This window comes from Streptomyces sp. NPDC102406 (genome assembly GCF_044765725.1).
Classification (GTDB): domain Bacteria; phylum Actinomycetota; class Actinomycetes; order Streptomycetales; family Streptomycetaceae; genus Streptomyces.
Genome location: NZ_JBIWKP010000003.1, coordinates 333866 through 382486, shown reverse-complemented (window position 1 = coordinate 382486; position 48621 = coordinate 333866). Strand labels below are relative to the sequence as shown.

Annotated in this window: 78 protein-coding genes and 1 pseudogene (2 of these 79 only partly in view); 19 read left to right on the top strand and 60 right to left on the bottom strand. The window is 68.1% G+C overall.

From position 1 onward, the window contains the following. A protein-coding gene (locus ACIRF8_RS15625) for a hypothetical protein (RefSeq protein ID WP_404214994.1) crosses the window boundary here: on the bottom strand, positions 1-1014 show its 5' portion. It extends 12 nt beyond the left edge of the window; the window shows 1014 of its 1026 coding nt (coding positions 1-1014); it begins with the start codon at positions 1012-1014; the stop codon falls past the left edge of the window. 208 nt (positions 1015-1222) lie between these two features. On the opposite strand from ACIRF8_RS15625, the gene ACIRF8_RS15620 reads away from it, so the two are divergent. Genes ACIRF8_RS15620 through ACIRF8_RS15590 form a run of 7 tightly spaced genes read left to right on the top strand, consistent with a single transcriptional unit; the run spans position 1223 to position 2853 of the window. Continuing rightward, positions 1223-1513 (top strand): hypothetical protein, encoded by a 291-nt coding sequence (locus ACIRF8_RS15620; RefSeq protein ID WP_404214992.1) that lies wholly within the window; start codon positions 1223-1225, stop codon positions 1511-1513. Then, on the top strand, positions 1510-1644 hold the full coding sequence (locus tag ACIRF8_RS15615) for a hypothetical protein (RefSeq protein WP_404214990.1): 135 nt from the start codon (positions 1510-1512) through the stop codon (positions 1642-1644). Before ACIRF8_RS15620 ends, ACIRF8_RS15615 begins: the two co-directional genes overlap by 4 nt. Further along, the gene (locus ACIRF8_RS15610; RefSeq protein ID WP_404214988.1) at positions 1637-1873 is read left to right on the top strand and encodes a hypothetical protein; all 237 of its coding nucleotides are present in this window, start codon (positions 1637-1639) and stop codon (positions 1871-1873) included. Before ACIRF8_RS15615 ends, ACIRF8_RS15610 begins: the two co-directional genes overlap by 8 nt. Continuing rightward, the gene (locus ACIRF8_RS15605) at positions 1866-2072 is read left to right on the top strand and encodes a hypothetical protein (RefSeq protein ID WP_404214986.1); all 207 of its coding nucleotides are present in this window, start codon (positions 1866-1868) and stop codon (positions 2070-2072) included. The genes ACIRF8_RS15610 and ACIRF8_RS15605 overlap by 8 nt, the downstream gene beginning before the upstream one ends. Before the next feature lie 3 nt (positions 2073-2075). Next, positions 2076-2351 (top strand): hypothetical protein, encoded by a 276-nt coding sequence (locus tag ACIRF8_RS15600; protein WP_404214984.1) that lies wholly within the window; start codon positions 2076-2078, stop codon positions 2349-2351. Next, positions 2348-2668: a hypothetical protein gene (locus ACIRF8_RS15595; RefSeq protein ID WP_404214983.1), complete on the top strand. Its 321-nt coding sequence runs from the start codon at positions 2348-2350 to the stop codon at positions 2666-2668. The genes ACIRF8_RS15600 and ACIRF8_RS15595 overlap by 4 nt, the downstream gene beginning before the upstream one ends. Next, on the top strand, positions 2665-2853 hold the full coding sequence (locus ACIRF8_RS15590) for a hypothetical protein (protein WP_404214981.1): 189 nt from the start codon (positions 2665-2667) through the stop codon (positions 2851-2853). The genes ACIRF8_RS15595 and ACIRF8_RS15590 overlap by 4 nt, the downstream gene beginning before the upstream one ends. 10 nt (positions 2854-2863) lie before the next feature. On the opposite strand, the gene ACIRF8_RS15585 is transcribed toward ACIRF8_RS15590, so the two are convergent. The 20 genes from ACIRF8_RS15585 to ACIRF8_RS15490 form a co-directional block, all read right to left on the bottom strand. Further along, entirely contained in the window at positions 2864-3139 is a 276-nt protein-coding gene (locus ACIRF8_RS15585; RefSeq protein WP_404214979.1) for a hypothetical protein, read from the bottom strand. Then, positions 3139-4677: an NlpC/P60 family protein gene (locus ACIRF8_RS15580; RefSeq protein ID WP_404215902.1), complete on the bottom strand. Its 1539-nt coding sequence runs from the start codon at positions 4675-4677 to the stop codon at positions 3139-3141. The genes ACIRF8_RS15585 and ACIRF8_RS15580 overlap by 1 nt, the downstream gene beginning before the upstream one ends. A 19-nt stretch (positions 4678-4696) precedes the next feature. Continuing rightward, a complete protein-coding gene (locus ACIRF8_RS15575; RefSeq protein ID WP_404214977.1) occupies positions 4697-6475 on the bottom strand; it encodes a right-handed parallel beta-helix repeat-containing protein in 1779 nt (592 codons plus the stop codon). Between the two features lie 61 nt (positions 6476-6536). Then, on the bottom strand, positions 6537-7553 hold the full coding sequence (locus ACIRF8_RS15570) for a hypothetical protein (protein WP_404214975.1): 1017 nt from the start codon (positions 7551-7553) through the stop codon (positions 6537-6539). Between the two features lies 1 nt (position 7554). Beyond that, positions 7555-8730 carry a siphovirus ReqiPepy6 Gp37-like family protein gene (locus ACIRF8_RS15565; protein ID WP_404214973.1) on the bottom strand — a complete coding sequence of 392 codons (1176 nt, stop codon included), beginning with the start codon at positions 8728-8730 and terminating at the stop codon, positions 7555-7557. Between the two features lie 13 nt (positions 8731-8743). Next, a complete protein-coding gene (locus ACIRF8_RS15560; protein ID WP_404214971.1) occupies positions 8744-9715 on the bottom strand; it encodes a phage distal tail protein in 972 nt (323 codons plus the stop codon). Between the two features lies 1 nt (position 9716). Beyond that, entirely contained in the window at positions 9717-15275 is a 5559-nt protein-coding gene (locus tag ACIRF8_RS15555; RefSeq protein WP_404214969.1) for a peptidoglycan DD-metalloendopeptidase family protein, read from the bottom strand. 330 nt (positions 15276-15605) lie between these two features. Beyond that, the gene (locus ACIRF8_RS15550) at positions 15606-15974 is read right to left on the bottom strand and encodes a hypothetical protein (protein ID WP_404214968.1); all 369 of its coding nucleotides are present in this window, start codon (positions 15972-15974) and stop codon (positions 15606-15608) included. A gap of 35 nt (positions 15975-16009) precedes the next feature. Further along, the gene (locus tag ACIRF8_RS15545; protein WP_404214966.1) at positions 16010-16423 is read right to left on the bottom strand and encodes a hypothetical protein; all 414 of its coding nucleotides are present in this window, start codon (positions 16421-16423) and stop codon (positions 16010-16012) included. 100 nt (positions 16424-16523) lie between these two features. Further along, positions 16524-17111, bottom strand: coding sequence for a phage tail protein (locus ACIRF8_RS15540; RefSeq protein WP_404214964.1), 588 nt, complete (start codon positions 17109-17111; stop codon positions 16524-16526). A gap of 10 nt (positions 17112-17121) precedes the next feature. Continuing rightward, positions 17122-17553, bottom strand: a complete 432-nt coding sequence (locus tag ACIRF8_RS15535) for a hypothetical protein (RefSeq protein ID WP_404214962.1) — start codon at positions 17551-17553, stop codon at positions 17122-17124. A 2-nt stretch (positions 17554-17555) separates the two neighbouring features. After that, positions 17556-17885: a hypothetical protein gene (locus ACIRF8_RS15530; RefSeq protein ID WP_404214960.1), complete on the bottom strand. Its 330-nt coding sequence runs from the start codon at positions 17883-17885 to the stop codon at positions 17556-17558. Then, positions 17878-18096 (bottom strand): hypothetical protein, encoded by a 219-nt coding sequence (locus tag ACIRF8_RS15525; protein WP_404214958.1) that lies wholly within the window; start codon positions 18094-18096, stop codon positions 17878-17880. The genes ACIRF8_RS15530 and ACIRF8_RS15525 overlap by 8 nt, the downstream gene beginning before the upstream one ends. Continuing rightward, positions 18096-18434 carry an HK97 gp10 family phage protein gene (locus tag ACIRF8_RS15520; RefSeq protein ID WP_404214957.1) on the bottom strand — a complete coding sequence of 113 codons (339 nt, stop codon included), beginning with the start codon at positions 18432-18434 and terminating at the stop codon, positions 18096-18098. Before ACIRF8_RS15520 ends, ACIRF8_RS15525 begins: the two co-directional genes overlap by 1 nt. Continuing rightward, positions 18434-18775, bottom strand: coding sequence for a hypothetical protein (locus ACIRF8_RS15515; protein WP_404214955.1), 342 nt, complete (start codon positions 18773-18775; stop codon positions 18434-18436). The genes ACIRF8_RS15520 and ACIRF8_RS15515 overlap by 1 nt, the downstream gene beginning before the upstream one ends. After that, on the bottom strand, positions 18775-19152 hold the full coding sequence (locus ACIRF8_RS15510; protein ID WP_404214953.1) for a hypothetical protein: 378 nt from the start codon (positions 19150-19152) through the stop codon (positions 18775-18777). Before ACIRF8_RS15510 ends, ACIRF8_RS15515 begins: the two co-directional genes overlap by 1 nt. 3 nt (positions 19153-19155) lie before the next feature. Further along, a complete protein-coding gene (locus tag ACIRF8_RS15505; RefSeq protein ID WP_404214951.1) occupies positions 19156-19734 on the bottom strand; it encodes a hypothetical protein in 579 nt (192 codons plus the stop codon). Then, positions 19734-20111 carry a hypothetical protein gene (locus ACIRF8_RS15500; protein ID WP_404214949.1) on the bottom strand — a complete coding sequence of 126 codons (378 nt, stop codon included), beginning with the start codon at positions 20109-20111 and terminating at the stop codon, positions 19734-19736. Before ACIRF8_RS15500 ends, ACIRF8_RS15505 begins: the two co-directional genes overlap by 1 nt. Before the next feature lie 55 nt (positions 20112-20166). Continuing rightward, a complete protein-coding gene (locus ACIRF8_RS15495; protein ID WP_404214947.1) occupies positions 20167-21042 on the bottom strand; it encodes a P22 coat protein - protein 5 domain protein in 876 nt (291 codons plus the stop codon). A gap of 18 nt (positions 21043-21060) precedes the next feature. Then, the gene (locus ACIRF8_RS15490; RefSeq protein ID WP_404214945.1) at positions 21061-21864 is read right to left on the bottom strand and encodes a hypothetical protein; all 804 of its coding nucleotides are present in this window, start codon (positions 21862-21864) and stop codon (positions 21061-21063) included. Positions 21865-22017: 153 nt separating this feature from the next. On the opposite strand from ACIRF8_RS15490, the gene ACIRF8_RS15485 reads away from it, so the two are divergent. The 4 genes from ACIRF8_RS15485 (at position 22018) to ACIRF8_RS15470 (ending at position 26353) form a co-directional block, all read left to right on the top strand. Continuing rightward, positions 22018-22872, top strand: coding sequence for a hypothetical protein (locus ACIRF8_RS15485; RefSeq protein ID WP_404214943.1), 855 nt, complete (start codon positions 22018-22020; stop codon positions 22870-22872). An 89-nt stretch (positions 22873-22961) separates the two neighbouring features. Then, on the top strand, positions 22962-23396 hold the full coding sequence (locus ACIRF8_RS15480) for a hypothetical protein (RefSeq protein WP_404214941.1): 435 nt from the start codon (positions 22962-22964) through the stop codon (positions 23394-23396). A gap of 6 nt (positions 23397-23402) precedes the next feature. After that, positions 23403-24653: a PBSX family phage terminase large subunit gene (locus tag ACIRF8_RS15475; RefSeq protein WP_404214939.1), complete on the top strand. Its 1251-nt coding sequence runs from the start codon at positions 23403-23405 to the stop codon at positions 24651-24653. A gap of 17 nt (positions 24654-24670) precedes the next feature. Further along, complete coding sequence (locus tag ACIRF8_RS15470; protein WP_404214937.1) at positions 24671-26353, top strand: phage portal protein; 1683 nt, start codon at positions 24671-24673, stop codon at positions 26351-26353. Positions 26354-26599: 246 nt separating this feature from the next. On the opposite strand, the gene ACIRF8_RS15465 is transcribed toward ACIRF8_RS15470, so the two are convergent. The 7 genes from ACIRF8_RS15465 to ACIRF8_RS15435 all read right to left on the bottom strand — a co-directional run bounded on the left by ACIRF8_RS15465 (position 26600) and on the right by ACIRF8_RS15435 (position 29532). Next, a complete protein-coding gene (locus tag ACIRF8_RS15465) occupies positions 26600-27124 on the bottom strand; it encodes a hypothetical protein (RefSeq protein WP_404214936.1) in 525 nt (174 codons plus the stop codon). A 131-nt stretch (positions 27125-27255) separates the two neighbouring features. Then, positions 27256-27657: a hypothetical protein gene (locus ACIRF8_RS15460; protein WP_404214935.1), complete on the bottom strand. Its 402-nt coding sequence runs from the start codon at positions 27655-27657 to the stop codon at positions 27256-27258. Continuing rightward, a complete protein-coding gene (locus ACIRF8_RS15455; protein ID WP_404214933.1) occupies positions 27654-28202 on the bottom strand; it encodes a DUF3560 domain-containing protein in 549 nt (182 codons plus the stop codon). Before ACIRF8_RS15455 ends, ACIRF8_RS15460 begins: the two co-directional genes overlap by 4 nt. Beyond that, positions 28199-28396, bottom strand: coding sequence for a hypothetical protein (locus ACIRF8_RS15450; RefSeq protein ID WP_404214931.1), 198 nt, complete (start codon positions 28394-28396; stop codon positions 28199-28201). The genes ACIRF8_RS15455 and ACIRF8_RS15450 overlap by 4 nt, the downstream gene beginning before the upstream one ends. A 74-nt stretch (positions 28397-28470) precedes the next feature. Then, positions 28471-28773 (bottom strand): hypothetical protein, encoded by a 303-nt coding sequence (locus ACIRF8_RS15445; RefSeq protein ID WP_404214929.1) that lies wholly within the window; start codon positions 28771-28773, stop codon positions 28471-28473. 11 nt (positions 28774-28784) lie between these two features. Next, the gene (locus tag ACIRF8_RS15440; protein WP_404214927.1) at positions 28785-29120 is read right to left on the bottom strand and encodes a hypothetical protein; all 336 of its coding nucleotides are present in this window, start codon (positions 29118-29120) and stop codon (positions 28785-28787) included. Positions 29121-29193: 73 nt separating this feature from the next. Then, the gene (locus ACIRF8_RS15435) at positions 29194-29532 is read right to left on the bottom strand and encodes a hypothetical protein (RefSeq protein ID WP_404214925.1); all 339 of its coding nucleotides are present in this window, start codon (positions 29530-29532) and stop codon (positions 29194-29196) included. Positions 29533-29680: 148 nt separating this feature from the next. On the opposite strand from ACIRF8_RS15435, the gene ACIRF8_RS15430 reads away from it, so the two are divergent. Together ACIRF8_RS15430 and ACIRF8_RS15425 are read left to right on the top strand one after the other, a co-directional pair. After that, the gene (locus ACIRF8_RS15430) at positions 29681-29968 is read left to right on the top strand and encodes a hypothetical protein (RefSeq protein ID WP_404214923.1); all 288 of its coding nucleotides are present in this window, start codon (positions 29681-29683) and stop codon (positions 29966-29968) included. Beyond that, a complete protein-coding gene (locus tag ACIRF8_RS15425) occupies positions 29961-30338 on the top strand; it encodes a DUF6221 family protein (protein ID WP_404214921.1) in 378 nt (125 codons plus the stop codon). Before ACIRF8_RS15430 ends, ACIRF8_RS15425 begins: the two co-directional genes overlap by 8 nt. A 498-nt stretch (positions 30339-30836) precedes the next feature. Here ACIRF8_RS15425 and ACIRF8_RS15420 read toward each other — a convergent pair whose 3' ends face one another. The 21 genes from ACIRF8_RS15420 to ACIRF8_RS15320 all read right to left on the bottom strand — a co-directional run bounded on the left by ACIRF8_RS15420 (position 30837) and on the right by ACIRF8_RS15320 (position 40654). Further along, the gene (locus tag ACIRF8_RS15420; protein WP_404214919.1) at positions 30837-31226 is read right to left on the bottom strand and encodes a hypothetical protein; all 390 of its coding nucleotides are present in this window, start codon (positions 31224-31226) and stop codon (positions 30837-30839) included. Between the two features lie 8 nt (positions 31227-31234). Continuing rightward, complete coding sequence (locus ACIRF8_RS15415) at positions 31235-31423, bottom strand: hypothetical protein (RefSeq protein WP_404214917.1); 189 nt, start codon at positions 31421-31423, stop codon at positions 31235-31237. A 5-nt stretch (positions 31424-31428) separates the two neighbouring features. Next, positions 31429-31836 (bottom strand): hypothetical protein, encoded by a 408-nt coding sequence (locus ACIRF8_RS15410; protein ID WP_404214915.1) that lies wholly within the window; start codon positions 31834-31836, stop codon positions 31429-31431. A gap of 22 nt (positions 31837-31858) precedes the next feature. Further along, on the bottom strand, positions 31859-32065 hold the full coding sequence (locus tag ACIRF8_RS15405) for a hypothetical protein (protein ID WP_404214913.1): 207 nt from the start codon (positions 32063-32065) through the stop codon (positions 31859-31861). A gap of 10 nt (positions 32066-32075) precedes the next feature. Continuing rightward, positions 32076-32726 (bottom strand): hypothetical protein, encoded by a 651-nt coding sequence (locus ACIRF8_RS15400; RefSeq protein WP_404214911.1) that lies wholly within the window; start codon positions 32724-32726, stop codon positions 32076-32078. A gap of 184 nt (positions 32727-32910) precedes the next feature. After that, positions 32911-34899, bottom strand: coding sequence for a hypothetical protein (locus ACIRF8_RS15395; protein ID WP_404214909.1), 1989 nt, complete (start codon positions 34897-34899; stop codon positions 32911-32913). A 57-nt stretch (positions 34900-34956) separates the two neighbouring features. Then, positions 34957-36255 carry a hypothetical protein gene (locus ACIRF8_RS15390; RefSeq protein WP_404214908.1) on the bottom strand — a complete coding sequence of 433 codons (1299 nt, stop codon included), beginning with the start codon at positions 36253-36255 and terminating at the stop codon, positions 34957-34959. A 92-nt stretch (positions 36256-36347) separates the two neighbouring features. Continuing rightward, positions 36348-36593, bottom strand: a complete 246-nt coding sequence (locus tag ACIRF8_RS15385; protein WP_404214906.1) for a hypothetical protein — start codon at positions 36591-36593, stop codon at positions 36348-36350. 6 nt (positions 36594-36599) lie between these two features. Then, positions 36600-36803: a DUF4236 domain-containing protein gene (locus ACIRF8_RS15380; protein WP_404214904.1), complete on the bottom strand. Its 204-nt coding sequence runs from the start codon at positions 36801-36803 to the stop codon at positions 36600-36602. After that, the gene (locus tag ACIRF8_RS15375) at positions 36803-37024 is read right to left on the bottom strand and encodes a hypothetical protein (RefSeq protein ID WP_404214903.1); all 222 of its coding nucleotides are present in this window, start codon (positions 37022-37024) and stop codon (positions 36803-36805) included. Before ACIRF8_RS15375 ends, ACIRF8_RS15380 begins: the two co-directional genes overlap by 1 nt. A gap of 30 nt (positions 37025-37054) precedes the next feature. Beyond that, on the bottom strand, positions 37055-37219 hold the full coding sequence (locus ACIRF8_RS15370) for a pRL2-8 (protein WP_404214901.1): 165 nt from the start codon (positions 37217-37219) through the stop codon (positions 37055-37057). Positions 37220-37456: 237 nt separating this feature from the next. After that, entirely contained in the window at positions 37457-37579 is a 123-nt protein-coding gene (locus ACIRF8_RS15365) for a hypothetical protein (protein ID WP_404214899.1), read from the bottom strand. Then, positions 37579-37740, bottom strand: a complete 162-nt coding sequence (locus ACIRF8_RS15360) for a hypothetical protein (protein WP_404214897.1) — start codon at positions 37738-37740, stop codon at positions 37579-37581. Before ACIRF8_RS15360 ends, ACIRF8_RS15365 begins: the two co-directional genes overlap by 1 nt. Positions 37741-38092: 352 nt before the next feature. Continuing rightward, complete coding sequence (locus ACIRF8_RS15355) at positions 38093-38485, bottom strand: Pycsar system effector family protein (RefSeq protein WP_404214895.1); 393 nt, start codon at positions 38483-38485, stop codon at positions 38093-38095. Between the two features lie 50 nt (positions 38486-38535). Then, positions 38536-38775: a hypothetical protein gene (locus tag ACIRF8_RS15350; RefSeq protein WP_404214893.1), complete on the bottom strand. Its 240-nt coding sequence runs from the start codon at positions 38773-38775 to the stop codon at positions 38536-38538. A 168-nt stretch (positions 38776-38943) separates the two neighbouring features. Further along, positions 38944-39393, bottom strand: a complete 450-nt coding sequence (locus ACIRF8_RS15345) for a hypothetical protein (protein WP_404214891.1) — start codon at positions 39391-39393, stop codon at positions 38944-38946. A 2-nt stretch (positions 39394-39395) separates the two neighbouring features. Next, a complete protein-coding gene (locus ACIRF8_RS15340) occupies positions 39396-39578 on the bottom strand; it encodes a hypothetical protein (RefSeq protein ID WP_404214890.1) in 183 nt (60 codons plus the stop codon). A gap of 145 nt (positions 39579-39723) precedes the next feature. Next, on the bottom strand, positions 39724-39894 hold the full coding sequence (locus tag ACIRF8_RS15335) for a hypothetical protein (protein ID WP_404214888.1): 171 nt from the start codon (positions 39892-39894) through the stop codon (positions 39724-39726). An 87-nt stretch (positions 39895-39981) separates the two neighbouring features. Further along, a complete protein-coding gene (locus tag ACIRF8_RS15330; protein ID WP_404214886.1) occupies positions 39982-40161 on the bottom strand; it encodes a hypothetical protein in 180 nt (59 codons plus the stop codon). Further along, positions 40158-40463, bottom strand: a complete 306-nt coding sequence (locus tag ACIRF8_RS15325) for a hypothetical protein (RefSeq protein ID WP_404214884.1) — start codon at positions 40461-40463, stop codon at positions 40158-40160. The genes ACIRF8_RS15330 and ACIRF8_RS15325 overlap by 4 nt, the downstream gene beginning before the upstream one ends. Beyond that, complete coding sequence (locus ACIRF8_RS15320; protein ID WP_404214882.1) at positions 40463-40654, bottom strand: helix-turn-helix domain-containing protein; 192 nt, start codon at positions 40652-40654, stop codon at positions 40463-40465. Before ACIRF8_RS15320 ends, ACIRF8_RS15325 begins: the two co-directional genes overlap by 1 nt. A gap of 180 nt (positions 40655-40834) precedes the next feature. Between ACIRF8_RS15320 and ACIRF8_RS15315 the strand changes: the two genes are divergently transcribed. The 5 genes from ACIRF8_RS15315 to ACIRF8_RS15295 all read left to right on the top strand — a co-directional run bounded on the left by ACIRF8_RS15315 (position 40835) and on the right by ACIRF8_RS15295 (position 43839). Next, positions 40835-41371 carry a UTRA domain-containing protein gene (locus ACIRF8_RS15315; RefSeq protein ID WP_404214880.1) on the top strand — a complete coding sequence of 179 codons (537 nt, stop codon included), beginning with the start codon at positions 40835-40837 and terminating at the stop codon, positions 41369-41371. Continuing rightward, entirely contained in the window at positions 41364-42128 is a 765-nt protein-coding gene (locus ACIRF8_RS15310) for a GntR family transcriptional regulator (RefSeq protein WP_404214878.1), read from the top strand. The genes ACIRF8_RS15315 and ACIRF8_RS15310 overlap by 8 nt, the downstream gene beginning before the upstream one ends. 140 nt (positions 42129-42268) lie before the next feature. Continuing rightward, on the top strand, positions 42269-42799 hold the full coding sequence (locus ACIRF8_RS15305; protein ID WP_404214876.1) for a GIY-YIG nuclease family protein: 531 nt from the start codon (positions 42269-42271) through the stop codon (positions 42797-42799). Between the two features lie 166 nt (positions 42800-42965). Further along, the gene (locus ACIRF8_RS15300; RefSeq protein ID WP_404214874.1) at positions 42966-43277 is read left to right on the top strand and encodes a hypothetical protein; all 312 of its coding nucleotides are present in this window, start codon (positions 42966-42968) and stop codon (positions 43275-43277) included. Between the two features lie 175 nt (positions 43278-43452). Then, on the top strand, positions 43453-43839 hold the full coding sequence (locus ACIRF8_RS15295; protein WP_404214872.1) for a DUF6083 domain-containing protein: 387 nt from the start codon (positions 43453-43455) through the stop codon (positions 43837-43839). A 9-nt stretch (positions 43840-43848) separates the two neighbouring features. Here ACIRF8_RS15295 and ACIRF8_RS15290 read toward each other — a convergent pair whose 3' ends face one another. Both ACIRF8_RS15290 and ACIRF8_RS15285 read right to left on the bottom strand, forming a co-directional pair. Next, positions 43849-44109: a hypothetical protein gene (locus tag ACIRF8_RS15290; protein ID WP_404214871.1), complete on the bottom strand. Its 261-nt coding sequence runs from the start codon at positions 44107-44109 to the stop codon at positions 43849-43851. Then, entirely contained in the window at positions 44106-44411 is a 306-nt protein-coding gene (locus ACIRF8_RS15285; protein ID WP_404214869.1) for a hypothetical protein, read from the bottom strand. The genes ACIRF8_RS15290 and ACIRF8_RS15285 overlap by 4 nt, the downstream gene beginning before the upstream one ends. A 132-nt stretch (positions 44412-44543) precedes the next feature. Here ACIRF8_RS15285 and ACIRF8_RS15280 point away from each other — a divergent pair, with 132 nt between their 5' ends. Beyond that, positions 44544-44726 carry a hypothetical protein gene (locus ACIRF8_RS15280; protein ID WP_404214867.1) on the top strand — a complete coding sequence of 61 codons (183 nt, stop codon included), beginning with the start codon at positions 44544-44546 and terminating at the stop codon, positions 44724-44726. Here ACIRF8_RS15280 and ACIRF8_RS15275 read toward each other — a convergent pair. The 9 genes and pseudogenes from ACIRF8_RS15275 to ACIRF8_RS15235 all read right to left on the bottom strand — a co-directional run. Then, positions 44723-45115: a hypothetical protein gene (locus tag ACIRF8_RS15275; protein ID WP_404214865.1), complete on the bottom strand. Its 393-nt coding sequence runs from the start codon at positions 45113-45115 to the stop codon at positions 44723-44725. The two genes, ACIRF8_RS15280 and ACIRF8_RS15275, sit on opposite strands and share 4 nt — an antisense overlap. Next, positions 45112-45462, bottom strand: a complete 351-nt coding sequence (locus ACIRF8_RS15270) for a hypothetical protein (RefSeq protein ID WP_404214863.1) — start codon at positions 45460-45462, stop codon at positions 45112-45114. Before ACIRF8_RS15270 ends, ACIRF8_RS15275 begins: the two co-directional genes overlap by 4 nt. Further along, positions 45459-45656, bottom strand: coding sequence for a hypothetical protein (locus ACIRF8_RS15265; protein WP_404214862.1), 198 nt, complete (start codon positions 45654-45656; stop codon positions 45459-45461). Before ACIRF8_RS15265 ends, ACIRF8_RS15270 begins: the two co-directional genes overlap by 4 nt. Next, on the bottom strand, positions 45653-46033 hold the full coding sequence (locus ACIRF8_RS15260) for a hypothetical protein (RefSeq protein ID WP_404214860.1): 381 nt from the start codon (positions 46031-46033) through the stop codon (positions 45653-45655). Before ACIRF8_RS15260 ends, ACIRF8_RS15265 begins: the two co-directional genes overlap by 4 nt. Before the next feature lie 327 nt (positions 46034-46360). Beyond that, positions 46361-46747: pseudogene (locus tag ACIRF8_RS15255) on the bottom strand (hypothetical protein); the annotation flags it as partial. Positions 46748-46766: 19 nt separating this feature from the next. After that, on the bottom strand, positions 46767-47165 hold the full coding sequence (locus ACIRF8_RS15250; protein ID WP_404214858.1) for a hypothetical protein: 399 nt from the start codon (positions 47163-47165) through the stop codon (positions 46767-46769). Next, on the bottom strand, positions 47165-47506 hold the full coding sequence (locus ACIRF8_RS15245; protein ID WP_404214856.1) for a hypothetical protein: 342 nt from the start codon (positions 47504-47506) through the stop codon (positions 47165-47167). The genes ACIRF8_RS15250 and ACIRF8_RS15245 overlap by 1 nt, the downstream gene beginning before the upstream one ends. After that, positions 47503-48252 carry a hypothetical protein gene (locus tag ACIRF8_RS15240; RefSeq protein WP_404214854.1) on the bottom strand — a complete coding sequence of 250 codons (750 nt, stop codon included), beginning with the start codon at positions 48250-48252 and terminating at the stop codon, positions 47503-47505. The genes ACIRF8_RS15245 and ACIRF8_RS15240 overlap by 4 nt, the downstream gene beginning before the upstream one ends. 56 nt (positions 48253-48308) lie before the next feature. Continuing rightward, positions 48309-48621: the end of a DNA-methyltransferase gene (locus tag ACIRF8_RS15235; protein ID WP_404214852.1), read on the bottom strand. It continues 740 nt past the right edge of the window; only the last 313 of its 1053 coding nucleotides appear in the window; its start codon lies beyond the right edge, outside the window — the gene reads right to left on this strand; it ends in the stop codon at positions 48309-48311.

The following is a 48621-nucleotide window of genomic DNA, read 5'->3' as shown; positions in this document are numbered from 1 at the left end:
GATGCCGCGCACGCGCGACGTGGTGACGGTGATGGACTTCTTGTCGGCTGCGTCGGCCGGGTAGTAGCAGACCTCGAACCGCAGCTTCTCGGTGGCGCTGATGGATCCGGCGTGGGTGAAGTCGAGGAAGCTCATGCCGTCGGTGGCGAGGCGTTCGACGACGGGTCCGGTCCAGCGGCTGCCGTCGGTGCGGTAGTGGTAGAAGCGGCCCTGGAAGGTGCTACTGGCGGGTGCGGTTACGGTGAGGTAGCTGCTGGCCGTGTACGCCTTGGCGTCCTTCAGGAGGTCTACGGATTCGACGGTCAGGGTTGTCCACTTGCCGGGGACGAGGGTGCGGTCGGTCTCGTCGTAGCGGCCGAGCGTGCTGGGCATGTCGTCGTCCTCCTGCGGGGGCACGGTGCCGCCTTTGGCGGCGGTGAGGATGGCGGCCATCGGGATCGCGCCGGGGTCGCCGTGGTCGTTTTCGGGGACGTGCTGGTGTCCGCAGTGGCCCTTGAAGTTGTTCCAGCGGGCGGCGCTCATGCGGACGGAGCTGGCGCCGTAGCTGGACGGGTACGCCTTGAACGTCAGTCCGGAGGAGAGTGGGACGCCGTGGTGGGTGTTGGCCCACTTCGCGAAGGCTCCGAGGTCGCGGATCACCCAGTCCGGCAGCTCGGGCGTGTACAGGTGCGGGGTGCTGCCCCACTTCGCGTGAGCGGCCGGGTCGCAGGTGCCGACGATCTCGACCTGACAGGCGTTGAGGGTGTTGGTCTCGACGCCGCCTGCCTTGTTGACGAGGGCGCGGGAGGAGACGTCAAAGTCGAAGTGCTGGTACCAGACCAGCCGCTTGGCGCTGAAGTCCGGCTTGGCGGTGAAGTTCGGGGCTGACGTTCCACCGCCGTAGGAGGGCATGGATGTTCCCTCGGTGGTGTGCCAGACGATGACGTTGGTCTCCATGGCGGAGCCGGGGTAGCGAGTGCCGTACCAGTAGGTGGTGCTGGCGCCGGGGTAGCGCTGTGGGCCCGTTCTTGTCATGTGGTGCCTCCGGTGCGGTGTGCCGACTCCCTCGCAGCACTCACCTTCGAATCATAGGGCCAAATGCGTTTCTAGCCTACGATTCATAGGGATTGCCGTATGCTGCGGCGTGGGGAGTCGAACCGGTCCGTGCTCCCCCCTGCGGCGGGCCCGGTCGTGCGGGCCCGGCCCGCCGCCCTTCCCGCACAGCCCGCACCCGGAGGCCCGCATGAACGACGAAGCGACCGGCCTTGAGGTACCCGCAGACCGCGAGGACATCGCCCGCGCCATCAGCACTGCCGAACGTCGCCCGAAGCGAGGGATCATGCAGCCGAAGCCGTCTCGTCGATTCACCGTCTACCTCTCCCCCGAGGATCCGGGCCGCGCGGTGGACGCGGACAGCGTCAGCACGCTCGGCGACTGGTTCACGCTGTCCCTCAACGGCCGTGAAGTGTTCGGCGCCCGAGGCGACCGCGTGCTCTGCTACACCGCCGACGATGCCGCTGGGGAGGCGGCGTGAGCAGCCGTACACCAGCCCAGAAGCTGGCCCGGAAGATCCAAGCCAAGACCGGCAAGCCTTACACGGCCTTCCTCGCCGAAGCGAAGAAACGGCTCGCAGCCCAGGAAGTTGCGGAGGCTGCTCGTGATTAGCCTCATCGCAGTCCTCGCCTGCGACTACCGCGAGTTCGAGGAGTGGTGCCGCAACAGCGGGCTGTCCTCTCGCGACCGCGACGTCGTCTTCATTAGTCGCTGGGACAGGCTTCGCGGGCTCGACAACGTCAAGTTCATCCGCTGCCCGCGCTGGGACCAGCATCCCGACGCAGGCCACATCGACGAACTCGTGCGGCGGATCGAAGACCGGAGAGCGCACCGTGGCTGACGTGATCGTCAAGCTATCCGACGGCACCCGCGAGGTCACCGTTGAGATCACTGGCGGTGAAGGCGATCCGCTCGCACGTGCCGAAGAGGCGGCCGTCCGGATGTACAGCATCGCCGTCGCCAGCGGCCCGACCGACCGGCGTGCGGGATTCGCTGGGTGGTCGCCGAGCAGCAGTACCGAACGCAGCCCTGAGGAGTAGCTCGTGAGCAAGGAAGCCGCCCGCTACGCCCGCTACGCGGAGGCCGTGAGCACGATCGTCGGCTACCCCTCCGAGACCATGGTGAAAGCCGTCATGGCCGTCGCCGACGCAGAGCTCCAGGAGCGGGAGCAGCCCGACCCGCTCGCCGGCCGCCTCGTCGTGTGCACCGACCCCGGCAGTAGCCGGATCGTCGCCGCAGGCAAGGTCACCGAAGTGAATCGAGCTGAGGGCGGCATGGAGTTGACCATCATGCAGTACAGCGCCCCGGAGGACTCATGAGTGGCGGCTCTTACAACTACCTGTGCCGCGCCTTCGATCTCGACGACCTGCTCGGTGCGCGTGGCAGCCTGCGCGAGATGGCCGATCGGCTCGCCGGGCTCGGCTACGCGGAAGACGCCGCAAAGGAGACTGAGGAACTGCTCGTCCTCCTCAACCAGTGGGCGGTGCGCGCCGAGGTCCGCCGTAACCGTCTGGCCCCCGTATGGAAGGCCGTCGAGTGGTGGGACTCCAGCGACTGGGGCGAGGACGACGTCCGCGAGGCCCTCGCCGAATACCGCAGGGAGCCGGGCGAGCCCGAAGTGGATCCGGCGCCGTGACGGCCGCCCGTAGGCCGGACTACGCCCGCATCGCCGAGCTGGAACGCGAGCTCGGCATGGCCGAGGCGGCCGAGGTGCGCCCCATGCGAGCCGAGAAGATTTGCCTGATCAAGGACTGCGACGGTGAGACCGTCGAACTCCGCACGTGGTCAGGGATCCTCGTCGCGCGGCTTCACCATCACTAGCCGTCGCCCGCTACCCCCGCACCTGCACGTCCAACTCCTGCCCGTAGGTTGCCCGGTACTGGTCCGGTGTCCACGCCCGGCCACCCGCAAGGAATACCGGATCCACGCGCGCCCCGCCCGGCGCCACCTGGTCGGCCACGAGCACCCACGCCACCACATCCGACGGTGCAGGCACCCCCTCCGTACCCGCGTCAGTCGGGGCGGAAGCCTGCACTCGCCAACCCGGTGAAGCCGCGGTCATTCCAGTGATCGCGCCCACGCTGGCCACTTCGATGATGATCGGCATCAGAACCTTCGGATGGTGCGCAGGCCGGTGGAGTAGGTGCCGGTGCCGTTGAGGATGGACGCGCCCCCGAGGTCGGACATGGTGGGCCCATTGGCCACTTTCCGGGCGGAGATGAACCGCTGGTTGCCGGCCGTGTCGAGGCCGAGGTAGATCCCGGAGTGTGTGAGTTCGCCGTCGGTGGAGTCGGACAGGGCAAAGCCGAGGTAGTCGCCGACCTGCAAATTTGTCGTAGCCGGTGGGCTGCCAGCACTGTTGGCGATCAGAACGCCCGGCCCGGAGGGGCCCATATCGGCGGAGCGGCGGGGCAGGTTGAGGCCGTCATAGTTGGAATCGAATGACATGGGGATGCCCATGTTGCGGCCGAACACCATGCGGACGAAGCCTGAGCAGTCCAGGCAGCCCGAGATGGTAATGAGGCCGTGGGGGAAACTGCGGGTCTCTCCGTTGGGATAGGTCCAGGGGATGCCGATGTAGTCGTTCCAGTCGGAGAATTCGATGCGCGTGCCGTCCGCGTTCAGCGGCCCGTACTGGGCCTGCCCGTACACCTGTTTCCCTGAGAGGGCGGGGCTGGTGACGGTAGGGGCGCCGGTGATGAACATCGTGGCGTAGCCGAGGGCATCGGGGGTGGTGTCGACGGCCCAGGCGCGGATCTGGTCGGCGAGCGCCCCGGTCCACGTGCCGTTGAAGGGGGCGGGCAGGACGCGCACCCACGTGTTGTGGATGACGGTCGGCGGGCTCGCCCACACTGCGGAATCGACGGTGAAGTCATCGACGAGGGTGTTGAACGGCACCACGGTGCTGCCGGTGGAGGCGAAAGAGCGCAGTCCGACCCGCCCGGCGGGAAAGGTGGTGTCGGTGACGGAGAACGTCCACGCGCCCGGTTCGGTATTGCCGTCCAGCCATGCGCGGCAGCGGATCGTACTGCCGGCCCGCTGGACGCGGATGCGCCACCACTGGTTCGCGGCGAAGCCCGTGCCCAGGGTGGTGGCCGTCCCGAGGGTGGTGGTCGTGCCGGTGGCGACCTTTTCCAGAGCGAGTTGCACCGTGCCAGTGGTGTTGAGCAGCAGCCTGGCGCGGTAGTGGTTGCTGCTGTCGGTGTAGCCGAACGTCATACCGACCGAGCTGGCCGCGCCGGCGGGGGTCGCACTGACAGTGACCTTGCAGGTGGCAGACACATCAGCCAGATCACCGTCGTTGACGGAGACGTAGCGGCCGGTGTTGGCGGCGTCGTTGAGGATGACACCCTGACTGCCGTTGACGGCGAAGTTCGTGTCGCTGCCGGACAGGTTGAGCCAGGTCCCGCCACCCGGGGATTGCCCCCACCCGCCCGACACGGTCCGGGCGAACGGATCGGTCCAGGGGCGTTTCTGCTCGGTCATGGTGCGGGTCTGCCCTCGCACGGTGACGGTCTTCGCGCCCACGGTCAGCGTGGCGAGGGTGCCCACCGCATCGGACACGCGGAGCTGCTGCGGCGGCCCCGCCAGCACCGTCGTAGTGAGTGCGGCGGGCGGCTGCTGGTAGGGCATATGGTCGTCCACGACGGTCAAAGCTCCCATGTCACAGCCCCTGTACGTCGACTTGGACGGTCACCGCGGTCGGGGTGCCGGTGACGCTGCGCACGGCGACTGCGATCGTGTCCCCCGCCGCGACCGCCGTGTTCTGCAACGTGGCGCCGGCCATCCATGTGACGTCGGTGGACAGTGACAGGTCTGCGGTGAGGAGGTCGGCGCCGTTGTGGGTGGCGTTGACGGTGACGCCGGTGCCTCCTTGCCGGTAGCCGCGCACAGCAGTGACCGCGCACGCGCGGGGGGCACGCCAGATGACGTAGGTGACCGCGGCGGTCGGCGCGCTGACGACGAGGCCCTTGGTGGTGGTCGCCGTGGACGGCACGGTTCGCACAGGCGCGGTGGTGGGCCCGGTGGCGTAGGAGACGTTCGGGCCGATCATCAACGTGCCGGTGCTGGTCGAGTACAGGCCTTGGGTGTTGGCGTGGAGGATGGCGTCGTCGACCTGTACGAGGGTGGAGGCCCCGGTGACGGCCATGCCGTACTGCGGGCTGTTGGTGGAGGCACCACCGTCGTCGACGCCCGGATAGCAGGTGATCCCGGAGATGACGACCGGCACGGTGGCGGCGGCGATGGCGAGGCCGGCGTATCCGCCGCCGCCTGCCCCGCCGTTGCGTCCGTCGCGGCGGGTCTGCAGCCCCGTGATGAGGATGGGCGTGTTGCCGGTGGCGTCGATGAGGACGCCGTGCTGGCCGTTGCGGTCGGTGGCGCAGCCGGTCATTTGCATGCCGCCGGATCCTGCCCAGTTTCCCCAGGCTCCGGTGATGTGGTAGCCGTGGCTGCCGTTCCATTCGGTGCGGCAGCCTGTGAGCTGTGTGTTGGTGCAGTTGGTGAGGATGATGCCTTGTGCCCAGCAGCCGATGACCTGGACGTCGTCGAGGGTGAGGTCGGTGTTGCCGGTGAGCATGATTCCGTTGCTGTGACACTGGTCGACCATGACGTGGTGCAGCCGCCAGGAGAACGGGATCTTCCCGTCCGTCCTGCTCGCCGTGATGATGCCGTTGTTGGGCATCTGGCGGATGCACACGTTGTCGAGGACGACGTTCTGCACGTTGCCCTTGGCGTAGAGGCCGTCGATCGAGGAGCCGGTGAGCTGGGAGCCGTCGACGGTGAGGTTGATGAGGCGCTGCTCGGCGGAGATGTCGGGGTGGGTGCCGTCGCTGTCGCCGATGATCTGAATGACGGATGTTCCCGTGAAGGGGATCTGCGGCTGGATGACGCACGGGTAGTCGGTGCCGGTCATGCCTGGGCCGATCATCAGGCTGCCGTGGGGGCCTTTTAGGCTCACACCGTTCGGGAGGTCGATCGTCGACTTCGTCTTGAAAATTCCGCTGGTCAAGTAGACCGTGCCCCCGGCCCCGGCCGCGTTCACGGCGGCCTGGATGGCGGGCGCGTCATCGCTGCCGCCGGAGGGGCGCAGCACCTTCCAGTCCAACTGTGCCGGGATCTGTGACGCGTCTATGCTGCCGGAGCCGTCGAGGACGGCCCATCCGCCGGGCTCGCCACCCTGGCCCATGAACGCGGCGAGGGTGGCTCCGGTGTCGATGGCGGCCATGGCGTATCGCTTGGCGTACCCGAAGTCGACGTAGAGGGACGTCACGCTGTCGGGGCCCATGAAGGCAACAGCGCCGTCCGCGTCGGCGGTGACCTCGTCGATGGGGTTGCCGACGAGGTCGGTCAGGTCGGTGTACTGGGTGCCGCCGGCGAGGGCGTCCCAGACGGTGCCGATGGCGGCGGGCCGGACGAGGAGCTGGTTGCCGACGCGTTCCATGGCGTAATCGGAGGGGCTTCCCCCGAAGTTGTGTCGCACTGGGTCACCGTCTTTCTGGGGCTCAGGCGAGCCAGTAGGAGCCGTCGATGGTGAGGACGTCGCCGTTACGGATGTTGAAGGGCTGGTTGGTGAGCAGGTTGAGGGCGTTGGGCGTGTCGTTGACCGAGTTGCCTTCGCTGGTCGGGTAGCGCAGGCGGGCGATCTTGTTGGTGCCGTCCGTGGTGGGGAAGGTGAAGCCGATGCCGACTGCGCCGCCTTCGCCGTTGGCGCTGGTGAACGCCCATTTGAAGAGGGAGCGTTGGTCGGTGGTGCAGGGCAGGCCGGGCGGCAGAGTCACTTGGAGCGGGTCGGTCCATGCGGGCGGGTTGCCGGTGGGGCTCAGTTGGATGGTGAGGTCGGCGCGTTGGCCGACGGCCTGGTAGCGGCCTATGTTCACCGATCCGCTGCCCCAGTTGAGGGGGACGGGGCCGGAGCTCCATACGGGTGTGTAGGTGGAGTCGTCGATGCCTTGGGTTGCCATCCATCGCCAGGCCGCGCCGTCGCCTAGGTACAGCTTGCCGTTTTCGACCATGAGCTGGTTTTTCAAGGCGGGTGGCCGTGCGCCGGGGATGGACGGCAGGACGCCGCGGCTGGTCATGTAGCGGCGGTCGACGGTGTTGGCCGCGGTGACGACGGATGCCCCGGCCGCGACCGTGCACTGGGCGAGGGGGATTTCCCAGACGCCGGATTCGTCCTGGGTGAGGGTGGGCGCCGAGGTGCCGCCGGTCTTGTATTCGGCGCTGACCTTGTTCGCGGCAACGTCTGCGCGCAGGACGACAAGGTCGACGCGGGCTCCGCCGCCGGGGTTGGCGGGCACCGTCAGCGGCTTGCTGGTGTCGCTGTAGTAGTAGAAGCCGTTGACGAAGGCGCCGCCCACGGATATGAGGACGGTGTTGCTGCCGGAGGCGGTGACCTTGAGGGTGGTGGCGGCGGGGTCGAGGGCGTGGACGCCGTCGAGGCCCCAGCGGCGGGCCTGCCGAGACCACTGGAGTTCGGTGCTGATGGGACTGCCGTCGAAGGGTGCGGAGAATTCAGCCATGTCAGGCGGCCTTCCGTGTTTTGAGGCGCCCGACGTCCCGTTTGACCTGGGCGATGTAGGAGTAGATGCGGGTGACGATGTTGTCGCCGGTGCCGCCGCCGACGGTCGCTTTCACGCTCATTTCGCTGGTCGAGCTGGTGAGGGTGACCTCGCGGACGACGTCCGTGTACCAGGTGTCGCCGCGGAGTTGGGCGGCCACCGTGTCTCCGACGCCGTAGTCGCGGCCGTAGCGCAGCCGCGGGATGTCGACGGGGGTGATGGCGAGGGATCCCTGCCCGGCCCCGCTGGTGAGGGCTTCGTTGCCTGCCTGGTCCATTTGTGCGGTGAGGTCGACGGATGCCGTGTCGACGGATGTCTGGTCGACGAACTGCTCGAGGATGAGACCGGGGAACAGTGGGTCGGTGCGGTCGTAGACCTTGCAGACGCGCGGACTGGGTGAGCCGCCGGCGACGACGATGGCTCGGGTGCAGGTGGGCGGTGTCGTCGTGTAGGAGGCGTCGGTCAGGTTGCCGAGCCGGAAGGAGAAGCGGGCGGTGCCGGATCGGTCGGTGGGGTCGTACACCTGAAACTGGAGGTTGGAGCCGACTTGGACGACGCGGAAGCCGAGTCCGGCGGCGCCTGCGATGTCCACCAGGACGGTGAGGAGGTTGTCGAACTGGTTGACCTCGCGGACCAGGGCGGGTCCACGGAGTCCGTTCGCGGCAAGGGTGAGCAGCGGGTGCTTGCGGCTGGCGAGCGCGCCTGGTCCGGCGTTCAAGTTGACGAGGTCGCGCATGCCGGTTTCGGTCGACGCCGTATTGATCTTGTACACGGATGCGGTCTGGGAGCCGATCGCCGCGGTTGGGGTGGGCCAGACCAGGTAGCGGGCGAGGACCTCTTCGTCGGAGACGGCGCCGACCGCGAGCTTTCCGGAACCGGCGTCACTGGCGGAGCGGGACCAGTCGACGGTGCGGATAGTTCCGGACAGGACGGTGTCGCCGGTTGGCGTCTTGATGATCAGCCCGTTGCCTTCGACAAGGAGGGGGGCCTTGTCGGAGTCGGCGGAGATCTCCATGGTGATGGCGCCGATGGCGTTGAAGCGGGGCACGACGACGAGGGAGGTGTAGTCGTCGACTTGGCCGAGCCGCTCGAGGGTGGAGGAGCGCACGTACACGCGGAGGGCGGTGGGTGATGGCATGTGTCTCCTCCTTTCAGGAGGCCAGGTAGCGGGGCTGGTAGGTCATTTGGACGGTGGTGAGGCCGGTGGATCCGCCGACGGTCAGGTTGAGGTGGTTGGCGCCTTCTTGGAGGGGCCAGAGTTCGGAGGCATTGGACAGGTTGGGCCACAGGTTGGTGATGCCGTTGAGGAGGGCGGTTTGGCGGCGTTCGCGGGTGTCGATGGTGATGGTGTCGGCGGCGGTGATGGTGCGGGTGAGGACGAGTTGTTGGGTGATGGTGCCGCCGCTGTTCGGGTCGGTGATGGTGTTGGTGAGGTTGATGGAGGTGGCGGGGCCGGTGATGGTCCACACCGGGTAGGCGACGTCGTCGCCGGGGTTGTTGACGGTGATTTCGCCGAGGACTTGGGATGCGCCGACGGTGAGGGGCAGGATCGGGAAGAATGTTCCGCCGCTTCCGTTTGACCACATTTGGGTGACTTCTGCGCCGATCCAGTATGGGGAGGGCACACCGAAGGTGATCGGGTTGATGCACCAGCGTTCTCCAGCGGCGTCGAGGCTCTCGTCGCCTTCGAGTCCGCCCGTGTAGTAGGCGCCGATGGAACGAGTCGCACCGTCGGGTTCGGTGAGGGTGAGTGTGCCGATGCCACGTTTGGGGTTGAGGGACTTGATGAACGCCCGGCGGCGTGCCTTGTAGGCGGCACGGCTGTCGTTGGCCCAGAACGCCAACGGCAGGATGATTTCCTTGCCTTGAGCGCGGACGTCGCGGACCGCGTAGCCGTCGATGCCCGGGCTCTCGTCTTGCAGGATCTGGTAGCCGGGCATGTCGAGGCCCTTGGCGCCGGGCTGGAGCAGCCAGCCGTTCTCCCAGTCGTCGAGCTTGGTGACCACACCCCGCGGGTCGGTGAACGAGACCTGCGGCATCTGGTTGATGAGGGTGGGCCACGGCACGCCCTCCCAGGGCGGCTGTTCCGGGTCGACTCCGGCGGGGGGTACGAGAAGGGGCATGTCAGCCTCCCACCATCACGGTTCGGTTGAGCATGTCGTCCATGGCGAGCGCGTCGAGGAACGCCTGCCGTGTGGGGGTCTCCCGCGTCGTCGCGTTGAAGTGCAGGTGCCGTTCGGCGCCCTGCCGGATGTTGGTCTGCTGCCGCACGGAGGCCGCGGTGCTGGCTGCGGTGGTGCGGACGGCGTTGGCCATCCGCTGCGCCGCAGCGACTGCCTGCGGGATCGTCTCCTCGACGCCTCCGGAGAAGCCGAGCCCGGTGAAGCGTCCGAGGGCATGCAGGATGCGCGACGGTGACTTGATCTTCAATTCGACCTTGATGGTCTTCTGGATCGACTTGGCCAGCTTGACCATCTGGGCTTCGATCAGCTTCTGCGTCGACGCGAGACCCGTCAGGTAGCCCTTCCCGGAGTCGGTGCCAGCGTCGAACATGGCGTCGGCCGCGTCCTTGCCGAACGAGGTGGTGAGCGAGGCGATCTGAGTCTGTGCCGCGTTGATGTCCTTGAATTCCTTGGGGGTGGCGTCGACGAGGGCCTTCGCGTAGGCGGCGCCGGACTCCGGGCCCATGGTGATGATTTGTTGCAGAAGCTGCTTGTTCAGACCGCGGGCTGCCAGCTTCTTCAGGTTGACCCCGAACGCCTTGAGCTGTGTGAGCCGTGAGGTGAGGCCGGCGAGGATGCCGGAGGCCCCGAACGCGTTGCCGCCGTTGGGCAGGCTCTGTAGGCCGGTGAACTGGACGGCTTGGTTTGTCGTCTCAGTTGCCAGCGTTTTCGCCGCTGTGATCTTTGCGGCGATGGCGTCACGCTGTTTGGCGAGGGCTTGGAGCACTTTGGTCTGGGAGGCGACTCGGGCGAGGAGTTTGTTGTCGAGGGTGGTCTTGACGCCCTTGAACGAGTTTTTGAGGGCGGTTGCGACCTTGTTCATGGCGGAGCTGATCTGTGCGGCGGTGCCGGTCAACTGCTTGAGGAAGTCGGAGCCGACGCTGGCGGCGATGGGTCCGGTGTCGACCCTCTTTCCACCGATTTTGATGATGCCGCCCGATGCGTAGCCGCTACGCGGCAGGCCGCGGTTGATGCGCAAGCCGCTGACGATCCCGCCCATCGCGTAACCGCCGGGTCGGTTGTACGCCCTGGAGAGGCTGCCATAACGGCTGAGCCCGTACCGCATGGAGGCGTACACGTTGGCCATAGGGTCGACGGACACGCCGTACTTGAACGGCCCGGTGCGCCTGTACTTCCCCGCATACGCCTGGAACGTTCCGCGGATCACCTGCATCAGCCCGACGGACGGGTTGCCGAGCGCCCAGTTGATGTCGTTGGTGTTGACGGCGTTCGGGTTGCCGCCCGACTCCTGGTTCATGCGGCGCAGCGTCGTGTTGGCGAGCGACAGCGATTGGTGGACCTGGCCGAGGGCCTGGACGACGACGCCACGCCAGCGCTCCACGCCCTTGCCGCCGACGTCGGGGCTGTGCAGGTACGGCATGGGGTCGACGGAGACGCCGTTCTTGCGGGCCTCCAGGTGGAGGTGCGGGCCGGTGACGTTGCCGGTGGCACCGACGGATCCGACACGGTCGCCGCGGCCGATGACGTCGCCTGCCTTGGCGGCCATGGCGGACATGTGGGCGTACAGGGAGGCGAGGCCGTCGCCGTGGCTGATGGCGACGTGTTTGCCGTAGGGGCCGCCGACGGTCGCGGAGGACACGGTGCCGTTGTCGACGGCGACGACCTTCGTGCCGGTCCTGGCGGGGAAGTCGAGGCCGGTGTGTCGACCGGATGCCCACATGGGGCCGCGGGTGCCGAAGCGGGTGCCGAAGGGCACGTTGACGGGCTTCAGCCAGCGGCCGGTGCCGCCGAGTTCGGCTTCCTTGCCGCGGATGAAGGCGACTGTCTTGTCCATGAGGCTGTTGGGCAGGCCTGCGACCATGCCAGGCCACGTCCGGTTGTTGCCGCCGAGGGCTTTCTTGATCCCGGTTTTGACGGGCTTGAAGGCTCTTTCGGCGAGGTCGGCGAGGCCGCCGCGTGCTGCGTCGACGCCGCCGCCGAAGGCTTTGGCGATGCCGCTGCCGATGTCTCCGACGATGCCGCCGTCCGCGAATCCGCGGAACGAGGAGAGGGAGCGGCCTTGTATTGCGGCCTGGTTGACGGCGTGGAGGCGGGCTCGCTCGTAGGGGTCGCGCATCGCTTCGGAGACGTAGACGCCTTCGCCGCGGCGCATGGGGACGAGTTGATCGTCGCCTTGCCGGAACGTGGACCATCCGGGCAGAATGCCGCCCCGCGCGAAGCCCTTCGGCATGGTCATCGGTTTGAGATCCGGAACTCCCGGTATATTACCGGCTGTTCGGTTCCAAACCGAGACAATTCCTCTGTTGTATACCGTTTCTATCCAGAATTTGATGGGGCTTTTGACGAGGCTTTTGATGCCGCTCCAGATGTCGCCGATGCCATCCCGCATGTTGCGGAAAGCGGTCTTCAATCCGTCCTTGAACCGGTCGAATCCGTCGCGGACCTTGCCCCAGGCGTCGGAGGCCGTGGAGCGGACGTTGCCCCAGAACTGGCGCCAGATGCGGCTGGCCCCGTCCTTCAGGTCCGTGAAGATCTGGGTGGCGCGGCGGCGCATATCGCCGAACCAGCGGGTCGCCCCGTTGACGATGTCCGGGATGATCGAGTGGCCGAGCAGGATGTCGTACAGCCACTTGAAGAATCCGGCGATCTTCTCGGTCAGCCACTTCACGGCGTCGACGGCGGGCTGCATCTTCTTGCGCATCGAGGTCAGGAAGGCGATCAGCCCAGCCAGGGCGGGGACTACGATCTGGACGATCACCCAGGTGGCAAGCTTCGTGAGGAGGAGCGACAACTGAGTCAGCGGGCCGACGAGGGGCAGCAGCGCGGGCAGCATCTGGGCGATCATCATGACGCTGAGCGTCAAAATCTGCGGGAGCAGCGGCGTGATCGCGAGGAGGATCTGCAGGATGCTGTCGGCGAGTTGGACGACGACCGGGATCAGTTGAGGGATCAGCGGGATCAACTGGCGCAAGATCACCATGAACTGCTGGGCGAACGCTTGCGCGATCGCCACGACCACGCCCGTCAGGGCCTGGATGATCGGCTTCAGGACGACGCCGAGAACGTTCGCAGCGAGTTGTATGATCGGCGCCAGTTGCGCGAAGATCATCGAGACGGTTTCTATCAGCGGGATCAACGGCGGCAGCAGTGCCGCGACGAGCTCGCCGACCACCGGCAGCAGCGGCGACACGGCCGTGACCAGCGCACCGATGGCCTGCGCCGCCACCACCAGAACCGGGCCGAGTGCCTGAGCCACTGGCATCAGGGCTGCACCCAGATTTTTGACCAGATCCCGGACGACCGGGCCGAGGATCTCCGTCAGGTCCGTCACCACCGGGGCGAGTTCGGCCAAGATCGGCAGGACGGCCTGGATCGCGCTGCCCAGCGCGCCGGCCAGGAGACCGGCCACAGCCGAGATCGCCTTGAAGATTTCGGTGAGTGCCCCCTGCACTTCGGGCAGTTGGACGATGCGGTTGATCTCCTTGATGACGGCGCCGATGACGCCGAAGAAGTCGCCGCCGCCTGCCGCCGCCGCTTTGAAGATTCCGGTGATGATGCCGCCGAGGTCGGCGAGCACGTGACCGAAGGAGATGGCGACGTCGAGGGCGGTGTTGATGGCGTCCTCGAGCTTGCCGTTCTCCAAGCCCTTGGCGAGCTTGCCCATGACGCGGTCCATGGCCTTGGCGGCACCGCTGGTGATGCGGTCGAAGGCGGGCTGCGCGGCGATGGACAGTTGGGCGAGACCGGTGACGAGCTGGCCGGGTATCCGGTCCAGGGTGGTGAGGCTGGAGCGGATCCCGTCGAAGACTTTGGCGAGCTGGCCGGTCTTCTCCAGATTCGAGACCGCGGTCAGCGCGTTCTTCGCCATCGTGTTGAGGGCGCCTGCCGTCCCTACCAGGCCGCGGCGGACGGTGGGCAGCACCTGCGTCCCGACCGTTTGCAGCCGGGTGCCGAGTCCGGCGAACAGTTGGTCTTGGACGTCGAGTTTCATGGCACGCCAGGCGGGGGCCATGGCCTGAAGGGTGCCGACGAATGCCCGCGCGTTCGGGCTGAGCTTTGACAGGGCGTCGTCGACCTTGGAGGTCTGGGCGGCGGCGGTCTGCTGTGCTTCGGCCATGCTCCGGGCCGCGTCGGCGACGGCTTCCTGCGCGTCGCGGATCTGCCGTTGCCCTTCGACTTGTGCCTGTGTGACGCCACGCTGTGCTTCGGCGAGGGAGCGCTGCCTGTCGGCGACCTGCTGGTCTGCTTGGGTGGCCTGCCGTTTGGCGTCGACGACGGCTTTCGTGCCGTCGATTCCGGCCTTGTTTGCGGCGGCGGTGTCTTTGGCGAGGCGGTCGACTTCGGTGCGCTGTTCGGTCAGGGACTGCACGGCGCGGTCGCGGGCGAGTTCGGCCTGCTGAATCTGTAGTTGCGTCGCGGCGGGGTCGGTGCGGGTGCGGGCCAGCTCCTCTTCGGCCTGCTCGACGGCGAGCGTCGCCTCCCGCTCGGACAGGCGGCCGTCGACGAGCTGGTTGTTCATGTCCTGCAGTTCGCGTACTGCTTCGCGGCGGGCCGCGGTCAGGTCCTGCTGGGCCTGCCGGGAGTCGCGTTGAGCGGAAGCGAGGTCACGTTCGGCGCCGCCGACGGCCCGTTGCGCCGACCGGACGCGTTCGGTGGCCTGCACCTGCGCGTCCTGCAGGGACCGTTGGGCGCGGGCGAGGCTGCGTTGCGCGGATTCGACCCCCTTGGTTGCGGAGGCGGCCTTGCCCATTTCTCCGGTGGCGGGCGTGAACGCAGCCTTGATCGCATCCCCGATGCCGGAGGTGCCGATTTTGATGGCGGCAAATCCGCCGATGAGGGTAGCGAGGGCGGGTGCGGCGGTCGCGGCGAGCGGGCCGAGCTGCACGATCGCTGACCCGAGCGAGGCGATGGCGGGCAGCGCAGACAGGGCGGCGCCCGCGAGCGCCCCGATGCGCCCCCCGAGGAGTGCGATGCCGCCGCCCGCGCCTCCTCCGCCGCCGAGGTTGCCAAGGGCTCCGGTGAGTGCGGCGAGTCCGGTGGTGCGCACGCGGACGTTCGCGGTGCGGTCGCGGGTGAGGAAGTTGAGGGCTGTGTTCGCCGCGGTCGTGTCCGCGCGGGCCTGCACGGTCACCTGGCGGCGGCGAGTGAGGTTGGCGATGTCGTCGGCTGCGACGCGGGTGTCGACATCGACGCCGATGCGGACCTTGCGCCGCTGGGTGAGGTTGCGGATCTCCTGCGCGCCGACGCGGGTATCGACGGAGGCGCGGATGTTGACGACGCGGTCTTTGCACAGCCGGTCGAGCTGGCGGACCGCCGTGTTGTACGCGGCCTCCTGGATCTTGGGGAGGATGTCGACGGTGCGCTGGCCGAGGAGCTTCTCGAGCTTGCCCTTGGCGCCGGTCTCGTCGACGTCGATGCCGACGTTGACGGTGCGATCCCGGGTGAGCCGATCCAGGGAGGTGGCGGCGGCCTTGTCGTCGACCTCGGCGGTGACCTTCACCTTGCGGTCCGCGGTCAGCCGGTCGAGCTGGGTCTTGCTGCTGCCCGTGTCGAGGTCGACCGTCAGCTTGATCTTGCGGGGGGTGGTGAGCTTGTCGAGGCGTTCCTTGATGCCGGTGACGTCCAGGTCCGCCTTGACCTTGACTGTCGGCTTGAGGGTGTCGAGGCGGCGCTGGATGGTGTCGCCGATGAGGTCGGCGGCCTTTATGGCGCCAGGCCGGACTGCGTTGGGCAGTTCGGTCAGCAGGGCCGGGCCGAACTTGGTGACGTCCGGGATCAGGGATACCCGGGTGCGTCCGACTACCGATGCCTCGGCCATGCCGCCTCCCTTCTACGCGCCGTGTGCTTCGAGCTCTCGGATCCGCTGCTCCCATGCGGCGATTTCGTCCGGATTGCTCTCGGGGGTCTGCGGGCTGTACTGGTTGAGCAGGTGTTCACTGATCGCAACCGCGGCCTCGTCTTCGCTGGCGTCGGCGGTGAGACTTGGCGGGCTGATCGCCTGCACGTCCGGAGGGCTGCCCTTCAGGTGGGCGGCCCACAGGATCCGCACGAGGATGAGCAGCACGTTGTACTGGGCTGCCTGGAGGAAGGTGGCGCTGGTCCAGCGCTGCTCTTCCTGTTCGCCGCCCGCCGCCGCGGCTTTGGTTGCCGAGTCCTCCGGGAGGGCTTGGACCAGGTCGCGGAGTTCGGCCCAGTTCATTGAGCCCTCCCCCCACGACATGGCCCAGAACTCCTCTAGGCGGCGGCCGGGGTAGTAGCGCTGGAGGTCGGCGCGGACGGCTCCTGCGTGCTCGCGGAGGAGCTGGAGGAGCCACTGCCTTCCCCCTCGCTGGTGCCCGCCTCATCCGTGAGCTGTTCAAGGATGTCGGCGAGTTCACCGACGGTGAGCTTGCCGACCTTGACGAGTCGGTCGAACGACTCGGGCGGCTTGGCGAGTTCGCGAAGGAGGCCGATGTTGGCGTTGCCGCCCTTCTCCTGGACCTCTTCGATGACTTCGACGGGCCAGTCGTCCTGGGTGGGCAGGGTGCAGACCTCTTCGACGCCCTCGGCGTTCTCGAAGTAGATGTCGACGAACTGGGTCTTGGCTGCGGAGGCGCGCTGGGCGCGCATCTGCTGAAGCCGGACGATCTTGCGGTTGGGCTTGGACATTGGGGGTTCCTTCGTGGGCGAGGGCGGGGCGGGGGCTTGCAGGTGGCCTGTCGTGCCGCCCCCGCCCGGGAGATGAGCGCGACAGGCCACCAGTCGGGGGTCAGGCGGGCTTGGGAACGTCTGTGATCATGTGCTGGACGGACTGGGCGCCGCCGGGTGCGGCGAGCGCGGTGAAGGTCATGCCCAGGTTGGAAGACTCTTCGGCGGAGTGCTTGACAGCCTCGCGGTCGGACACGCCGCAGCGGGCGATCATGATGCGGTGCCGCTTCCCCGACATGATCACGTCGAGGCCGAGGGCGATCTCCACCGTGTCCGCGAGCGACCCGGAGCCGAAGGACAGGAACTGCTTCTTCGGCGCCGGAGTGGTGACGGCCGCGGTGCTGATCATGTTGGCGAGGCTGACCTGGTAGTACAGCGACAGCAGCTCCGCCGTCGTCTGCCGGAACACGAGCTTGAACGTCTGCGTGCGCTTCCTGGCGAGGTCGACGACGGGCGCGTCCTCACCCCACGCGTCGAGCTGCGTCCGCTCCTCCTCCAGCGCCTCCTCAAGGCCGTCCGGGGTGATGAACCCCATGTCGGTGAAGTCGGAGCCCCACACCTCTTCCGGGCCGGCCGGGAACGTGCTGCCGACGTCTGCCATGTAGGCCTTGCCGGCTGTGCCGACGATGATGGTGGATGCGTCGCCCACGATGGGCCTCCTAGCTGGTCACACGGGGTGGGCAGACGCTCATCCCCAGAGTCATCCCGACGCGCCAGATGTCGCTGTTCGGGTCTTCCGGTCGGTCTTGCGGGCCGGTTTCCTGGCTTATCCCGGTGACGATCCCGTCGGCGGTGTCGCGGCCGGGTAGGAGCTCCCAGGCGGCGCACACGCGTCGGGCGATCCGCATGGCCGCAGCGGCGTCGGCGGCGTAGCAGTCGACGGAGAAGCGGGGGTTGTCCCGGCTGGCAGGGTCGGACCAGCCGCGCACGTCCGCGACGCCGCCGATGCGTAGCACCCGCACAGCGGGCAGGATCGCGTTGAGGGCGGCGCCTTCGGGGAGCCGCCCGGTGACGTGCACGTCCGGCAGGTCGGCGTCAAGCAGTTCGATCGCGATCTGTTTGCCGTCGGGGAGGACCACCGCGGTCGCCATGGCTATGCCTTCGCCCCGGCCTCGGCCTTGGTCACGTAGTCCTGGAGTTCCGCCTTGGTTGCCTTGTCGGCCTTGGCCTGCTCCATGCCGAGGGTGATGGCGTACACGCGCCATTCGGAGACGGCGGCTGAGTCGGTGGGCCGCTGGGCGGGCTTGGGGTAGTCGCCGTCGGTCGGGTCGGTGGCCTGCCCGGAGGGGTACGGGTCGCCCTGCTGTACGGCGAAGCCCTTCCAGCGGTGCACCTCGTCGGCGGGCACCTCGATCACGGTCCCGGGCGGCTGGTCGCCCCGCCAGAACGTAAGTGTCATCTTCACGACGTCGCCGTCAGCCATCAGTGTTCTCCTTGTCGTCGCCCGGCCGGACTACGCCCTCAGCAAGGAGCTGCGCGACGACCGCGATCATCAGGTTCTTGTTGTTGTCGGGTACGTCCGACCAGGGCTTTCGCGACGCTTCGCGGGTTTCGTAGCCGTGGTGGGGGGCGAGCTGTTCGTATGCGTCGTGGAAGCGGTGGGCGATGGCCTCTGCGGTCTCTGCGCGGCCCATCAGTGGTCGCCTCCTGCGGCGTCGAGTGCGGTGGAGAGGGTGTAGCGGGGCGGGTGGATGGAGCGGCCGTGCCGGTCGGTCTGCCGGGTGCCGTGCTCCACGTAGATCGCGTAGTGCGTGTCGGCTTCGACGTGGACGGCGCCGTCGAGGTCGTCCTCGGTGATGCGGCTGATCCGCGACCGGTACAGGCCCGTATCCACCGGGGCGATGGCCTTGGCGACCTCGACGACCCGGTCCATGCGGCTGCGTAGGTCCGCCTGCACCTGCTCGACGTGCGGCAGCTCGAACGCGATCGCCTCGTCATCGACTTCGACGTCAACGTCCACCCGGGAGGCCATCAGCCAGCCACCTCCCGCAGGTCGACGACCTGACCGCCGAGCGGGCCCGCCGCCTCCGGATCGGACGGGACGCCGTCGATTTCCCAGTCGCGGCCCTGCCAAGAGACCCGCATCCACTCCGTGACGACGATCGGTGCACGCCGCGGCATGTCCAGGCGGGCCGTCGTGACCGTCTGGTCCCCGGCGGTCGCCGTCTCCGTGGAGCCGGTGATATCGACGGTGCAGCGACGTATCTCCGTCGGTGTCGCGTGCTCCCAGTCGCGGACCTTCGCGTTGTACGGGCCATCGACGAGCGGGGCATCCAGGACGGTGACGGTCTGGCGTCCGATCGGATTCGGCATCAGCCCACCACCAGCGGCCAGAACTGCAACAGACCAGAGGTGCGCAGCACGGACACGGCCTGCGGGGCGAACCGCGGCGCCGCGCTGCCGCCCCCGCTCGCACCCTTGGCGTAGCGGGTCACGGACCGCTGCCCCACCGACATGGACTGCACATCGGCTTGGGCGCCGGTCTCGTCGTCCCGGTCGATCAGCCAGTGGACCTGCCGGATCGTCGCCTTGCGGAGCACCGCCTGCACGTCCGGATCGGCAATGTCGTATGCGACGCCGTACAGGATCTCGTCGACCGCGTCCGAGGCCTGCTCCAAGAGCCGCACCACGTTGTCCGGGGCCTGCTCACCAAGCCACGCCTCAAGGTCACTGACCGTCGCATACGCCATGGCCTACTCCTGGCCCTCGGCGTCGAAGTCCTCAGGCTGCTGGGCGTCCTCGACGACGGCCGCATAGTCCTGGCATGCCTGTTTGGTGGCGTCCTTCGCCTCATCCGGGTCCATGCCGAGACTGATCGCGTAAGCCCGCCAGTCGGCGACTTTCGCGCCCGCAGCAGGCTTCTCCACGGGCTCCGGGCCCGTCTCGTCGGCCGGGGTGACCGGGGCGGGTTCCCCTTCGCCGAGCGTCTTCTCGTGCTCGGCAACCCACTCCCGCAACTGGCCTACGGACAGGGTGCATGCTTGCGTGCTGTTGAGGCCGAGCGCGACCGCGTAGGTTGCCCACTCCATGGCGGACGAGTCGTCACCGGGATGCTCGCCCGGCACGCGGATGTGGTCGCCGACGTGGTTGACGGTGTCGGCTTCGGACCCGTGGACGACGACGAGCGACTTGTTCCCGTCCTCGACGTCGGGTGCACTGCCGGATACGGGGACCAGATCGCCGCGCGCGATCTGCTTGGCCATCTCCGGGCCGACCGGGTCGTCGAGGTGGACCCGCATCCCCCCTGTCCCGACGTATTCGCGGGCCGCCATCAGTACGCCTTGGGGAGCTTGAAGACGGTGATCGTGCCGAGGAACCCGGACTCGAAGTCGACGTACAGCTTCGAGCCCTTCTGCTGGAACCGGGCGCTCGTGAAGGGGCCGAAGAACTCGGAGCCGGTGTTCGCGCCGACGGCCTGGACGAAATCGCCCTGCCCGGCCATCCACGACTGAGAGCCGGAACCGGTCTTGACGGTGACGTTCTTCGCGCCGGTCGCCGTGTTGTTGACGCGAAGCACGGTGCGCTCCGGGTCGACGCCGTTGATGACGACGCCGTTGGTGACGAGCGTGGCGTCGATGGTGGTCCCGGCCGGGTTGGTGAGGTGGCCGTTCGGGACGAGGGGGCTGTAGGGGACTGCTGTACGCGCCATGGGAGGGCTCCCGGGTCAGGTGAGGCGGCGAGGGCTACGCGGAGATGGGCGTCTGCTACGCGGGGTCGACGTAGGCGACCGCGATGCCCGTCGGGCGCAGCAGCTTGGCGCCGAAAACGTGCAGGCCACGAATGGCGTCGGCGATCGTCGCCTGGAGGCGCAGCGCCTCGGTCTCCAGGATCTGCTCGGCGTAGGTGAGGGCACCGGGGTAGCCGGCCTGGATGACCTGGGTGTCGCTGCTGGGGTTCGGGGTGTTGTTGCTCTTGAGGATGTCGAAGCCCGCCGCCCTGCCGACCAGGCCGTTCCGCAGCCCGGTGTCGGTTCCGCTCGCGTCAACGCGCACGAACCGGTCGTCCTTGAGGAGCTGCCCCTCGAACTCGGGGCTGACGACGACGTAGCGGCCCTCGGTGGGGACGTTGCTGCGGTCCAGCTTGGTGCGCAGGCCCACGAGGACGTCGTCGTAGGCGGCCTTGTTGACGAGGCCAGGACCGGGCGCGGTGTGGATGTCGATCGGACTGCCCGTGGAGCCGATGACGTTGGCTGCTGCGGCGCCGGTGTAGAGGCTGGCGACGTAGGCGTCGGCCTTGTCGCGGAGTCCGTAGGCGGCGTTCTGTGCCATCTGCGACATCGGGTTGAGGAGGGCCTGCGCCTTGTCCACGTCGTCGATCTTGAAGGCGAATGCCTTGGCCTGGTCGATGACCAAGTCCGTGCCCGCGGTCTCGACGTCCTCGTAGTTGATGGTGTCGCCCGCGGCATAGTCGAAGATCGTCGGGTCACCGATGGTCGTGATGTGCACCGACTGACCCTGGCTGGTGATCTCGCCCTGGTAGTTGCTGTTGACGAGCTGCGGCTGGGCGTAGACCAGCGCATTACGGAGGGCCGTAAGCGTCTGGGCAGACCAGATCTCCGGCTTGAAGTTGTTGATCGACAACGGAGGCTCCTATGGCCATCAGCCGCTGCCGAGGTAGGCGTTAAGCCTGCCCTCCTGCACGGCATGGGTGATCTGCTCGGGGGTCATCCGCGCCACGTCCGCTGCACCCAACTGCCGCTTTCCGCCCGGCGCTCCGCCCATGTCCGCGCCACCCGCAGGGGTGGGATCCGGCTCCTTCGGCTCAGGCGCCTTGGCCGCGAGCTTCGCGTTGGAGTCGACCGCCACCTTCACGGCCTTGCCGACTGCCTCGTCGAAATCGCCCGAGGTCGGGTCGAGTTTGGCGATGGCGTTGGCGAAAGCGCGTGAGTCGAGCAGTGCGTCGGGGTCGCCGCCGTGGCTTCCGGCCGTCTTGTAGACGGCAAGTTCAACCTGCGTCTGGCGGGCGCGGTCATCGGACGCCTTGGTCCGGGTCTGCTCCTCGGCCAACTGCTGGGCGAGCTCCTCCGGAGTGGGCGGCTTCTCCTTGTCGGTCTCGACGCCGAAGAGGCCGGCCAGCTTCTTCATGAAGTCGGTCTGCTCGTCGGCGGCCTTCTGCTTGTCCTCGGCGCGCTTCTTCTTCTGATCGTCGACCTCCGTGCGGAGGTTCTCGATCGCCTTCATTGCGCGCTCGGGGTCGAAATCCCCGTCGAACTTAGGCGCCTTGGCCTTGGGTTCGTCGGCGGGCTTCGGTGCAGTGACCGGCTCGGTGGGCTTAGGGGGTTCGGGTGCGGCCGGCTCTGGCGGAGTCGGTGCGGGTGCCGTCGTTTCGGTTGGGGTGCCGGGCTGGGTGCTCGGGTCCGTGGCCGGGTTGGCGGCGGGTGTTGCGGGGGCGGGGGTCGTCATCGGGAGCCTCCTTGGGCGGCCTGCGCGGTTCTGCGATGCCTTGATCGCTACGCGTTGGCGTCGATGTTAACCCCGAACCTGCCCCTATGCTGCACAATCAAAGGCAAGAAGGCAAGATTTCCTTAGAATCACAGCTTCGGGAGGGGATGGGGAGTGGACAGCAACCGCATCGCCGACGGCGCCGAGCAGCAGCCCGACCGGATCCGCCTCCTCGAACAGCGGGCCATCGCCGACGCCACCCACCCCCTCGCCCAAGCCCTCACCGACGCCCAAGCCACAGCCCTCACCCGCTGGGTCCGCGAAACCATCAGCACCCAAATCCCCGCGCAACTTGCCGACTTCATCGACTGGGTACGTGACCTGCTGCGCAACGCCTTCCACGGCAAAAGCAGACAGGCCCAAGCCGATGCCGAACGCGCCGCATTCACCGCCGCCCAGCAAGGCGTCCAGCACGCCTCACAGCTCGCCGCCGTCATGACCGGCCAGCCCGTCCCGCCCATCGCCTCCGAGCCTGGGGCCGACGCGAAGGCGGCAGCCGACTCCATCCCCGCCGCCATCCAGGCAGAGCACAGTCACGCGCTCGCCCTCCTCACCACCGCAGGGCTCACCGCGACCGGACTCGCCGGACTCAACTCGGTCTTCAAGCGGGCCCGGCGTGCTGTCGGCAGGATCGCCACCGCCATGGCCGTCGCCATCGGCAGCGCCGCCGCCCACGGGCCCCTGCTCGTCGCCCGCGCCCTCGACGCCCGTCTCCTGTGGGTCACCGAACCCGGCGCCTGCCCCGCCTGCCGCGCCTACGCCGGACTCACCGTCAAACCCGGCCACCTCTTCCCCGGCGGGCTGTCGCTCGACCCGCGGCGGACCGTGTTCACCGCGGCGATCCCCGGCCCGCCGAGGCACCCCTTCTGCCGCTGTGCGCTGGTCCCTTGGTCGCCCACCTGGCGGCTCGACGGCACCCCACTCTCCCAACTCCTGCGCCAACGCGCCCGCACCAACCGGAGGACCTGATGCCAAGCGGCGCCATGGGCAAAGACAAATGGGACCGATTCCGCGAACTCCACGCGCGCGGAATGGGCCGAAATGAGATCAGCCGCGAAATGGGCATCGAGAAGTCCGTCATCTCCCGGACCGCCGCCCGCCTCGGCCTCGACTTCGACCGGTCCAAGATCGCCGCAGCGACCCAGGCCCGTCTCGCCGACCTCGCCGAACGGCGCTCCCTGCTCGCCGAAGCGCTACAAGACGACGCCGAAAAGCTCCGGGCGCAGATGTGGGAGCCGACCACCGTGTACGCGTTCGGCGGCAAGGAGAACACCTTCGCCTCCGAGATCCTCGACGAAGCGCCGGCCGCCGAGAAGCGGGCCCTCATGGGCACCGCGGGCATGGCCATCGACCGGTCACTGAAGCTCGCGCCGGCGGAAGCATCGGGCGGAGCCGACGATGCCAAGTCGATGCTCGGGAAGCTCGCTGAAGGCATCGCCGCGATCGTCAACGAGGACGCGCCCAGTGATGCTCTCGCCGCTGGAGATGAGTAACAGACGATGCTCAGCACCGCCGAGCTCGGGATGTCGCGGAAGCAGTTGGACTTCGTCGCGAACAGTACGGCGCGGATCAACATCGCTTCCGGATCGATCCGTGCCGGTAAGACGATCTCTACGCTGCTGCGGTGGCTGATGTACGTGGCGACCGCGCCACTGGGCGGCGAGCTGGCCGTGGTCGCGAAGACGACGAACACGGCCGCATCCAACGTGTTCATCCCGCTACAGGATCCGAACCTGTTCGGTCCGCTCGCCCAGCACGTGCACTACACCCGCGGCGCACCGACGGCGACAATCCTCGGCCGTCCGGTCCGGGTCATAGGTGCGAACGATAGCCGGGCCGAGGAGCGCCTTCGTGGCATGACCTGCGCAGGCGTGCTCGTGGACGAGGCGACTCTCGTCCCGCAAGAGTTTTGGACGCAGCTTCTGGGGCGAATGTCTGTTCCGGGGGCGAAGCTCTTTGCCTCTACCAATCCGGGCTCGCCGGCGCACTGGCTGAAGCGGGACTTCATCGACCGGCGCGACGAGCTCGGCATCCGCTACTGGCATTACGTGCTCGACGACAACCCGTCGTTGGGCGAGGACTACAAGGATGCGATCAAGGCGGAGTTCATCGGTCTCTGGTTCCGCCGTTTCGTCCTTGGTGAGTGGATCGCAGCCGAGGGCTCGATCTTCGACATGTGGGACGAGGATCGGCACATTGTCGACTCCCTCCCGGAGATCGCACGCTGGATTGGCGTCGGCGTCGACTACGGGCAAGCCAATCCCTTCCACGCGACACTCCTCGGTCTTGGCCGGGACCGCCGTCTCTACCTGGCCTCCGAGTGGCGTTACGACGGGCGCCAGCAGCGTCGCCAGTTGACCGACGTGGAATACAGCGAGCGGATGCGGGGCTGGCTCGGCGATGTGCCCGGAGTTGGGCCTGTGCGTCCACAGTTCGTCACCGTCGACCCTTCCGCCGCCTCGTTCATCGCCCAGTTGAAGCGGGACAAGCTCACGCCGACGCCGGCGAACAACGCCGTCCTGGACGGGGTGCGCACCATGTCGAGCCTGCTCGCGGCGGGCAAGCTGCGCGTCCACTCGTCATGCAAGGCGTTGATCGCCGAGATACCCAGCTACGCCTGGGATGACCGGGCGGCAGAGAAGGGCGAGGACCGGCCCATCAAGATCGCGGACCATGGCATCGATTCCGCCCGTTACGCCCTATATACCACTCGCCCCTTGTGGCAGCGCCAGCTTGCCATGGCCGCCTGAAGCTGGAAGGACCCCTCATGCCGCTGCCCACCACGAACACCCCGTGGCCGCCCCCCGCTTTGGCGGTTCCGCATGCCGATATGGATGTGTGGCGGGCCTGGTATTCCGGCAACACGGATCATCTGGCTGCGGTGTATGGCGGGGTGGCGAACTACCGCAACAACGCCATCGCCCGCCGTTTCTTCGAGGTTGATCAGCGGCGTGCGGCGGGGGGCGAGCTGCGGACGTTCTGGGGTCAGGATGCGACTCCGGGCCAGGAGGCGGCGAAGCTGCATGTGCCGATCGCCGGGGACATTGCGGAGCTGTCCGCGAACCTGTTGTGGTCGGATGTGCCGCAGGTGACCGTCGACGGCGACTCGACGGACGCGGCTCTGGCGAAGAGCACGCAGGCGCAGATCGGCCGCTACCTGGATGACCGCGGGCACGCAAAGATGCGGGAAGCCTCCGAGATCACGGCGGGCCTGTCGAACGCCTACCTGCGTGTCGTGTGGGACACGTCGCTGCGTCCGCGGCCGTGGACGGATGTGATCGCCCCGGAGGCGGTCGTCCCGACGTGGCGGTGGGGTGCACTGGCGGAGGCCATCGTGTGGCAGGAGCTGGCCCCCCTTTCGGACGAGTCGAAGGTGTGGCGGCTGCTCGAGCATCACACGCCGGGCGCCATCGAGTACGGCCTGTACGAGGGCGGTGTCGACAACCTGGGGATGCGCTGCGACAGTCTCGCCGCCCACCCGGACACCGAATATTTGGCGGTGCGCACGGATGGTCAGGGCCGCCAGTCGACGGGCATCGACCGACTGCTGATCACGCATCTGCCGAACGTTCTGCCGAACCGGATCTGGGACGGCGTCCCGAACACGGCACCGCTCGGCCGCTCCGACCTCGCAGGCGTCGAACCGTTCATGGACGCCCTTGATGAGACGTGGTCGAGCTGGATGCGGGATCTACGGCTCGGTAAGGCGCGGATCCTGCTGCCTCAGTCGATGCTCGACTCCGACGGGCCGGGCGCCGGAGGCACCTTCAACCTTGAGCAGGAGGTCCGCGTCGCCCTCAACATGCTCGACGAGGGCAGCAAGGACGCCATCACCATGGTCCAGTTCGCGATCCGGGTCGACGAGCACGAGCGGACGACGAAGGCCCTCCGGAAGCAGATCCTGTCGAGCGCCGGCTATTCGGCGCAGAGTATGGGCGATGAGGGCACGGTGGCGGTGACTGCGACGGAGGTTGCGGCCCGCAAGGAGGAGAGCCTGACGACGCGCGGGACGAAGATCCTGTATCAGCGACCTGCGCTCCTTGACCATCTGACGACGATGATGATGGTCGACGTCCGACACTGCGGGGCGAAGGGTGTTGATCCGGCGGCTGAGCTGACGGCGTCGTGGCCGCAGGCCGTGCAGCCCGATCAGGAGGCGACCGCACGCACCCTGTCGCTCCTTGACACGGCTGGGGCGATCTCCGACTTCATGAAGGTGAAGTGGCGGAGTCCGGAGCTCGACGACGAGGAGGTGGAGGCGGAGGTGCGGCGCATCCGCGACGACCAGCGGTCCGACGCGGTCCCGTCCGGCGATCCGTACAACGCTGGGGTCGACCCGAACGTCGCGCAGGACCCTGCAGGTGACAGTACGGAGGCGGGCGCGGACGAGGGCCAGGACGCGGTGGACGCGGGTGTGGGCGGGGGCTCGCGCGGTCTGGCTGCCGCTTAACGGCGGCGGATGCCCTTGCGCGCGGGGAGGGTTTTGTATGGGGCTCGCCGCTGATTACGGTGGGCCCACTTTCTGGCGAACTTCTGGCGGGTGGCGAAGGCCCAGCGCCATTGGGCGCGGGACGAGTATCGACGCTGCCTGACCACGGTGATCGTCACCTCCTGGGGGTCGACTACTTCCAGTGTTCCCCGTGTGCACGCCTCAGCCCCAGCCCTGTCGGCGGGGCTGGGGCGTGGCGTCGTTGCTCTACGCCGCATTGCGTGCGAGGTCGGTAGCCCAGGCGGCAAGCGCCTGAAAGTCGTCCTGCAGCAGCCCTAGTCGTGGATTGATGAAGTGCAGGAGCGCGGGTCCCTCGTGGTGGGCGGCGACGTAGCTGCGGTCGCGGTCGGTGAAGTCGTCGTCGATCCAGGCGAACGGGCGGCCTGCGGCCCACTGGATGACGTGTTTGGTTTTCCAGAAGGCCCCACCCGCCTGCTCCTTCCGGGCGTCCTCGGGCCACTTGATGACGGGCAACTCGGGGAGGCCGAGGTGGGGGCCGATCCACTCGTTGGCTTCCGCCTCCCAGGTGGTGCACCAGACGAGGTCGAACGGCAGGGCGAGCAGGGAGGGGCCGTGGGCTGGGTTGAGCCAGACTCGCAGCGGCTTCTGCCATGGGTCCTGCCAGCCGGTCGGCCGCATGCGGTGCGTCTGGTAGCCCTCGGGGCGGCGACTTGGCTTGGCCGCCCACGGATTGAGTGGGCCATCGACGTCTATGAGGAGCAGGGGTTTCACGGGTCAGTCCTCGTCTCGGTCGAACCAGCGGCGGTCGTACCTGGCGGCTTGGGCGGGTGTTTCCTCCCACCAGTCGGCGGGCGGGCCAGGCTCAACCGGCTCGTCAACGGCGGGAGGCGGAGGCGAGGCGGTCACCGCAGCGCCTGGAACGTCCACCAGCCGTCATAACCGGCGGGTACGGCAGGGTAGTTGGCGAGCATCGGGCGAAGGATTGCGAGGTGCCGTTCCTGCTCGGCGAGGGTGACGTTGCCCCAGTACGATTCGCCGTCCCAGCGTCCGGCGCAGTCGCCGCCGTACCGGCCGTCGGTGTACCGCTCCAGGAACTCGCGGGCGGTCGTCGGCTCGGGGTCGTCTATCAGGGTGTGAAGGTCGCCGATGCAGGCGACGGGCTGGTCCTTCCTGCCCCGGAACCACACGGCGTTGACTTGGTACCACGCCCACGTGTTGCCAGCCTGGCGCTCCCGACGACGGAACGAGGCGAGGTCGATGGCGTAGGGCTTGCGGGAGATCAGGAACTTGTCCTCGCGGATCATTCGGTGTCCTCGGTGTCGGCAGGGTTGGTGACGGTGACGCCGTCGCGGGTGCGGGCAAGGACCCGGTCGTAGGGTCGTTTGGGGTCGTCCCAGCCGCCACCTCCGCCGTCCAGGGTTAGCGTCTTCTTGTTGACCCGTTTCACCCGGTAGGTGTCCTGACCGGTCTCGAAGGTGCGGACGGTGACGATGTCGCCGACGCGGAAGTCCTCGGGCTGCCACGGCCGCTCCCGGGTGCCGGTGATGGCGGCGATCTCGTCCTTGGCGTCAGCGTGCGCCTTCGCCCACTTCGCATCCCTCTCGGCTTGCTGTGCGGCCTTGAAGGCGTCGATGGCTCGGTCGGATGCGGTGTCGGCCCGATTCTTGGTTCGGCGCGCGGACCGGTAGGAGTGGTGGCCGGGCAGGAGGGGCTGCCCGCCGGCGAACCGTCCGTACATGTCGAAGGCTCGTTCACTCTGTCCCTGGGCGGTCTTCTTAAGGCGGTCGGCGTGTCCTTGGAGGCGGTCGGCTTTGCGCCGCTCGGGGCTGGGGTCGTTGGTCTCGGTCATGACGCTTCCTTCCGTCGTATCTGCTTGGGCAGGTCGGCCGCCCCGTATACGGTGCGCGGGTTCCATGCGGCGAGGAGCTTGTTGGCGCGGGCGAGGTCGGCGAGGGCGTTCTGGCGGCCTTCCTCGTAGCGGGGCAGGCGGCACAGGTGCAGCCGGTGGATGGCGTCGGCGGCCTGCCCGATGGCCTCCTGCACCCGGGCGGGGTAGGCGTGGCCAATCCGGGACGCGACACCGTCCGGGACCGGGACGCTCGTACACGGGAAGGCGATCACGACGGGGCCTCGGCGGCGAGTCGGTGCAGCATCGCCTCCTGGTCTCCGACGCTGGTAACGAACGCACCCGTCGGACCGTAGGCAGTCGTGCGGATCGGCAGGTGTCGCTGACCATGCCCGTCCAGTGGGATCAGCAGCGAACCCCGGAAGGCGTTGTCGTCCGGTTGGGTGCCCTTGTAGAGACAGAGTCGGAGAACGCCGAGGGAGTCGACACCGAGGACGAGTACGTGCCCGGCCGGGGTGGTGGAGTCTGTCCCGGTCCAGCGGACGTCGAGATCGGCGAGGTTGATTGCAGCCATCACGGTGCTCCTTACGCGGCGAGGGCGAGTCGGGCGGCGGCCTGCTTGTACAGGTCGCGGCGCGGGCGGTAGGTGAGGGCGATCACGGCGACGGCGGCCCGGCTATAGCGGGTGCAGGCACGCGCCCGTCCTTTGCGGTAGGCGACCCCGGTCAGGCCGACGACCCCGGCTTTGGCGGCGGCTTTCCGCAGGCTGCCCGCAACGGACGCCGCCTCCCGCACGCCGAGCCCGACAGCTATCGCGTGGGTGGCCAAGGTGGCGGGGCCGCGACGGACACGGGCGGCGGCCCGGGACTGGATGGAGCGCGCCCTCACGGTCTGGCGGCGGTCACGACTGCTGCGGATCATCTGCGGACTCCCCCTTGGGTGCGGTGCGGTGGATCGGCGGGCCCGACCGGTGGTGGTCGGGCCTCGGGGTGGGTCAGGGCTTGCGCGCCAGCAGGTACGGCTTGCGGGCGCGAGGACCTCGCCGCTCAACGGTCCAGCCAGCGGCTTCGAGGGTCTCCGCGTAGAGGTCGACCATCCGGTGCCGCTCGGCAGCCATGTCGTCGCTGCTCATCCGGTCGTCGTAGCCGTCGTCCAGAGCGGTGAGTTCGGGGATGCAGTGCGTGACCCGGACCGTGTCGTCGTCCCTGGCGCTGTCGATCGAGTAACCGGCCTTGATGCACTTGCCGTACCGGTCGTCCACGGCGACGTCGTGCTTGGCGAACAGGATGCGCCCGGCCTTGTCCAGTGCCTCGGTGTACTTGAAGCGAGCCATTACCGTCTCCCCTGCTGGTCTCTCTGGCGATGACTCCAATATTGCATCCTCATGTTGCAACGTCAAGAGGTATGACGAGGTGACAACTATTGGATGCACCGCTAGGGTGTCTAGTGAAGATACGACCGGACGTGGCATCCTTGTGCGCATGACCGCCACCGAGAAGAAGCAGCAGGCAGCACGCGACCGGCTCACCGAGCTCGGGGCCGCCTATCAGGCGGCCGAGGAGCAACTGGACGCCGCGCGCGCCGCTCTCAACGAAGGCATCGTCGACGTCCTCAAATCCCGCACCTTGGGGCCCTCGGAGGTCACGCGACTTGTCCCCTATGAGCGGCAGCACGTCGGGCGCATCTCCAAGGCGGCTGGCATCCCGCCACTGCGCGAACGCACCGTTGTCAGCGCCAAGAAGGCAGCAAAGGAGCCGTCTGATGGATGACCTCGTGCAGTGGCTCGGCAAGCAGTACGACGAGGACGAGGAGATCGCGCAGGCAGTCCATGGTCCGTCCGACAAGCAGTGGTGGGTAGCAGAAGACATCAAGACCCGTCTCTGTGACGACCAAATCTGGATGGCGGACGCTTCGTTCATCGCCGCCCACGGTCCGGCGCGGGTGCTGCGCGAGATCGACGCCAAGCGGCAGATCCTGCGCGCCTTGCAAAACGCCGAGGTCGCGCTACGCAACACCGAACCTGGCAAGGAGTCGCACGAGCTGATGAGAGGGTCCACCAACTCCCTGCGCGCAACAGTGCGAATGCTCGCCACCGCCTACGCGGACCGGCCCGGCTACCGCGAGGAGTGGCGGCCCTAATCCGCCGGTTCCCGCCCCGCTCCCCTACCCGCCCGTGCACACTGCTCCCATGGCGTTACGGTTCTCGGTACAGGGCGATGACGAGGCGGAGACGGCCGCCGGCCTGGCCTGGCTCCTCGCACACGGGCTGACACCAGCCCTACCGCCGCGGCAGGTCACCGACGACCGGTGGATCGCGAAAACCGCGCCCACAACGAAAGCCCCGACCGCGGAATGCGGCCGGGGCCCCGTCATGCCGGAGTGAGACGGCGGGTACGGTCACGGCAGAACTGCCGGCGATATCCGCGCCGGGGGTTCGCCGCATGCTGGCCGGTCAGTTGAGCGGCGACGGGCCGCCGTTGGCCCAGGCGACGAGCGCGGCAGCAAGTGCGAGCGTCCAACTGCCGACAGCTGCGGCAACCGTCACCGTCCCGGAGGCTCCTGCCGTAATCGATGCACCGGCGCCGAGACCGGCCGCGGCAGTCGTTGCCGCGCCGGTCAGGACACCCCTGGGCAGGGTCACGCGGCGGCCTCGACGTCGACGAACGCGACCGCCCGCGGCCGGTACACCTTCTCGCCGCGCCCGTTGGTCGGGTGCTCCAGGTCGCCGTCGAGGGCGATCGTCTCCTCGAAACCGGGCCGACGCGTGTTGAGCAGGTAGGTCGCATACCGGAAGTCGATCTCGCGGCCCAGGTCGGCGGGCTGCTCGCCCTGGTGGGCTGCCATCAGGAAGTCGTGCGCCAGCTGCAGGACGGGCACCTCGGGGTCGGTTGCGTCGACCCAGCCAGCCCGGTGGCACTTGTGCGCCTCGACGTTGAGGTCGATCGCCCACTCGCGGAGCTCCTCGACGTGGAGCGTCGCGGGGTTGGGCGGGGTGAAGGTTCCGATCTTGTCGATGGTGACGGTCATGATTTCTCCTAGGTGAGTTTGATGTTGCTGGCGGTCCAGGGGCGGCGGTTGTCTTTGCGGACGCCCGCCTCTCGTACTGCTTCCGCGACCGCCTTACGGGCTTCGGCCTCGGAATTGGCCTTGACGGTCCCTGCGGATTCGCCGTCGTGGTGTTTGCCGTCGCTGACGTCCGCAGTCCAGTACCAGGTGCGTCTCATGGGTCCTATTTCTTGGCGGTCGGCCGGATCTTGCTGGCTGCCCATCCGGCGGCAAGGATCACGCCCGCCAACGTCAAACCGATTATTGGCAAGTTGCTGGACACGGTGCCGATGATCCCGATCAGCGTTCCGCCGACGAGGACAACAACCGCGCAGATCGCCCCGGTGCAGACGACGACCACGGCGAGGATCAGAAACGTGACGATGATCAGGCGTTCCATCTCCGGCGACAGACGCCGCGCCTCAGGCATCTGCACGACGATCTGCTGCTGGGGCGGCGGCTGGCCCACCGTGAAGTGGACCGGCCGGCCATCGATATAGGCGACGTTCGGCGGGCGGTGGTGGGCGGGGACGGGCCGCTGCCCGGCCGCAAGGCTGTCGGTCGGGTGCGGCTCGGGCAGCGGCGTAGTCATGGTGTACGGGTCTCCTTCGGTCTCAGGCGGCTTCGTACTGCGCGGCGTGGGCGAACAGGCTGATCAGGGCGGCTTCCGCCTCCTCGGGCGTGGCCTTCACCCCGGAGCTGGCGACGAGCTGCTCCTCGTCGGGGTCGAAAGCGAGGGCGGTCCACCTGTCGTGCTGCGGGTCCTCGGGGGTGAGGCCCGTCGGGAAGACGGTGATCTCGGGGGTGGCGAGGGTGGTCATGCGGATCTCCTTAGAGGGTTTCGCCAGTGCCGCGGCATGCGGTGCACACGACTTGGGGCATCCCGTGAATACGGGAGTCGAGGGGGAAGTAGCCCTTCGTGCAGCCAGCCCCGCAGGGGGTGGCAGGCTCGGGCGTGTAACCGGGGTTGGCTTCGTGGCCGCCCGCCTGCATGTCCCAGGCGGCAGTGACGGCGGCGGTCTTGACGCTGGCAGCCGCATCCTCTGCAGCGCCGCGGACCTTGCGAGCCGCCTTCTTCGCTACCTGCTTGCCGGGCTTCGTCGCCGCCCGGACAAGGGCACGCCGCCGCCTGCGGAGCTGCGGCTTGAGGCCGCGCTTCCAGAATGCCTTGGCGCCCTGGCGCACGTCGTCGTACACGATTTCCGGGTGCAGGGTGCCAGCGAGGTGGGTGCCGTCGTAGGTGACGTCGAAGGTGTCGTTGTGGCGGGCTTTGGTGCGGCCGGTGCGCGAGCCGAGGATCATGACGAGCGTGGCGCCGGTGATCTGCGGATCGGTCCAGTGGTGGCTGTAGTCGCAGTTCGCGTGGGCGGGCTCGGTCTCGAAGCGTCCGCCGTCGAGGGTGAAACCCGGCGCGTCGCACTCCGGGCACTGAACCGGCGCCCCGTCGACCGTCATCTCGACGACCTTGACTGTGCCGCTCATACCGGGACCTCCTTCGCATATAGGTCGTGACGGGGGGTGTGATGGGTCGTGACAGTGCAGGTCAGGGTCGTGACGGGGGTTGTGATAGGTCGTTACGGCGTAACAACGTGGGGCTCGAGATCACGACCCGTAACGACCGGCATCACGACCCTGACCTGCGGCGTCACAGCCCCGTCACGGCCTCTCAGGCGGCCTCATCGATGCTTTCGCCGGTGATCTGCTTGATCGTGTCGAGGTAGTAGCCGCGCGCCCCGCCGGTCACCTGCACGGTCGTCATGTCGATCAACAGCTCCATCTCGTCGACCGCCCGCTTCAGCTCCGCGGCCACCTTCTGCGCCGCAATACGCCGGGCCTTGACCTCGTCGTCGCCGAACAGCTTGAGCGCCCACGCCCCCGGGTCCCGCTCGGCGAGGTACTCCCAGATCGCCAGCGTCGTCAGGAACTTGGGATCATCCGCGACGGCGAAGGCCCCCCGCGTCAGGTCCACGATCTGCGGCAAGTCCGAACGGAGCCGATCCGCCTCCGTGACGCCGAAGTACTCAAGACCCGCAGCCTGCAGAGACTCGGCGTCCACCTCGGGGCGTCCGGCCGCGGCCCGCTCCTTGGCCCGCCGGCGACCCTCCTTGTCCTCCAGGAACAGGAACTTGAACTTGATGGGTTCCTGGCTGCCGCCGCCACGGATGTACGCCTGGGAGGCGTCCCGCAGGTCGTCGCCCTCCGCGTCACCTTCCGCAGGGTCCAGCCGGTCGGGGCGCCAGCCGTTGGCGAGGGCGCCGGTCCCGAAGACCTGGGTCACGTCCTGGCTACGGCACGGGCCTACGATCTTCAGGTGGAAGAGGTTGGCGATCGACTCCAGCAGGGCGTCCTTCGTCGCCTCGGTGGCGGCGAGGACGAGCTGCACGCGCGACTTCCGGCTGACACGCAGGATCTTGATGGCGAGCTGCTTGGCCCGGTCCGACCAGCTGGGGAACTCGTCCCCGATCAGGACGATCGCAGGCCGCTTGGGGGAAGGCTCCCAGTTCTCCGTCATGCCCAGCTTGTGGAACAGCGGCGGACGCCCCTTGGCGATCTTCAGGGACTGCTCCAGGATCGCCTCGATCATCCCCATGTTGTCGTCACCGATCGCACGGACGCCCATGGCCTCGGCGAGCGGGGCGACTCCGTTGCCGCCCGGATCCAGGTCGCCGACCACCACGTCGGAGCAGGCGGTCAGCGAATCGGCAACTTCCCGCAGGATGATCGACTTACCGCCACCGGACTTGGCGATCACGATGACGTGCATGCCGAGCAGGGACGTCTTGAATTCCTGGCCGTCCATGCGGATCGCCAGTAGCTGCTTGTCCTTGAGCCGCTTACTGTTCGGCTTGCGCTCCGGGGCCGGCTGGATGTTCTTGAAAGGGTCCTCTTCGACCAGGCGCAGCACCACCCGCCCCCGCGACTTTCGCACAGGCTGGCAGTACAGCCCGTTCTCCGGGAGGTCCAGCGGAGTTTCCAGATCGGCCGCCTTGTCGATGATGTCGGCAGGCTTGCCCTTTGCGAGCCGCGCCGTCACCTCCCACCCCCAGGCGTGCCGCTTGTTCGCCTCGATGGACTTGACCGAAATCCCCTCCGATTCCAGAGCGCGGCGCACGCACTCGGCGGCCTCGGTCCGGTTGCGGGCGTCCGCGATGGGGAACGGGTCGCCGTCCTCCGGGTGCACCTGCACCTTGCCCGGGTCGACGCCGCCGGGACGGCCCTTCCAGATTCCGACGGTGACAGCAGCCATCGCGTACAGGGCGGCCACCCACAGTCCGCCCGCGATGAGCCCGAAGGCGGTCACAGCGGCAGCCGGAACGGCAACGATGCCGCGACGCTTCAGATACTTCCGGCGGCGCTCCTGAAGCTGATCGGCACGCCTGCGGTAAACACCCTCTGCCGCACCCTCTTTGGTGGTGTCCCCCAGCGACGCTTCGATCTGAGCGAGGGCGGTGCGCATCATTTGCGGGTAGGGGCCGCACATTTTGCCGCGCTCGATGCGGGCGATGTGCCACCAGCCGCGCGCGGACCAGCCGATCCACACCACAGACCAGTGGTTGCCGATCGTGTGGGCGTGCCGTCGGGCGAGCGTGGTGCTGGAGTGGATCCAGTCGGGCAGGTGCCGCTGCTGCGGTACGGGCCGCTTGTCGGCGGCCACCGTGACCGTCGCGGGCGCGGCCGGCTGTCGAGTGGTCGGGGTAGCCATGGCGGGGTCTCAGTCCTTCTTCTCGGCGGTGCGCTCGATGCCGATCTGGCGGCGGGCGAGGGGACTGTACGAGGGGGTGTCGCCGGGGACTCGGCGGGGCGGTGTGCCACCGTTGTTGCGCCGTCCGTCGGGCGCGTCCGGGTCCTTTTGGGTGCGCCGTTTGATTTGGGATTCGACCAGTGATCGAGGACCCAGAACCGGCATCTGCTCGGCGGTCTTCGCGCGGGCGTCCGCGGCCCTCGTCTGCGCGTCGATGTCAAGATCGACACCGACCTGTTTGAAGCCCGTCACGCGGTACCAGGCTTCGGCCCAAATCTGTTCGGTGACGAACGCGGACCCGCGGGCGGAACGGATGGCGTCGGCGACCCTCCACACGTCCGGGTGCGCGGCCTTGCGGTCGTCATCGCGCCGCTTCTGCTCGAGTGCGGCACGCTCCTCGGCGATCTTCTTGTCGGCTGCCGCTTTCGTCTCGGCGGCCTCCTTCTCGATGCGCGTCTTCTCCTCGGCCGCGGCCTTCGCGGCGGCCTCCTTGGCGGCGGCCCGCTTGTCCCGCCGGGACGGCTCGCCATCCGCTTTCTGAGCGACACCGCGCTCGTAGGTCATGAGGACGATCGGGCCGCCGATGGAGGCGATAGCACCGATCAGTCCGGCGTTGAAACCGATCTCCTTGTCGGACATGCCGCCGTACAGATTGACGCCAGCAGCGATCAGCGCGCCCAGCATGATGCCGACCCGATACGGGGCCACATCCCGGCGGTGCGCGACCGCCCACGCCGCACCGAACGCGAGGACTAGGGCGAAGCCTTCGAGGAGAGCAGGAGCAGCGAGAAGGAACGGCCGCCGGGGGTCCCAGAAGTGCATGAACTGCACCGGGCCGGCGAGGGCGAGGCCGACGAGGTAGATGCCGCGGGCGCCCCACTTCCAGTACTTCTCGGAGCGGGCCCGGTCGGTGGCCAGCTGCGCCTCGCGCTTCGCCTGGTCGGCTTCAGCCTTCTCCGTCTTCTCCTTGTCGGCGCGCGACTTGGCGGTCTCGGCGGCCTTCTTCGCAATGTAGGCGTCGTGGTCGACCTTCTTGCGCTCCAACGCGATCTTGGCCCGCTGGTTGGCGATCCGGTCCTTCTCCGCCTGCTCCGCGGCGAGAGCACGTGCGGCGTCCGCTTCGCCTTCAGCTTTGATGCGGAGGGCTTCGGCTTCGGCGGCGGCTCGGGTACGAATCGCCTCCGCCTCGGCCAGCGCCACCGGATCAAACCGGGGCTCAGGCGAGGCCACGGCGGAACCGTTGACCTTCTCGACGGATGCGGTAGTCACGTGCGGGTCCCTTCGTTCAGCGGGAGATCAAGATGGCGATGATGAGGAGCGGGAGAGGCAGGAGCATCCCGGCGGCGTAGACGAGTCGCATGTCACGCCTCCGGCTTCGGCAGGGCGCGGCACTGCTCAGCGTGCGCGGTCGCCCACGGCAGGACCGTGACGCTCGCGTACTGGCGCTCGTTCTCGTGGTCCCTGCCGCAACCCCGGCAGGCGGCCTTGATCAGGCGCTCTCCCACGCTCACGTCGACGGTCAGCTCCGGGTCGCCGATGATCTCGGCGGCCTTGGTCAGGTGACGGGCGATGACGTTCTCAGGCCAAGCGGTCTTGATGTTGCCCATGGCGGGTCAGTCCTCTCGGCTTCGTCGGGTGGTGGTCTTGCGCCAGCCGAAGGGGCCGGGCAGGTCCATGGACGTGGTGTGGCGGCCGGTGGAGCTGCGGGTGTGGTGCGGGCCGCCCTTGAAGCCGAACGTCCACGAGATCGACTTCGCGTTGATGTTGAGCCGGACCCCGGGCAGGATCCGGAAGCTCTTGCGGAACGTGATCGTCATCAGTGGGCCCCTCGGACGGTTGCGGCGGGACGGGGACGGTTGCGGTAGGCGGCGACCACCACCAGGACGGCAGCCAGGGCGAACACGGGCGGCTGCGACAGGAGTTGCAGGCCGCCCGTGAAGATCAGACCGACGGTGTCGCCGATCAGCTCGGCGATCGCCGGGACCAGACCGACGAGCAGGAGGAAGACCGTCAACAGCAGGACTTTCCAAGGCCGCATGACGGCCTCCTCTCCAATGGAAATGGGTGATCAGGTGACGAGCTTTCCGGCGTGGCCGCTGGCCGCGCAGGAGACGCAGGCGTCGCACTGGCCGCCGAAGTACGGCAGATGCTTGTGCGCGTCGGGATCTTCGGCGTGCGCCCAGCACGGACGGCACTCGCCCTTCGGCGGGTTCGCGGCCCTCGCTTTCGACACGACCTCCTCCTCTCGGTCTCTCGATGCCGGGACGGATCTACTTGTCGTGCGGCTTCGGCTCGTCCTGCGGCATCTGCATCGAGAAGGTGACGGTGTAGTCGCCGTCGTCCTCGATCTCGACGTCGCTGCCGGTCTCCGGATTCGTGGGCATGGGGGCTCCTCTCGGATTGGGGTGGAAGTCGCTGACGCGGTTCCCCTCGACCGGGCCCGTGCGAGACGGGCCCGGCGGGCAGCCGGTCAGCGCTTCTTGGGCGTCTTCTTGGCGGGCTTGGCCCTCTTCTTCGTGGCCTTGGGCTTCGGCTTCGCCTTGTCCCAGCCGGACGTGTAGCTGCCGTCGTAGCGCTCCCACGGCATCGACATCAGCCGCGGCCCTTGGCGGCCTGCTCGGCGGCGACGACCTTGTCGTGCGAGGCCAGGTACTCGTCGCTGTCCGGGTCCGTGGTCTTGTTGTTGAAGCGGGCGTTGTGCTGGGCGCGGACTTCGCGGGCTTCCGCCTTGGCCTCGCTGTTGCGGCCGAACATAGGGTTCTCCTCGGGTGGGGGTGGGTGGATCAGGACGGGACTGTCCCGCCTCCTCACCGCCGGGCGTGCAGGGTCCGGCGGATCGGGCTGGGGGCAGGCTCAGCGGTACGTCCTCGACCGCGATCCGACGCCAGAGCAGCGGTCGGCGTGGGTCTGCGCCTCCCGACGGACCGCATCGGCGCGGTCAGGTCCAGTGAAGTAGCGGCTCTTCTTGCGGCACCCGCCGCACTGCCAGTAGTCGAAGATCCCGTTCACGACGACCGCAGCACCGGTCCGGTTGATCAGTTGGTAGTCCACTTCATGACCTCTCTCGATTGATGGGCCGCCACGCCATCAAGCACGGCGGATGGGGCTACAGGAGATGTGCGGCCACCTGCACGGCGGCAGCCAGAACAGCGGCGCCGAGTCCGGCGAGCGTCAGGTCGATGGCCCGCCGGAAGGCACCCATCTTCAACACGGTGATCTTCGACAGGGCGACCACATGCACGGCCTCCGCCTCCACCGTCAGCACCGCATCCGCCTCCGACGCAGACAGGCGCGCCCACAACGGAAACCCGGACCGGCCATCCCCCATCCGGGGACGAACCGTCAACAGTGCAACCACAATCGAAGCGAGAAACAGCAGCCCGGACACGACCGCCAAACCCAGCGAAGCCGACGACAGACCCGCATCCCGGCCAGCCGTCCACAACCCGGCCAGAGCCACACCGTCGAACGCCAGGAGCAGCGACGCCTTACCGTCCACGCGGGCGATCAGTGACTGGGCCTCCGACCGCGCCGTCGACACCCCCGACATCAGGCAGCCGCCGGGTAGTTGAAGCCGTCGAGCTCGACCACCAGCTCCGGGTCGATGGCGTAGGCGTGATCCCGGATGAGGTTCATCTGATCGAACTGGCCAGCGGCACGCGCCGCCGCGAAGTCGGCGAACAGGCTGGCGATGTTGTCGGCCATCGCGCTCGCCACAGTCGTCGACGCACGGCGCTTCTGGCCCAGCCGGGTCGCGCCGAGATCGGCGTCGGACAGGAACGGAGACATAGCAGGGTCCTCTCAAGGACGCAGGAATGGGGGGGTGCTGGTCCGGCGGGGAGCCGCACCCGCTCAGGGGGTGACGGATGCGGCTTCCGGCCTGCCGGGACCCGAAGGCCCCGGAGGCGGTCTGTCAGTAGCCAGCCCTGATGCGGCCTGGCCAGAACCAGGGGCCGGTCAGTGGTTCAGGGTGCGGTGGGCGGTGAGGCGCAGGCTCGTGTGGATCTCGCGGGCCCGCCGTCCGGCCGCGGCGACGGCGTCTTCATCGACCCCGTCCGGAGTGGCCGCGTCACCGATCTCGATGGCAACCAGCCGGGCAGCCTCAGCCGTCTCCAACATGCCCCGGTCCGTGGTGGCCGCATACAACTCGTCGATCGCCGTCGTAAGGGCGGAACGCGCAGCCCACCGGGCATCCCGCAACTCGCCGCCAGCCGACGCACCTTCACGACGAGCATCAACCTTGCGGTACTGCTCCGTCCGAAACTGCACGAACGCCTTCAGCACCCCAAGGACGGCCTCACGCAACTCCCGGCGGCGCCGCTCCGACCGTGCCCGCCAATCCGCGGCGAACCAGGTGAGAAGACCACCGCAGAGCGTTCCGACGACAGCAATGATCGCGGCGCCCACGATCAGCTCCTCTTCAACTGGTCAAGCTCATCGAGTTCGCTATTGATCTCGCGGTGGAGGGCCCGCGCCAGCACGGTCTGACCGGTCAGCTCCGCCTTCTGTGCGGCCTCCGACAGCTTCGCCAGCTCGTCCCGCGTGTTCTCCACGCTGACCGGCTCGTTACGGATGTGATCCCACTTCGCCATGAGTCTTCTCCTCGATTTCACTGGATAGGAACGGTGCTAGTCGGACAGGAAGCGCCCGGCAAGCGGCAGGGGGCCAAAGCCGGGAGTGGAACGGTCGCGGCCAAAGACCGGGGGTTGATGGGCCGGATCACCGGGCCCTGCGTTGTCAGTTGGTCTTGCCGGGGCCGGGTGTGTCGGCGTCGGTCACCCGGGCCATCAACTGGGCCACCAAATCGAGCATGTTGGCGCCGGGAGACTCGATGATCTGGTCGACGATGTCGCTGCCGATGTCGATAACTTCTTCATCGGTCAGTCGGGGATCGCGTCCGTCACTCATGACATGTACGCCTCTCATCGGAAGTGATGTTGAAAGATCACGGGCGGCGACGCTCGGGGGACGTGACAGCCGCCGCCCGCGACCAGATCAGGAAGTGCGGACGAAGACGAGGTAGTCGTCCGACGGAAAGTCCAGAACCACCTCGACCGGCTGACCCTCAGCCCGCAACCGGGCCGCGAACTCCTCCGCCGGCCAGCTACCGCGCGGCGCACCAGCCGGGAAGCGGCGGAGGATCGTGCGGGCGGGAGTCTCCGTGGCAGCGGTCATCGCGCACCGCCGATCAGACGCAGCAGACCCGCCGCGGCGAGCAGCGCGCGAGACTCACGCATCACGTCCTGCAGGAACTCGAAGTCGTCGAACTCGGCATCCGACAGGGGCCGCGCGTCCATCCAGTGCGACATCTGCATCGTCCGGAACGACGCCACCCCGTAGCGGGCCGCAGCCTCCATCGCACCCGGCACCGACAGGCGGACCGCCAGACGCTCGATGGCCGAGACGGCAGCCGCCGGAAGCGGGGACGTCCGGGGGTCAGACGGGAGCGGGACGTGGCGGGTGATCTCGGTGGTCATCACGCTGCCTCCTCTAGAGGCTCAGGCGAATTCAGGACGGACTCGGGGATCCGGAAGTCACCGGCCGTGTCGTCCCCAGGCTTGTAGGGCTGGCCGTTCCTAAAGGCGGCGACTGACCCCCGGTGAATCCAGCGGTAGACGGTGGAGACGTGCACGTCGAAGTGCCGTGCAACGTCGCGGACTCGCAGCATTTGGCCTCCGATCGCGCTTTCGCATCTGTCAACGAACGTACTCCTATGTAGCCCTACCTATCAAGGTATCGAGCAGAGTCTTGGCGTGTTTTGGCCATGAGAGGCCAACAGGTCCGATGCTCAGGGGCTTAAGGTTGGGAGGTCAGCGCAGGACCGCCAGCCAGAGGGGAGGCTCAAGAGATGGCCGAGAACCGGCGCACAAGCGACTCGATCGCCTACGTGACCGCACGCGGCGAGGGCCAGGCAGACGCCTGGACTGAGGAGGCGCAGCAACGGGGAGGGCAGCGTCTCGTCGAAGTCGCCGAGGTCACGCCGCCCCCAGCCGTCGCCGAGGCGCTGCGCCTTCCGGCCGACGGCAAGGCTGTCGTGCGGCGACGGGCGATCCTCCTGGACGACGCGGTCGTCGAGCTCGCCGACTCGTACTATCCGGCGGCGGTCGCCCGAGGTACCGGACTGAGCGAGGCAAAGAAGATCAAGGGTGGAGCCCCGACACTCCTCGCAAGCCTCGGCTACCGCGCCCGCCGGGTCTCCGAGGACGTGGAGTTCCGCGAAGCCAGCGAGACAGAGCGCGCCGCGCTCGTACTTCCAGAGGGCGCTACCGTCCTCCACATCCTGCGCACCACATCCGCCGAAGACGGGAGTCCGTTCGAAGTGCAGCTCATGGTCATGAAGGCGCCTCGCCGCCTCCACTACGAGATCGAGGTCCCTCATGCCTGAGCCCCACAAAGACGAGCGCCCGCTGTCGGACCGCATCGCCGCCGACCTACGCAAGGCGATCAAGCGCGGCGACTGGGAGCCAGGCTTCAGAGTGCCGTCCAACGCCGACCTCTGTGAGCAGTACGAGACGTCGAACGTGACGATCCAGCGCGCAATCAAGATCCTCAAAGATGAGCGGTTCCTGGAGGGGCAGAGCGGAGTCGGCGTCTTCGTTCGCAGCACCCCCGCCCAAACGATCAACCCCGCGCACTACATCGCACCCGCCGAACCGGGCCAGCCCTACCGGTGGCTCACCGAGGCAACGAAGCGCAACCAGAGCAGCAAGTACAAGATGCTCAAAGTCGCCGAGGAGGTACCCCCGCTTGAGGTGCGTCGGGTCCTGCACCTCGCCGAGGGCGAGACAGCGATGCTGCGCTCCCGCATCGGCTTCCTCGACGAGCGGCCGGCTGAGCTGGTCCACTCGTACTACCCGGTCGAGCTCGCCCGCGGCACTCGGTTGGCTGATCGGCGTCTAATCCCGGGCGGCTCCCCGAAGCTGCTGCTCGACATGGGCTACCCAACTCGCGCACAGGAGGATTCCGTTGACGCCCGCCCGGCGACGACCGAGGAGTACCTGGCGTTGGAGATCCCGCGCGACGTGCCGGTCCTGGACATCTTCCGCGTCGTGTACAGCGACGATGAGAAGCCGATCGAGGTCACGCTGCTCGTGAAGCCGAGCCACCGCTTCAAGATGGGGTACCGCGTCGAGATGCCGTGATGTCGCCGCCTCCCGCCCCCAGCCTGCGCGGTTGGGGGCTTCTGTATTTCCGGAACGCGACACCTTGATACATGCATGCATAAGGGCTACGGTCCTGAGACGTGAGAGTGGCCGATGCCACACGCAACGTAAGGAGCGGCATGCCCGAACCCGACGAACCCACCGCGCTCTACCGCCTCTACGACGCCGAGTACGATCTGCTGTACATCGGCATCAGCAGGGATCCCTCGAAACGGTTCAAGGCCCACGCCCACGACAAGAGCTGGTGGCACTGCGTGGAGTACGTCGACTTCACCTGGTTCAACTCGTACCCTGAGGCTCGTGGCGCCGAGAACAGGGCCCACGCTTCGGAGCGTCCGCCATACAACGGACTTCGCTGGACGGGCATCAAGTCCCCCCACCCGGCCCTTGAGTACGACGACAGTGCCGAGCGGGCCATCGTGCGGCGACTCCTCCTCGACGCACTGGAAGCGGGACTTCATGCGCCCGGCAGCCACATCTGGCCGTTCCACATCAGCGAGGCATGCGGCTATTCCAGTACGACCGTCTATCGCGCAATGGACAGCATGATCCACGAGGGTCATCTGAGATTGCGATGCAAGACGTTCGCAGTAACCGAAAAGTGGGCGGACGCCTTCGAGCGTCGCAACGCCGTCGCGAACGCTGCCTAGAACGCGAACAGCCGGGCCCGCTCGCGTCGTTTGGTGACGTGCGCGATCGGCGTTACGGTCCGGCAAGCGAAAGGCCGGGTGCGCGAACACCCGGCCCGTTCAGCCAGCGAGCGCGAACTCGCTGATCAGTGAAGTCCTGTCATCACCCATGAATCGAGGCTCCATCATGACTGTAGCGCAGCCCACCCTGAACGTTCAGGGTGGCTCCCCCACCACAGACGACCTCCTCGACACCCCGCTGACGGAGCTGCTTGCCGAGCTGGACGTGGAGTTGATCGAGTTCACTCCGTCCCCGGACTATCCGCCGTGTGGCTATGCGATCGCGCGGGGCGGGCGTGTTGGACTGCGTCTCCCCGCGGGCCAGAACCGGTGGGAGCGGGAGATGGTGGCCCGCTCAATGATCGGGAGTGCGCTGCGGGTGCCGATGCCGGAGCTGCCGGCGCCGTTCGAGCTGAGTGAGATGTCGGCGGCGATCTGACGCGGCAACGGAGGCGAGCGGCCGGACGGGTTTCCGTCCGGCCGTTTCTGCGGCGTCTGGTGGGGTTCCCTCGGTCGGGTGTCGCCCCGTCTGCCGTGTGCCCGCCGTGGCGTCCCGGGCGTCCCGTCCGGTTCGGGCGGTGCGGCGGCGCCGGGTCCGGCTGCACGCTCCCGGTATGGGGTCTGCTGAGGGGGCTCGGCGTCGTGGCCGCGGGCAGCTGTACACGTGCATCTATTGCGGGCTGCCGCAGGAGCGGGTGTGGACGCTTGATCGCGGCACTCGGATGCTCGAGCCGGATGTGCGGCCGTTGGCGCACACGGTGCCGGCGGATCAGCGGTGGATTGAGTTGTCGGACGGTCGGGTGGCGATGTACGGGGTGTGCCCGCCGGTTGCGGAGCAGCGGTGCCGGATCCTGCATGAGCTGGTCTGTCCCGGCCGTGAGCTGCCGGACTTGTGGCCGTGGCTGACGGTGCTGCGGGAGGAGAACCGGTTGCGGGCGGACCGGCAGGCGGAGACGCCTCCGCTGCCGTCCGGTGGTGAGGGGCTGCCGGACGTGGGGTGAGCGTGGCTGTCAGTCGAGCGGGTCGTAGATGCGCACGACGGTGACGGTGACTTCGGTGTCATTGATGGTGATCACGACGATGAGTCGGGTGAGACCGGCGGTCCGCATACGGACGGGACTGTCCGGGACTTCGAGGCCGTAGGCGTCGGTGATCTGCTCGGCTTCGGCGGGCAGACGGTCGAAGAGGGCGATGAGCTCGGCCTGGTCGCCCACGGGCAGCGCCTTTATCTGGCGCCGGATACCGGGCGGGACGATGAGCTCGTAGGTCACGCCGCGTAAGTCTGCCGCTTCCGCACGTCGTCGCGCAGCCCGTTCAGGAAGTCCTCGGTGCCGCCATCGTCGGCGTACTCCGGGGGGAGCTGGCCGTCGTGCGCCTTGGCGTAGGCGAGGACCTCGTCCATTTGGGGTACAACCTCGTCACGCCAGCGTTCGACGAACCGCTGCCAGCGGGCGAGGGCGGCGGGGAGCTCGGGCAGCGGGGTGAGGTTTGCTTCGCGGAGGAAGTTCTGCCGAATCTCGGCGGCGGGGATGGCGTGGGCGATGGCGTCGATGGTCCACGGCTGCTCGCTCATCGGGCGCCTCCCTGGCTGGGGATTCACGGATCGTGATTTCCGGATGGGTTTCAGCGTAGCGTCTGCCCGGCCGGGCGGGCGGCCGGGCGGCGGGTTTCGTGACTGCCGGGCGCGGCTGCCGTTGACCCGGGCATGGATGTCGATGATGACCGCACCGCCCTGGACCCGCCGGCCCCGCTCCTGCCGCTGCTGACGCTTGAGGAGGCGCAAGACGTTCTCGGCATCCTGGCCGTGGTCTCCGACGGCGGCCATCCGGATCGGGAGGCGGCGGCGTGGCTGCTGTCCAACCTGGCCGCCCGGGTGCCGTCGGCCTAGCGTCGCCTCCTGGCGGGCCCATGGGGCGTCTCCCATGCGGGGCGGCCATCGCGGCGTGGGAGGGGCGGACGCGGGCGCAGGGGCGACTGCACGGGGTCGCCGTTGGTGTCGACCCAGTCGCCGCTGTCCCGGACTGCTTCGGTGAGCGCCTGAAGTGCCTGCTGGGCGACTTCCGAGGTCCGGGCCATGTGCGCTGCGACAGCCTCCTGCGCGGCCCGCATGCTCCTCGTGAACCGCTCGAGGTCGGGGACGATCTCGACCGTGGCGACCTCGTCGCCGAACTCGATGCTCGCGATCCCCTCAAGTCGTTGCCATCCCTCGCCGCCAGCATCGGTACCGACGGGCGCGATCCACGCCTTGGGGCCGGGGTGAATGCGGGCGGGGATCATGCGGCGTCCTTGAGGAGTCCGGCGCGTTGGGCGACGGCGTGGGCGGCGTTGGCGTTCTTGCAGGCCCGGCAGGCGGGTTCTTTGCGGTGGAGGTGGCGTTGGTAGGCGGCTCGATCGCCGCAGTCGGGGTGGGTGCCGATGAGGTTGCGTTCGGTGGCGAGGTAGACGGCGTGGGTGATGTTGGCGGCGCCGAGTTTGCGGGCGATCCGGACACCAATGTTGGCGGCGCTTAGCCGGGTGTAGCCGAGGGCGCGGGCCATGGAGGCGTAGGTGTAGCCGTGGGCGGCATGCCACAGCATCAGGTGTTCGATCCGGGTGAGTCCGGTCCCCGACGGCTGGGCGCTCACGATGCCCTCCGCACCGCGGGCCGTCCACCGGCCGCGTTTTTGATCTGACCGTCGGGGTTGAGGTTGCCGTCGGCGGTGGCGAGCATCCGCACCGCGCGGGCGATGACGTCGCGTTTCGCCTGGCCGCGATAGCAGCGGGCGAGGATCGCCGCCGTCTGCGGACCGAGGCAGGCGGGAAGTTGTGGGGCGGTCATGACTGACTCCCGGTCACGTTGATCGCGCGGGCGACGGCGAGGGCGTGGGGGAAGTTCTCGCAGTTCACCGCCGATCCGTCGCCGCTGTTCGCGGCCCCGTCGTCGGCATGCAGACTGGCCTCTTCGTCCAGCCAGGCGGCGAGTGCGAGGCCGACGCCGGGGTGCAGCGTCTCGATGGCGGCTTGGTCTTCCGGCGCGACATCGATGTTGCCGACGATCAGTACCTCTTCGTCGTTGAGCGTCTCCTCGTAGCGGGACATGATCAGCGGGTCGGTGTACGGAGGAACCTTGGCGATCTTCCATGGTCCTGGGGCAGCGGCCATGCAGGCGTTGTGCAGCTTCTCGACTGCGGCGGTGATCTCTTCGGCGGGTGTCACGGCGTCTCCTGTCGGTCGGGTGGGGCGGCGGCCGGAACCGCCGCCCCGGGGGTGGTCAGGTCAGGTGGCGGGTTTGTCGTGCAGACCGGAGTCGGCGTCGGTCCATGTCTCACCGCTCACGGAGCGGTGACGGCGGTGCGCACGATGGACAACGCAGTTTTCGACGGGCCCGGCGCCAAGGGGCATGAGCCCCGCGTGGCAGCCTGCATAGGCGGGCTGGGCATCGTGCTCGTCGGCCGGGTGCTGCTCGTGCGCCCACCAGCCGCCGGTCGGGCAGTCGATCCATCCGATGACGCCCTTGCAGGTGATGCAGATCCCGGTCGAGAAGGCGTCCGGGTCCACCTCCGGGTGCGTGAACCGGATCGGTTTGCCGATCTCGCGGGCGTAGGCGATCTCGGCGCGGGTGCTGTCGCCGACGTAATTCCCGACGACGATCACCCGGTGTGCGAGGCGGATCTTCTGCCGGTGCTGGTCATCCAACCGGGCCTTCAGCGCCTCCGCCTCGACCGGATCAGCCCACAGCCGGTGCGCGAGCTTCATGTTGCAGTCCGGCTTCAGCACCAGCGCGCCGGCCACCGACTCCTCGATGGCGACCTCGGCCATCTGGTCGGCGAACCGCATCGAGCCGCACAGGACGACAACGTCACGGATACCAAGCTGGTCCAACGCCTCGGCCAGCTTCTCGGTCGGGGACAGCAGTTGCGGGTAGGACACGGATTCCTCCTGGGGCGAGCTAGTTGCTGGGCGGCTGAAAGTCGTGAATGACGTCGTCCTCGTCCTCGCAGGCGGCGCAGGTGCCGGGGCTGACGGGGTCGTTGCCCTCGCTGTGCTCGTCCTCCGCGTGGCCGCATTCAGTGCACAGCGGGACAGGGACGTAGCCGGTGATGGTCGGGTACAACTCGGCCTGATGAAGGCAGGAGTAGACGACGTTGGCGACGATCGTGGCGTCGAGTGGAACCTCCTCGTCTCTCGACTGGAAGCTGCCGCGCACGTAACCCATGACGGCGGCGTCCCGGACGAGCCCGCGCTCCCTCTCGGTGAGCCCGGTGAGGACTTCGTTCACGGCGTCGGCACGGGCCTCTTGCCGTCGTGCGAAGTAGTCGACGAGGAAGTCGGGCAGGGCCTCGGCCATCACGCCTCGCCCGCCTGCTGCGTCCCGTCAGCCCACTGAAGGAGTTGAGCGGCGAGCGCCCGCGCCTGTGCAGGGCCGAGGAGCACCGTCGACGAGTCGTCCGCGCCAGGAACGGCGTCGACCGAAACCCGCAGCCACGGCCACGGCCGCCCGTCTTCCGGCTGGCCATCGCGGCCGTCGCGGGTGATGTGCGAGGGGATCTCGGCCAGGCCGATGGCCCCACCGCGGGGGTGGTCCTCGTCGGGGAGGATGTGTGATCCCTGGTACACCCAGGGCGGCCCGGATTCGTGGTCACCGTCGGTGGGGTTTCCGATGCCGGGGATGGTGGCGTAAATGCTCACGAGGTAGCCGCCTGCTGCGCCTCGTCAGCCCGGTCGGCGCGGAGCGACTGCACGGTGGCCTCCAACTCCTCCGCTCGCGCATCCAACTTGGCCGCACGGTCCCGAAGTTCACCAGCCTCCCGAGCAGCCTCGTCCCACCGCAGTTGGCAGCCGCAGTCGCCGCCTACGCCGGGGACGGCCAGGACGGCGTCGGCGTGCCGCAGATACTCCTGGTAGCTGGGGCTTCGGGTTTTGTCGAAGCTCTCCGCCCACACCCAGCCGTCAGCGTCGGCCAGCGCCTCGGCCACCCGCTCGCGGAGGTCGGTGGCGGGTTCGGCGAGGGCGTCGTCCGGGTTGTGGGCGGAGCAGTGGTGCTTGCACCCGTAACAGGGGCAGCGGCACGGGTTCGGGCTCATCTCGTGCCCGGGGCACGAGGCCACCCGCTCGCGGAGGTCGGCGGGCGCGGGCGCGTCTTCGCTGCGGTGGAGGTCCTCGGCGAGCCGCCGCATCCCCGCCGCCACGTCGAACGGCGCGGCGGGGGCGAAGGCGGCCAGGACGGCGCGCAGTTCGTCGATGTCGCCACGCACAAGTCGCCCCCACGGGCCGCGGTCGGACTCATCGAGGACGTCCCCGAAGCCCTTGGCGTGGGCAGCCAGACGGCTGGCGATCTTCCACAGTCGCTCACGGAGGTCGGCGGCGGCGGGCGCAGACGGCTGAATGGCGGGTGGCGACGCAGTCGGCGCGGGGTCGTGGGACTCGTCGGTCATGGGGCAACTCCGGTGGTGGGGTGGGGCCGCCGGTGACGGCCCCACAGGTGGGTAGATCAGGCGGCGGGTGCGAGATGTCGACTGCCTCGTTCGGTCGCGATGGCGTGGCAGTCCGGGTCGAGGTCGACGCCGATGTAGCCGCGGCCCAGTTCATCGGCGGCGACGCCGGTCGTGCCGGTGCCCGAGAACGGATCGAGGACCCGGCCAGCCCGCATGGGCCCGTTGCAGCCACAATCGGTCCAGCCGGTGGTGACCTTCCGGGCGAACGTGAACTCTCTGAAGTAGCCGCCCAATGCGGCCTTCGCTTCAGCGGCGAGCCGGCGGACGTCTGCGCTGTTGCGGCCGGTGCCGGTCTGTACCTGCATGGCC

Excerpts from the sequence above, each read along its gene's own strand:
- ACIRF8_RS15620 (WP_404214992.1), top strand. The coding sequence starts at position 1,223 with ATGAACGACGAAGCGACCGGCCTTGAGGTACCCGCAGACCGCGAGGAC.
- ACIRF8_RS15595 (WP_404214983.1), top strand. The coding sequence starts at position 2,348 with ATGAGTGGCGGCTCTTACAACTACCTGTGCCGCGCCTTCGATCTCGAC.
- ACIRF8_RS15585 (WP_404214979.1), bottom strand. The coding sequence starts at position 3,139 with ATGCCGATCATCATCGAAGTGGCCAGCGTGGGCGCGATCACTGGAATG.
- ACIRF8_RS15575 (WP_404214977.1), bottom strand. The coding sequence starts at position 6,475 with ATGGAACGCGTCGGCAACCAGCTCCTCGTCCGGCCCGCCGCCATCGGC.
- ACIRF8_RS15570 (WP_404214975.1), bottom strand. The coding sequence starts at position 7,553 with ATGGCTGAATTCTCCGCACCCTTCGACGGCAGTCCCATCAGCACCGAA.
- ACIRF8_RS15565 (WP_404214973.1), bottom strand. The coding sequence starts at position 8,730 with ATGCCATCACCCACCGCCCTCCGCGTGTACGTGCGCTCCTCCACCCTC.
- ACIRF8_RS15560 (WP_404214971.1), bottom strand. The coding sequence starts at position 9,715 with ATGCCCCTTCTCGTACCCCCCGCCGGAGTCGACCCGGAACAGCCGCCC.
- ACIRF8_RS15550 (WP_404214968.1), bottom strand. The coding sequence starts at position 15,974 with ATGAACTGGGCCGAACTCCGCGACCTGGTCCAAGCCCTCCCGGAGGAC.
- ACIRF8_RS15545 (WP_404214966.1), bottom strand. The coding sequence starts at position 16,423 with ATGTCCAAGCCCAACCGCAAGATCGTCCGGCTTCAGCAGATGCGCGCC.
- ACIRF8_RS15535 (WP_404214962.1), bottom strand. The coding sequence starts at position 17,553 with ATGGCGACCGCGGTGGTCCTCCCCGACGGCAAACAGATCGCGATCGAA.
- ACIRF8_RS15530 (WP_404214960.1), bottom strand. The coding sequence starts at position 17,885 with ATGGCTGACGGCGACGTCGTGAAGATGACACTTACGTTCTGGCGGGGC.
- ACIRF8_RS15525 (WP_404214958.1), bottom strand. The coding sequence starts at position 18,096 with ATGGGCCGCGCAGAGACCGCAGAGGCCATCGCCCACCGCTTCCACGAC.
- ACIRF8_RS15520 (WP_404214957.1), bottom strand. The coding sequence starts at position 18,434 with ATGGCCTCCCGGGTGGACGTTGACGTCGAAGTCGATGACGAGGCGATC.
- ACIRF8_RS15515 (WP_404214955.1), bottom strand. The coding sequence starts at position 18,775 with ATGCCGAATCCGATCGGACGCCAGACCGTCACCGTCCTGGATGCCCCG.
- ACIRF8_RS15510 (WP_404214953.1), bottom strand. The coding sequence starts at position 19,152 with ATGGCGTATGCGACGGTCAGTGACCTTGAGGCGTGGCTTGGTGAGCAG.
- ACIRF8_RS15505 (WP_404214951.1), bottom strand. The coding sequence starts at position 19,734 with ATGGCGGCCCGCGAATACGTCGGGACAGGGGGGATGCGGGTCCACCTC.
- ACIRF8_RS15500 (WP_404214949.1), bottom strand. The coding sequence starts at position 20,111 with ATGGCGCGTACAGCAGTCCCCTACAGCCCCCTCGTCCCGAACGGCCAC.
- ACIRF8_RS15490 (WP_404214945.1), bottom strand. The coding sequence starts at position 21,864 with ATGACGACCCCCGCCCCCGCAACACCCGCCGCCAACCCGGCCACGGAC.
- ACIRF8_RS15480 (WP_404214941.1), top strand. The coding sequence starts at position 22,962 with ATGGGCATCGAGAAGTCCGTCATCTCCCGGACCGCCGCCCGCCTCGGC.
- ACIRF8_RS15475 (WP_404214939.1), top strand. The coding sequence starts at position 23,403 with ATGCTCAGCACCGCCGAGCTCGGGATGTCGCGGAAGCAGTTGGACTTC.
- ACIRF8_RS15470 (WP_404214937.1), top strand. The coding sequence starts at position 24,671 with ATGCCGCTGCCCACCACGAACACCCCGTGGCCGCCCCCCGCTTTGGCG.
- ACIRF8_RS15460 (WP_404214935.1), bottom strand. The coding sequence starts at position 27,657 with ATGATCCGCGAGGACAAGTTCCTGATCTCCCGCAAGCCCTACGCCATC.
- ACIRF8_RS15455 (WP_404214933.1), bottom strand. The coding sequence starts at position 28,202 with ATGACCGAGACCAACGACCCCAGCCCCGAGCGGCGCAAAGCCGACCGC.
- ACIRF8_RS15445 (WP_404214929.1), bottom strand. The coding sequence starts at position 28,773 with ATGGCTGCAATCAACCTCGCCGATCTCGACGTCCGCTGGACCGGGACA.
- ACIRF8_RS15440 (WP_404214927.1), bottom strand. The coding sequence starts at position 29,120 with ATGATCCGCAGCAGTCGTGACCGCCGCCAGACCGTGAGGGCGCGCTCC.
- ACIRF8_RS15435 (WP_404214925.1), bottom strand. The coding sequence starts at position 29,532 with ATGGCTCGCTTCAAGTACACCGAGGCACTGGACAAGGCCGGGCGCATC.
- ACIRF8_RS15430 (WP_404214923.1), top strand. The coding sequence starts at position 29,681 with ATGACCGCCACCGAGAAGAAGCAGCAGGCAGCACGCGACCGGCTCACC.
- ACIRF8_RS15425 (WP_404214921.1), top strand. The coding sequence starts at position 29,961 with ATGGATGACCTCGTGCAGTGGCTCGGCAAGCAGTACGACGAGGACGAG.
- ACIRF8_RS15420 (WP_404214919.1), bottom strand. The coding sequence starts at position 31,226 with ATGACCGTCACCATCGACAAGATCGGAACCTTCACCCCGCCCAACCCC.
- ACIRF8_RS15415 (WP_404214917.1), bottom strand. The coding sequence starts at position 31,423 with ATGAGACGCACCTGGTACTGGACTGCGGACGTCAGCGACGGCAAACAC.
- ACIRF8_RS15410 (WP_404214915.1), bottom strand. The coding sequence starts at position 31,836 with ATGACTACGCCGCTGCCCGAGCCGCACCCGACCGACAGCCTTGCGGCC.
- ACIRF8_RS15405 (WP_404214913.1), bottom strand. The coding sequence starts at position 32,065 with ATGACCACCCTCGCCACCCCCGAGATCACCGTCTTCCCGACGGGCCTC.
- ACIRF8_RS15400 (WP_404214911.1), bottom strand. The coding sequence starts at position 32,726 with ATGAGCGGCACAGTCAAGGTCGTCGAGATGACGGTCGACGGGGCGCCG.
- ACIRF8_RS15385 (WP_404214906.1), bottom strand. The coding sequence starts at position 36,593 with ATGGGCAACATCAAGACCGCTTGGCCTGAGAACGTCATCGCCCGTCAC.
- ACIRF8_RS15380 (WP_404214904.1), bottom strand. The coding sequence starts at position 36,803 with ATGACGATCACGTTCCGCAAGAGCTTCCGGATCCTGCCCGGGGTCCGG.
- ACIRF8_RS15375 (WP_404214903.1), bottom strand. The coding sequence starts at position 37,024 with ATGCGGCCTTGGAAAGTCCTGCTGTTGACGGTCTTCCTCCTGCTCGTC.
- ACIRF8_RS15365 (WP_404214899.1), bottom strand. The coding sequence starts at position 37,579 with ATGTCGATGCCGTGGGAGCGCTACGACGGCAGCTACACGTCCGGCTGG.
- ACIRF8_RS15360 (WP_404214897.1), bottom strand. The coding sequence starts at position 37,740 with ATGTTCGGCCGCAACAGCGAGGCCAAGGCGGAAGCCCGCGAAGTCCGC.
- ACIRF8_RS15350 (WP_404214893.1), bottom strand. The coding sequence starts at position 38,775 with ATGTCTCCGTTCCTGTCCGACGCCGATCTCGGCGCGACCCGGCTGGGC.
- ACIRF8_RS15340 (WP_404214890.1), bottom strand. The coding sequence starts at position 39,578 with ATGGCGAAGTGGGATCACATCCGTAACGAGCCGGTCAGCGTGGAGAAC.
- ACIRF8_RS15335 (WP_404214888.1), bottom strand. The coding sequence starts at position 39,894 with ATGAGTGACGGACGCGATCCCCGACTGACCGATGAAGAAGTTATCGAC.
- ACIRF8_RS15330 (WP_404214886.1), bottom strand. The coding sequence starts at position 40,161 with ATGACCGCTGCCACGGAGACTCCCGCCCGCACGATCCTCCGCCGCTTC.
- ACIRF8_RS15325 (WP_404214884.1), bottom strand. The coding sequence starts at position 40,463 with ATGACCACCGAGATCACCCGCCACGTCCCGCTCCCGTCTGACCCCCGG.
- ACIRF8_RS15320 (WP_404214882.1), bottom strand. The coding sequence starts at position 40,654 with ATGCTGCGAGTCCGCGACGTTGCACGGCACTTCGACGTGCACGTCTCC.
- ACIRF8_RS15315 (WP_404214880.1), top strand. The coding sequence starts at position 40,835 with ATGGCCGAGAACCGGCGCACAAGCGACTCGATCGCCTACGTGACCGCA.
- ACIRF8_RS15310 (WP_404214878.1), top strand. The coding sequence starts at position 41,364 with ATGCCTGAGCCCCACAAAGACGAGCGCCCGCTGTCGGACCGCATCGCC.
- ACIRF8_RS15305 (WP_404214876.1), top strand. The coding sequence starts at position 42,269 with ATGCCCGAACCCGACGAACCCACCGCGCTCTACCGCCTCTACGACGCC.
- ACIRF8_RS15300 (WP_404214874.1), top strand. The coding sequence starts at position 42,966 with ATGACTGTAGCGCAGCCCACCCTGAACGTTCAGGGTGGCTCCCCCACC.
- ACIRF8_RS15295 (WP_404214872.1), top strand. The coding sequence starts at position 43,453 with ATGGGGTCTGCTGAGGGGGCTCGGCGTCGTGGCCGCGGGCAGCTGTAC.
- ACIRF8_RS15285 (WP_404214869.1), bottom strand. The coding sequence starts at position 44,411 with ATGAGCGAGCAGCCGTGGACCATCGACGCCATCGCCCACGCCATCCCC.
- ACIRF8_RS15280 (WP_404214867.1), top strand. The coding sequence starts at position 44,544 with ATGGATGTCGATGATGACCGCACCGCCCTGGACCCGCCGGCCCCGCTC.
- ACIRF8_RS15275 (WP_404214865.1), bottom strand. The coding sequence starts at position 45,115 with ATGATCCCCGCCCGCATTCACCCCGGCCCCAAGGCGTGGATCGCGCCC.
- ACIRF8_RS15265 (WP_404214862.1), bottom strand. The coding sequence starts at position 45,656 with ATGACCGCCCCACAACTTCCCGCCTGCCTCGGTCCGCAGACGGCGGCG.
- ACIRF8_RS15250 (WP_404214858.1), bottom strand. The coding sequence starts at position 47,165 with ATGGCCGAGGCCCTGCCCGACTTCCTCGTCGACTACTTCGCACGACGG.
- ACIRF8_RS15240 (WP_404214854.1), bottom strand. The coding sequence starts at position 48,252 with ATGACCGACGAGTCCCACGACCCCGCGCCGACTGCGTCGCCACCCGCC.